Source organism: Candidatus Saccharimonadales bacterium, from assembly GCA_039928925.1.
Lineage (GTDB): Bacteria > Patescibacteriota > Saccharimonadia > Saccharimonadales > Saccharimonadaceae > UBA6022.
Genome location: JBDSSF010000003.1, coordinates 288,358 through 334,857, shown reverse-complemented (window position 1 = coordinate 334,857; position 46,500 = coordinate 288,358). Strand labels below are relative to the sequence as shown.

Genomic DNA, 46,500 nt, shown 5'->3' with positions numbered 1-46,500 from the left:
ATCCTGCACGCGGAGTTGCTCCATCAGACTTTCGTCCATTGTGGAAGATTCCTCACTGCTGCCTCCCGTAGGAGTCTGGACCGTGTCTCAGTTCCAGTCTGGCTGGTCATCCTCTCAGACCAGCTACGGATCGTGGGCTTGGTGAGCCTTTACCTCACCAACTACCTAATCTGACGCGGGCCGCTCCCAAAGCGGATAAATCCTTTAATCCGAAGATCATATGCGGCATTAGACTCAATTTCTTGAGCTTATTCCTCACTTTGGGGCACGTTCCCACGCGTTACTCAGCCGTCCGCCGCTCGCCACCAAGTAGTAAACTACTCGTGCTGCCGCTCGACTTGCATGTGTTAGGCACTCCGCCAGCGTTCATCCTGAGCCAGGATCAAACTCTCCATAAAAAGATGTAATGGCTTGGAAGCCATTACGTCTATATAAAATATAGACTGACGATGATATATTGCACAACTAAATTGTCAAAGTACGCAATCATCTGTTTAGCTCCACAGCTTTGTTATCGCAATAATTTCGCGATCAGACTGAGATTAATCATACCTCACGATAGCTACCATCGTCAAGGGTAATATTTGTTTACTTTGTAGCTAAAAAGACAACTAGACCGATACACGCACCTAGTATAGAGCCCGCAAAGACCTCCAAGGGCGTGTGGCCCTTTGCAGATCGAGGAATTCGAATGTTGCTTTTTGTTTCATGAATTAGCTGAGTAATTGCTTCACCCTGCTCACCCGATGAGCGACGAACTTTAACTGCATCGTATGTAACGATCAATACTACCAGTGTAGCTAGGCCGAATAATCCTGACTGCATACCGTCTTTGAGTAAGATTACCATCCATACCGAAACGGAGGTTGCCGCGTGGGAACTTGGCATACCTCCAGAGATAAATAGCTGATGCGTTAGATCAAGTACTCTTCCTTTTGAAATTGCGATTGCATATTTGATAACATGCGCTAAAAGCCAGGCAACAATTATCGCAATAATATAAGGTGTTAGTACTATCATGGTTATTATTCTGTCTCATCCTCTTCGACAATGAGAGCCTGTTGTTCCGGCATGAGCCCAATTGACGAAACTCCGTCACCTTCAGCAAGTCGCATAATACGCACTCCCTGAGTCGTTCGCCCAAGAGTCGGTATATCTTTTAAGCCTACACGAATAGTTTGTCCGTTATTAGAGATCATAAGCACCTCGCTAGCATCTGGTTCAAGTGTTCTGACCGTAATGATTGGACCAGTTTTTGCAGTTACTACAGCTGCCTTTATGCCAACACCACCGCGCTTATGGCTTGGGAAATTAGTAACCTTCGTTGCCTTACCATAGCCTTTTTGACTAATAACAAGCAGTGAAAGACTGTCATCATCAACAATATCCATACCTACAACGCAATCGTTCGGACGAAGGCGAACCCCGCGGACACCTCGTGCAGATCTTCCCATAGGACGTGCGTCCGTTTCATTAAACCTAACGGCTTGTCCGGCTGATGTTGATATGATTACATCATTTTCACCTGTCGTCTTTTTGATCCATCTCAATTCATCACCGTCATCCAACTTAATGGCGATAAGACCATTTGTACGAATATTCGCATAATCCTTGAGAGGTGTCTTTTTAATTGTGCCCTTTGTTGTCGCCATGAAGAGGTAGCCATCGTCCTTCGCATCCTTAGCGTGACGAATAATTGATGTTATTTTCTCCTCAGGCTGCAATTGAAGTAAGTTTACTGCCGCAACACCTTTTGCCTGGAGACCAGCAGCTGGAACTTCGTAGGCTTTAAGACGGAAAATACGACCCTTATTAGTAAAGAATAGGAGATAATCATGGGTACTTGCTGGCACAAGTTGATCAATGATATCTTCTTCCTTTGTTGTCATACCTCGCTTGCCCTTACCGCCTCTGTTTTGACGACGGTATTCACTAACGAGTGTTCGTTTAATGTAATTTTCCGTTGTAAGAAGTATAACGCTTTCTTCTTCAGGAATTAACTCTTCATCACTGAATTTACCGAGTTCATGATTTATCATCTGACTACGACGCTCGTCGCCAAACTTTTCTTTCATTTCAAGTAATTCATCTTTGATAATACGTAGGATCTCAGATTCGTTTGCAAGGATTGCCTCTAATTTGCCGATGAGTTCGAGTAATTCCTTGAGCTCATTTTCAATTTTGTCACGCTCTAAGCCCGTTAAGCGGCGTAGCTGCATGGCTAAGATTGCCTGAGCTTGAATTTCCGATAAACCAAACTTCTCAATCAATCCAAGTTGAGCCTCTTCACTCGTCTTACTTGCACGGATGAGCTTAATAACTTCATCAATATGATCAAGTGCGATTTTATAGCCTTCCAAAATGTGTGCACGAGCTTTGGCAGCCTTTAGCTCAAATTCCGTTCGGCGGCGAACAACGATGCGACGATGTTTGATAAATTCGTCAAGAATTTCATGTAGTCCAAGTACCTTTGGCTGAATTCCTTCGATCAATGCGAGCATGTTGTAATGAAAGCTTGTCTGAAGTGCAGTTAGTTTAAATAATTGGTTGAGTACTTTTTTTGGATATGCATCTTTACGAAGTTCAACTACAACACGCACCTTGCCGCGTGCACTCTCATCGCGTAAGTCGCTGATTAAAATCTTTTTATCTTTATGAAGTTCAGCAATTTTTTCAATAAGCGTTGCTTTATTTACACCATATGGCATTTCAGTAATAATGATCTGGCTGCGACCTTTTTTAGTCTCTTCAATATTCGTTACAGCACGAACCATTACGCTTCCACGACCTGTTTGGTAGGCCTGTTTCATGGGGCTTCCACCGTACACGATTGCACCTGTCGGAAAGTCTGGACCTTTAACGTATTTCATAAGATCATCAACTGTCGTTGTTTCAGGGTTATCAATCAAATGAATGGTCGCATCAACAAGTTCACCAAGATTATGAGGTGGAATGTTTGTTGCCATACCAACAGCGATACCGATCTGGCCATTTAGTAGTAGGTTCGGTAATTTTGCAGGTAGTACTGATGGCTCCTGCTCACTACCATCGTAGTTATCGCGAAAATCAACAGTATCCTTATCAAGATCAGTTAATAACTCATTACCGGCACGTCCAAGACGTGCCTCAGTGTAGCGACTTGCCGCTGGTGGATCTCCATCCATCGAACCATAGTTCCCTTGTCCGTTAACTAGTGGGTATCGCATAACCCAATCCTGGGCTAGACGTACCATAGAGAAATAGATAGATGAGTCACCATGGGGGTGGTATTTACCCATTACATCACCAACAATACGTGCACTTTTTAGAAAACGGCCGCCTGGACGAAGGTTTTGCTCGCCCATACTATAAAGAATTCGGCGGTGGACAGGCTTCATACCATCTCTTACATCAGGTAATGCACGGTCGATAATAACACTCATGGAATAGCGTAGGAAGCTATCTTCCATAACATTTTCAACGGATTGATTCTCAACAAGTCGTGAGTGAGTTTGCGCTACAACAACTTCACCTTCAATTGGGGTATCGTTTGCATCGATAAGTTCGTCATCCATAATTAAATATCCAAATCCTCTAGGCTAAGTGACTTCGCACGGCTTTGAATAAAGCTTTTACGTAGATCTACCTGATCGCCCATTAATTTTGTAAAAATTGCATCACTAGCTTCTGCATCTTGAACTTTAACTTGTATCAACACGCGATTTTCAGGATTCATCGTCGTATCCCAGAGTTGCTCTGCGTCCATTTCACCCAAACCTTTGTATCGTTGAAGTAGCGTTATACCAGCTTGCTTGGTAAAATCTGCTGTTTCATCAATCAGAACCCCTTTTTCACGCCGCTCGGCAATCATACGCTGTAAAATTTCATCACGCTCTTCATCGCTATAGGCATATTGTTTTTTGGTACCCTGACGTAGCAAAAATAATGGCGGCTTTGCAAGATATACGTATCCACCATCAATTACTTCTTGCATATAACGGAAGAAGAATGTTAATAGAAGTGTAGAAATGTGGCTACCATCAACATCGGCATCGGTCATAATAATAATCCGATGGTAGCGTAGTCCACTAATATCAAACTGATCACTTATACCTACGCCCATAGCTTTTATAAGACTAACGATCTCGTTATTATTGAGCATACGATCGAGGCGCGCTCGCTCAACATTCAATACCTTACCTCGGAGAGGAAGGATGGCTTGTGTTTTACTGTCGCGACCACTCTTTGCTGACCCGCCCGCCGAGTCGCCCTCTACTATATATAGTTCGGATTCAGAAGGATCCTTACTTGAACAATCTGATAGTTTACCTGGCAAACTAAGGCCATCAAGTGCACCTTTACGGATAACGTTGTCACGAGCAGCACGTGCAGCTTTACGTGCACGGGCAGCAAGAAGTGACTTACCTACGATTTTCTTAGCAACTGCCGGATTTTCATCAAGGTAATATGAGAAGTACTCATTCATTACTTGCTCAACATAGCGGCGTACTTCTGGGTTACCTAATTTATTTTTAGTTTGTCCTTCAAATTGTGGATCGGGTAATTTAACGAGAATAATAGCAGTTAATCCTTCTCGAATGTCATCACCGCTAAGGTTTTCTTCTTTTTCTTTAAGAAGTCCACTTTTACGTGCGTAGTCATTAATAACTCTTGTCATAGCCGAGCGAAATCCAATAACATGAGTTCCGCCATCGGGAGTCAGGACGTTATTAGCAAATGGCTTCACCGTCTCAACAAACGTTTCATTATATTGAATTGCAACTTCAACCATTGAGTCTTCAACTTGGCGTTCAACATAGAAGATACTATCACTCACAACATCTTTACCGATGTTTAGGTGCTTTACATAACTTTGAATACCACCTTCAAAATAAAACGCTGCTCTATCGCCTGTTCGCTCATCACGAACAGATACATATACACCCTTCGTAAGATAGGCTTGGTGGCGGAGGTAATTTACTACCCATTTATAGTCAAATTCGATTGTTTCCTTAAAAATAGTTGGATCTGGATAAAATGTAATTGAAGTACCATTTGCTGTCGATTTTCCAACAACTTTTATATCACCTTGGGAAACACCTAGCGCAAATTCTTGACGATATATCTTGCCGTCGCGTCGTACTTCAGCAATTAGCTTTGTTGAGAGTGCGTTAACTACACTTGATCCAACGCCGTGTAGACCTGACGACACCTTATAGCCACCACCACCGAACTTACCACCCGCGTGAAGTACTGTTAGGACTGTCTCAAGGCTACTCTTGCCAGTCTTAGTATTCTTGTCTACAGGGATTCCGCGGCCATTGTCATCTATGCGTATGCCGCCGTCGGCAAGTATCACTACATCAACTTTACTGGCATAACCAGCAATAGCTTCGTCAATGGAGTTATCTGCGATCTCTTTAATAAGATGGTGCACTCCATCATAGCCTGTACTACCAATATACATACCCGGACGCTTGCGAACAGGCTCGAGCCCCTCAAGCACTTGAATTTGGGACCCATCATACGAGCCGTCGTCAATTTTTTGTTTAGCCATGTTACCCTCACTTATCAGTCGTTTCTGCTATTTACAATAGTACCATTATACCGAATAAATTGTGTTCACTCAAGCTATTGTATTGAACATATTTCTTATGCTATTATTAGCCCCAAGAGGTATAAAAATAAAAAGGCGCACTAAAAAATGTTTAAAAAACTAGTATCAAACCTTAATTTCAGTCCAGCATTAGTAGGACAACTCGGGTTTTACGCAAAAAGACTCAAAAAAGAAGAAGCAACCCGACGCGTAGGGCTTATTTTCGTTGCCCTTGCACTTGTCGTGCAATCGTTTTCAGTTTTCTCACCACCTGAGTCTGCCAATGCAGCTAGCGGAAATAACATTATCTACGGAGGTATCCGAGATAAAAATGATCTTCTTAATATGTACGACCGCAATTCTGATAGCGCAGGACATAAAGATCTTCAGCAAATATACTCATACTTCGGTATCACTCGCCAAGATATCACAAGAGCGTCAATTTCATCATTCAACTCAAGAGATCAAAACCTTTCTATACAAAGTGTTGGACGATCAACCTATTCTTGGCAGCGTGACCCACACGCCATTCCCGGCACCTCCTCAGTAGTTTACTCGAGCCCAACATACAAATTTGATTCGCTTCCATACACGATCAAGAATGGCTCAACTTATCAGGCACTCGTCGGACACCGTGCATCAGATGGTGGATGGTTCGCAATCATGCTTGATTGTGGTAACGCAGCGTATATTACACTTCCGCCACCACCTCCAGCCCCAAAGCCAACTCCTACGCCTACACCGAAACCAACCCCAAAGCCAATCCCTAGCGCAGTATGTTCAGCACTTGCTGAACCACAGATTACGAACCGTACGTCTGTAGTTCTTACTGGTAGTGCATCAGTAGAAAATGGTGCAACAATTTCAAGTTATATATTTACTGTAAAAGATAGTTCAGGCAAAATTATACTGACAAAAGCAGTACAAACAGGGGCCGGAAGAGCGTCGACGACAGTATCGATAAGTAAAGATGGTACATATACAGCTCAAGTAACCGCTAGAACAAGCCTTGGTGACAAGACGGCAGCAAGCTGTATACAAAAGTTTATAATCTCACCTGCTCCCACAGCACTATGTGTCAATCTCAAGGCACCTCAAGCCATCACTAGAACCAAATTTACATTTACTAGTGTGGCCAGTGCTGCAAACGGTGCAAAAATAACTGGCTATACATACATAGTAAAAGATAAGTCTGGAAAGATTGTCTTTCAACAAAAAGTAGCAACCGGTGCAACAACTTCGTCTGTCACCAATGACTTCAAGAATGATGGCACGTACACAGTTCAAGTTATTGTTTCAACATCAGTTGGTGATAAAACAGGTGCAGATTGTATAAAGACATTCCCCGTAACGCCAGAGGTACGTTGTGCACTTAACCCTGAGCTTGTTAAAACTAACCCGGACTGTAAGCCATGTGAAAACGATGCAACTATATGGTACAAAGATAAAGACTGTACTTCAGTATTTGAAGTCAAGAAAACTGTTAGCAACATCACACAGCTACTTAATAACGCTGACAATACAACAGCTAAAACTAGTGATACTTTAGAATATAAGCTAAGTGTCAAAAATACAGGTAACGAAACAGGTTCATTTACAATCAAAGACAATATAGGTGATGTACTAGAATACGCCGATCTAGTTGATGCTGGCGGCGGTAGAGTTGTCACTGCAGGCCTAGGAGTTCCTGTTGAAACTGTCGGTACAATCACATGGCCAACCGTCTTCATTAAGCCTGGTCAAACTATCACAAAGGTAGTGAGTGTTAAGGTAAAAGCTACCATCCCTGCCACTCCACAGAGCCCAAGTAACCCCGAGTCGTACAACTGTCGTATGGTGAATGATTTCGTAGGTAATAACACAACTGTCATGGTTGATTGTCCGAAGGAAAAAGTTGTTGAACAAGTTGTTATGGAGCTACCACACACAGGTGCTTCCGAAAATATATTGTTTGCCGGTGCCGTACTTGCGATCGCAACATACTTCTACGCTCGTACAAGACAAGTGAAAAAAGAAGTTCGACTAATCCGTCGAGACCTAAATAGCGGTACAATTTAATAAACATAAAGGTTGGTTATGAGTAATAGTCCTGAAAAAATAGCATTCGGCCATGAGCAAGATAAAAATCCTGAAGCTTTAGAAAAAATTGGTATTGAGCAAAGAGAGCGCCTACGCGAACAGCTTGAGAAAGCTGGAGAAAAGTCTAAAGAGAAAACCGAAGACGCAAGACATGAAGCTCTTGAAAACGCAAAAAGCATCGAGCACGAAAAGAAAAGAGAGACAGATCAGAAGATCTCCCCTGCTGAACGTCGTAAAGATGGACCAATAGGTAAGGCTGAACGACAAGCTAGCTATAACGCTACTATGAAGCAGGTCCGGAGTGAATTATCGGGTCCTAGTCGAACGTTTAGTAAGGTTATACATAATTCAGTCGTAGAAAAAACAAGTGATGCTGTGGGCAGTACAGTGGCACGTCCTAATGCGATATTGGCGGGCGCAGTTGTTGCATTCCTTGTGACACTTGGTGTATACCTTGTTGCCAAGTACTACGGGTATCCCCTTTCTGGATTTGAAAGTATCGGATCATTTGCAATTGGGTGGATCATAGGACTACTATTTGATTACTTCCGTATCATGGTTACAGGAAAACGTTAAAGATACTATCCTCGTATATAAAAATACCTCGTATAAAGCGAGGTATTTTTATGTGGTACAGAATTCATTAACGTATTTTAATCGATATTTCATCGTCAATATTTGTCTGTTCCCCACGAAGATGGAGTCGATCTATAGGTTCTACTGCAGCATCTACGTTAAGTGCCACAGGGTCGACTGGTGTCTGGACTATTGATGACACAGGTGGTTGCTGAAGAGATGGTGGCAGAGGCTGCTGAGAAGCCGGCTGTGAGGCTTGAGGCGAAGATGGCACAAGTGGCATATTAGGAACTAACGGGGCCTCTGCCGCATCAAGAGGAGTGCTGGGTGTCAAAGTAGATGCTGGAGCTGCCATAGGCTTTTGCGGAGCACTACTTTTCATTTGCTGACGCTTCGTGAGCCATTCATCCAGAAATGACGAGCCAGAAGCAGGCTTAGGTGCGATACCACCTGGGCGACTAGCCCCAGAACCAGAGGACGGAATACCTCTGGGAATCTGTGGCCTTTCAGGTGCCTTAGGTGGTGCAAGACGAGTAAATATTTCCGCCTCTACTACAGCACGAGGTTTGGCATATTTAGAAGCCGATAGGCGCTTAAGTGCGTCCGCAAGCTGAGCATTCGGCTGACCCATTGGGGCTATAAAACTCATACTAAATGGTGCGGACGGAACATTATTAATCATGACGCTTGTTACAGACTGATAATTCGGCATTTTTGTTAGATCTTCCGCATCAAAAGTTGGTGCAAACTTTTTAACAAGAATTTCAGCATCAGTGATACCAATGCGTCCAGAAATAACAGTACCGACGTTTCCGATAATCGCCTCTCGTATCTTATCCGTTAATTGGGTCATAAACTGATTACCAAGAATAAGGTTCAGCCTATACTTACGAGCTTCGGACAAAATTGACTCAAAGCTTTCTGTAGCGAAGTTTTGAAACTCGTCTACATACAGACTAAAGTCAACTCGGTCTGCTTCAAGCGTGTCAGCACGGCCCATTGCTGCAGCCTGGAATTTCATAACGAAGATAATACCGAGAAGTTTAGAGTTAAGCTCACCCATCTTTCCCTTACTAAGGTTAACGAGAAGAATCTTCTTGTTATCCATGATATCTCGGAGGTTAAAACCACTCTTTGTTTGGCCAATTATATTTCGCATAGCATCGTTACTGATGAAAGGGCCAAATTTACTCACAACCCAACTAATCACTTCTCCAGACTCGTTAGACTTTTGTGAAGCTGGAAATTCTTTTGTCCAAAAATCAAGCACTGTCTGATCGGTAACGAATTTTAATTTACTCTTCATAAATTCTTCATCGATAAGCAGCTTTGGAATATCAATAAAAGTACCCCCAGCTGGATCAGCCATAAGTAGGAGAGCACAGTTGCGGAAAATATGCTCGAGTCGAGGACCAACAATGCCTGTGTGCCCAGGGTCATATAAACCATATAACATGTTAATCGCCTCTTGTACTAGGAAGTCTTTTTGATCTGGATGATCAAATTCGAACATATTTAAACCTATTGGATTAGTCATGTCTCCCGGGTTAAAATAAATAACATCCTCAACACGCTCTTTTGGTACTTTGCCAAGGAGTGCTTCAGCTGAATCTCCATGTGGATCGATGAATGCGAACCCACGGCCATCCATCATATCCTGAAAAGCCAAATTCTCTAATAGGATAGATTTACCTGTACCCGTTTGTCCAATAATGTACGTATGCCGCCGTCTATCATTGGTCGAAAGTCTAATTTCTTTTTTAATTCCTCGGAATTCGTTGTAGCCTAATAAAAACCCATCATCCATTACTTCCGTCGGGCCGTCTACTTGTTTTGACATTTGACGCTGAACCTGCGAAGTTGGTATGCTGTTTTGACTTGGAAGATGAAAGACCGTTGCAAGCTCGACGCTATTTAATATATTCTGATTAACCGTCTGTGGGAAAAAACGGAATATATAAGCTGTCACAAGCTCTTCGATATTTTTTGCAATCGCAAACTTAAATCCGTTATGACTTGGTGAGTCAAATAGGGAAAATGCTGCGACAATGTTCTTTAATAGAACCTGTGAATGAGTTGCAGTATTAGAGGAAACAACAGCTCGTATTAATACTTCGTAGCCGGGATATCGTGTCTTTTCTTCGATGGCTTCAATTGAGGCCTGTTCAAGTGCGGTTAATTGTTTATCTTCTGGTTTAACTTCTGATGTAGGCGGCTTCCATAGTGCACCCATAATTTCCTTAGGCGCAACAAGACCTCCAAAGCCAGCTTTCGTACCTTTGTTTTTTGTTACTTTTTCAACAGTCTCAATTGATTTTCTAGTCCAACCTTCTCGCGCTGGACGAAGCATAAATTGAATTGCAGCACCGTCTTCACGCCCGGCAGCCGACAAGGCGTTGAGTAGTGCTCTCGATGCATCCCTTTTTGAATCTTGGAAAGTTGCGATGGGATGAACGAAACTTTTTTTAAGGGTAAACTCACCACCGATGGTTCCACTCATCTTACCCGCCTCGCTAAATATATTGTGTTCAACAACCTCTTCAAGTCGAGCTGACGGGTACGCTGCAGCTACCGCTTGACGAACTACATCTACAAGAACTGCCGGTACTATTGCGTAGTAGTGCACCAAGCCTTGTCGTGCAATTATTTCAAATGCTAAGTGCCGTTGGCCGTAAAGCTTACTCTTAAAGCCTTTCGTCGCTGTACTAGCGATAATATTATACATAACCTGAGCCTGCGAAAGCACTTCTTCAGTGAGGTCCCTTTCATCACGGCCACCTTGCTCTATATCATCGCTTGCAGGTGGTAGATGAATAAGCAGAGGAACCATTTTAAGTCCACGTTCGTAATTTTTTGCTTCACGAAGCGTTTTTTTATACTGTGAGAAGATGATAAATGCTGCAGCCGAGCCTAAGAAGACAAAGATGAAGACACCGATAAATAAACCTGTCATCAGCTAATCAATTGATGCAACGCTACTGCGAAGCACCAAGTTCCTTTCCATATCTTTTGAGCAGATAGTCTGCCTGAAGTTTACTAACCTCCTGCTCTCGTCGATGTGGATCATCTCTTGTTTCAGTGATAATTTTTTTTGCCTTATCTACCCACTCTTTTTCTATAAGATCATCGTCATTAGCAACTAACGGAGTATCGTCTACTGGCACTGTTGCCGTTGAGAGATCGTCTACCGGTAGTGCTACTGGAGTTGGCAAAACCGGGAGGTTTACAGGATTTTGCGTTGTTGCTGCTTGATTAACACTTCCCTGTTCATGCTGCTCTTGACGCTGCTCCAGCCCTGTTTCTGGCGTTGGAGGAAGGGGTAAAACTTCACCAGACTGTGAATAATTCACAGGTGATGGCATACGTTCAATTGCTGGTGCTGGCAGTTTGGGTTCCATATCTGTGATTATAGCATAATCGTTACACTCACAGGTCTAATTTAGGTCGTTCTTTTTGCAATATAGATACATCCGATTGTAGTAAATAGAACCATAAGAACAATCTCATAAAGACCAACCTGACCAACTGACTGCATGCCGATGAACATTACTGGCACAAGTGCCAGAACTGATGCAAAATAATATGATCTTTGAAGGCTTAGTACATTAAGTGGTCGGCGAACCGTAACAGATCGTGATAACCTCGCAATAACTCGGCTGAGTCCAAATAGCAAAAAAGTCAGCATACCAAGTGCTGACGCGTACATCAAAATAAATACAAAAAGAATTCCTAAAGGTCCTGCTTCTGCTGGAGTAGTCATGTACAACATAACAACTAGTAAAACAATTGCGATACCTGACCCAAAAGCAATTATTCGACTTAACATACCTTCACTATACCACCTAAATTAAGAGAGCCCGAGTAGCAAGTCTATACGTTCATGGTAGCTACAACCGCCGCGAAATAAAAATATTGGGCGCGTGTACCGTGAACAACTTGCCACTCCGGGCAACTGACCGCTCCAGAAAGATCTGGGGCATATCATTATGTACAGAACGTTCCTAAGTGTTATAACTTGCATTATGCGACTAGTACTTGTAATGCTTCTACTCGATACACCATTTACCGTAAAGTATTTGGCGGAGCTTCGGTAACGTCACTAGCTGTACAAGATATAAGGTGCGTGACCCGCGATTGCAAATCATTGTGTCTTGTCCATGTGTCGTTACCGTTTTTCCGTCAAAGAACGGTCCGGTCAGTTTTAAATTTTTAACATTTTTTTTGCTTTTTTGTGTTTGTAAAAGCTTATCCTTACAGTAGCATATGAATTTAAATCGGTCAATATAAATATTGACTTTTTCGTGTATTTAACACGTATTGATTGACTTTAATTTATATTAACAGATGTAAAATAGTAAATTATTAATTTAAACAACGTTGTTATAATAGCTCCATAAATACAATAATTTAAACTATCAACGTGTTTCGCTTATACCCAGACCTAACTGATAGCCCGTCCATAGCTTGAAGATCCGGTACGTTCATTTGCAGTTCCTGGCCTAAACAGTCTGATTGTCTGCCGTAAAACGAAGTTATGTAATTCAATTGCATACACAGGCTACATTGATAATATTCGATCGTAACCTTGCCGTTCTTGATGCGTGAACAACGCATAATTCTAAGTCATAGACTTTCAACTTCCCGACAGTTATATTTAATCTAGATAATAGAAACTCAAAAAGCTATATATATGGAATCGCGAAAGATAGGTTTGCCTAAAAGAATATGTAGCACTCAAATATATTTGTTAGTTAGTTTACTAAAATTCAATCCCCCATTACATATTACTATTAGACAATGAATATGATTGTTCTAAGATTCTATAAAATATTCTTATTTAGATATCGTAGATATATTAAATATATAAAATCCAATGAAGTAAAAGACTGATAATGAATTAACCAGCTAATGAAAGCTATCGTAAATGAATAATAAGTTACTTGTGACACATATATGCATAGCACTACCCAACGAACACCATATATAGTATTTATCTGCGTAGTATTTTTTACTTAAACTTTTTTCGTAAATAGTGTTGACTTAAGCGCTTTGACGTCATATTATAGGGGTAGCTACTGAATAAATAAATTATACAGAAGCCAAAAATAAACATCGAATCAAAAACTCCACAACGAAACAACCGTTCCTCGCAGGCGGTTGTTTTATTTAAAGAATTTTTATCTATACATAGAAAGATCCACCTAAATTAGGTGGATCTTTATTATTCAAATTGGTGGAGCTGCGGGGCACTGCCCCCCGGTCCAAAAGGTAACGGACTATTCGTCTACAAGCATAGTTTATCTTAATAATTTATGACCCATTAGACTCAAAGATAAGCAAAAATGTCTAACTGGTCACGCGGTAAAATGTCCTGTGGTAATGCCGCTGCGCATTAAGAAAGTAAGCGACATATATATAACACCACTATCTACTATGTCGCCTGTAGATAATGATGACGAAGCGTATTAGGCTACGTGTGCGACAGCAAGAGTAGCTGGAGTAAATGCTTGCGCAAATACAGCAGGAATACTCTTGATTGTCTTAGCAAGTTTAGTTGCAATTAAAAATATACGTACGTGTATGGTCGGCTTGCAAAATAATCTGTTAAGTTCCCTCTGTCGAAAGCTAAATTCAGCCCCAACATGAATATATATAGTATAGCAGAATTTACAGATAAGAAACAGTGGTAGCAGATTTTAAGTCAAGCTTAGGTATTTACTAGACTTTCACTGATAACTCAAAATATTATCTCGTGAATTGCCGTTTCAGTCGCATGTAGATTGAATAATTCCCTTTTTAGCTTTCGTCGTTTACTCATACTATGAGAGATCGCGGAAAAAGACATCCAACTATTAGGTTAGGCGTTCTGCCGTTTCCTGAGCTTCTTGGGGCACATCACATTTCATCACGGATTTTTAAAGTCACTCAAAAAGTACAACTAAGAAATAGTGTCGTCGGGGCCATAAATAAAGCATATTATATGAAGAAATGTAGACATATTCACACTATATATTTTATATTTTATGTGTGAAATTGCTTATGTTATTAAAATTTACAGATGAGAAAGTAGTATTTAAATCAACAAAATATTCTTTGATTAAAGTATTAAAAATGATAGACAAAAAATCAATTACTAAGAAATTTTATACGAATATAAAGACTTTGCATAATTACCGAAGGACTTGTTGAGCTTAAATGCTGCTTGTTAATATTAAGAAACAGGATAATAACATAAACATTCTTGCCACTAACCTATTACAATATCGATACCAACTCTTGTACTACCGGTCCGTATCTGATAAAATAGTCACCGAGTAACGCGAAAAATAAAGCACACTCGAAAGAGGAGATCACAATCAACACATCAGTTCGTATCAACGAGGGAATACGCGCACGAGAACTTCGTGTCATCGGAGCAAATGGAGAGCAGTTAGGCATCGTCTCAAGAGCAGATGCGCTAAAACTAGCCGAAGAAGCGGGTGTTGACCTAGTTGAAATATCTCCCAATGCTGATCCACCTGTTGCAAAGGTCGTTGACTGGGGTAAGTACCAGTACCAAAAGATGAAAGAGCAACAGAAAAACCGTAAAAGCAGTAAAGCTTCCGAACTGAAGCAGATGCGATTCGGTCTGAAAATTGGATCGGGTGATCTTGATATTAAACTTCGTAAAATTAGAAGTTTTCTAGAGGATGGACACAAAGTAAAGATTCTCATTTTCTACCGCGGGCGAGAGATGGCTCACAAAGAACTTGGGTATGTACTGATTGATAAGATTGTAGCTCTTCTCGAGAATGATGCAATATTAGAGCAAAAACCTCAGATGGCTGGTCGCAATCTGAGTATAGTAGTAAGGAGTAAATAATGCCAAAGATAAAGACCCACAAGGGAACTGCGAAACGTATCAAAATTACCAGTACGGGTAAATTGACACGTCGACGTGCTTTCGGTGCTCACTTTCTTTCAAAGAAGAGTAAAAGCCGTAAGCGTGCAATCAACACCACTGGAATCGTTACAGGTTCTATGGCGAAAAATGTTAAACGAGCCCTAGGAGTATAATATGCGAGTTAAACGAGGTGTCACAGCATCAGCCAAGCACAAAAAAATGATCAAACTAGCGAAAGGCATGCAACATAGCCGTACGCGTTCGTACCGTCTTGCAAAACAAGCCGTTATTAAAGCATTACAGTATGCATACCGTGACCGCCGCAACAGGAAACGTGATCTACGTGGTCTTTGGATCACTCGTATTAACGCTGCTGCCCGTGAGCAAGGTACAACATACGGAAAGCTCATCGCTAGCTTAAAAGCAGCAAACATCGAGCTTGATCGTAAAGTACTTGCTGAATTAGTAGTAAAAGAACCAAAAGCGTTCGCAGAAATTGTAAAAAGCGCTTCAAAAGCCTAGTTACCTTACTTCTTACTACCAAAAAAACCGCCTCTTTGGCGGTTTTTTTGGTAGGTAGCTCATCTGTAAGCCGGGTTCTGTCGTGGACGATCATCTATCTAGTTCGAATGTTGCCATGCGAATCAAGCGGATAGCGATCTGCGGACGGACCGCCCTTAATGCAAATCTCCTTGCAGCAGACAGGGTTTACCTCCTCCGTGCGTCACCGCACGTTGCTGTGGGCTTTTACCCCACTCGTTTCACCTTTTCCCTTTTAACGGGGTAGTTTCGTTTCTGTGGCACTTTCCCTAGGGTCACCCCCGGTCGCCGTTAGCGACTGTCATTGTCCTATGCTGCCCGGACTTTCCTCTTATTCTTTCGAGCAAGCGATCATCTAACGAGCTACCTGTCAGCTATTATACGCTATTCCCCATGGGTATGAGCGTTTAAAATTTTATTGACCATTCCATCAGCCAGCTGGTTAAATTCACGGTGAACATGGCTGAAAGTAACTTTATCAAATTTCATAACCAATTCTCTAACCCGCTCATTAACAGGCCAAAGTTCACGATTTTTTATTGTATATATACCGTTCATTTGGTTCACAACCAGCATACTATCCAGTCGAAAATCAACTGTTCTAACACCTAACTCTACTGCCTTTTCAAGTCCGAGCCGTAAACCTTGATATTCAGCTAAATTATTAGTCGTAATCCCAAGATACATACCGCCTTGATGTAATACGTTTTCCCTACTATCCATAATGATATATCCTGAAGCTGATGGACCAGGATTACCACGAGACCCACCGTCTGAATAGATGATAGCGTGAGTTAAGTCTGTAGACTTTATGACATCGTTACCAATTAATACATCCTCTTTAGCAGATGTAATGACTTGTTGTGATATTCCCAACAGTAGTTTTGTAGACTCTGTTAATTCCTCTTGATGTATTTCTGACATCTTTTGCCAGTGGTAGTGATTATAGTTCTGACTTAGAGTAATTGATGATCCCCCAGACAAGCCAACAAGATACAATATAAAAACATACTGTATATCTCGATCGTCATGGTCAACATATGTCAGTACATCAAATAACTGTGCGGTCTGTGCAATCAAACCTGTCTCTTGCTCTATGTAATGAGTGAGTGCATCTTCTGGCTGCTCGCCATATCCTAATTTACCACCAGGTAATTCGTACTTACCGAGAATACTGTCACGACCATTCGCCCGCTGCAGTAATAATGTCTTGTCATCTTTACGAATAATTGCTCTGACAGAGATAAGTTGTTTCATACCTTAATATCTTTCTATGAATCTTTGGTGCTTGCAAAAACATGAGTGTGGGTTATGTCTTTTAATCATAAAGCCCCAAAGTCAGCTGTCAACGCTCGATATTCCCCGCCGTAAGGCAAAGGTGGGTACTCTCAAATCACTTCCTCGGAAATGAATCATTTGAGTTCCCTATCTATATGATATTCAGGAAAATCATGCGCGCCTAGGCGACTTTGGGACTCTTCTATTATAGCACTTTGCTATACGGATAATCCAAATACTCGACTAAATAAACTAACGAAGAAAGTGAGTGCCGCCCCCATATAAGCGCTCAATAATGAGCCTGCAACAAGAACGATCAAAAAGACAAATATAATGCCAAATCGTTCGACTGCTTCCATCCCTCTTCGAACAAACTCGGGCGCAAGTGCATAGAGGACCCGAGAACCATCAAGGGGTGGAATCGGGATCATGTTAAAGATGAAGAATCCAAGGTTTACCATAACACTCGTTACAAGTATTTGTCCCAGTATACCGTCCTGAGGCGCGCCTACGAGCACATACACCCCGAATAGCACGAATGCTAGTATGAAATTTGTTAGAGGTCCAGCAACTGCTACAAGTGCGGCGCCCCATTCATCGTACTTTAGTCTTGCTGGATTAAAAGGCACCGGCTTAGCACCACCAAATATTGGGGCTCCGGTTACTGCCAACATAAGAGGCAGTAAGATTGTAAGGAATGGATCAATGTGTTTTATGGGGTTCAGCGTAAGACGACCTTGAAGTTTTGCCGTGTCATCACCTAAAAAGTATGCAACGTAGCCGTGCATCGCCTCATGAAGAGTCATAGATACCAAGATTGTCCCTAGTACTATAAGAATGTATCCAATATCCATATAAATCTATTATACAGGAATTTAGTATTCTGATTCGTCGTAGTAGAATTCGCGTTCAAGAAAGGCCTTACCTTCGTCAATCGCCACTGTCATATCATCGACGCTAGTAAAGCGTTTTGGCTGTTGTCGAAATTCCTCTTCTGTCATCCACCTATTAATGCCGCCTTCAAACTTTTCCATAAGATTACCCGTATACTGTGTACCGTAAGCGCAGAAAAACAGCTTATCCTCAAGCAGTCGACCATTTAACTTATCAAAGTCTCGCTTATGGTACAGTAGTTTGAATTCTAAGTCCGCTTCAAGCTTCGCCTCTTCAAACAGCTCACGCTTAGCAGCATCTATTACCGACTCACCCCAGCGCATCTTGCCTCCCAGCCTACCCCAAAAATCAAAATATGGGTTCTTTTTACGTTGTTGGTACAAAAATTCGCGTTCGCCATTTTCATTTTTGCGTTCGAGGATTATCACGACTGAAACTTTTGGTTGTTTCTCAATCTCATTCTCGTCAGTATCCATACGATTTGCATATTCTTTGCCCTTGCGACTTAACTTGTAGTGACCATCCGACTTTTCAACATACCCTTCATCAAGTAATTTTTTTATATGAAAATTAAAATGATCACTAGTAAGATTTGTTCGTTTTTGCAGTTCTGCAAAACCTGCCTGTGGCGTGAATAACAGATAGCGCATAATCGCAACCTGTGCTGGGTGGGCTTCTGACTCGTAACTCATATATTCTCCTTATTATGTCTTACTTTGCACTTCTCCCCAAGCATAACCAAACAACTATCCTATTGATAGTAAAGTGAACTTAACCTTGACGATTATTCTAAAAAAAGCTATACTGATACAGATTGTAAAAAATAAGTGAGAAATAATTATGGCAGCACGATGTGAACTAACTGGAAAAGGTAAACAATTTGGCAACAACGTCAGCTTTTCTTTGCGTCGCACTAACCGCGTATTTAAACCTAACCTTCAAAAGAAAACTTTCGAAGTAGACGGTCAAAAAGTAACGATGATTCTATGTACGCAGGCGATTCGAACGCTTAAGAAAAAAGGCATCCTCCAAAAAGCTCGCTAATTCTTAGTACGAAATATTAAAACAACCTCTCGATCGAGAGGTTGTTTTAATATTTCCTAAAATTAGCTACGAGTTACTTCGATAACCGTTAGCGCATCAGGCAACACGGCTACTGATTTGACTTTGTACTTCGATACAACTTCAACTGGGGCGCCAAGTTCTTTCACAAAAGTATCAAGTGTATCCTGGGGCACTTCGTAAGCTAATGCATCATCATGATAATGAGTCGGAATAACAACCTTTGGGTCAATCTGACGAATTAACGAGGCGGCTGACGTAGCATCAAGCGTATATCCGCTACCACCAACAGGAAGAATAAGAATATCAATAAGGCCAAGTGCTTCAAGCTGGTCTTCTGAAAGTTTTGGAGCAATGTTACCAATGACTCCAATACGCGCATCGCCAACTTCAATTCGATAGATAGTACTAGCACGTCCATTATCGGGTGTATCTATATGGCGCTGGGCAGTAATACCCTTAACGGCGAAATCAGCAGTCTCATATTCTCCAGGACCTTCAATGAGTATTCGCGCATCAGGATGACTGGTCGCAAAACGAGCTTCAGTCGCGATCTCAACTGCGTCTTTTACTGACACGTCCTTAAGACCCACGACAGATAATGCGGGATCTATGACTGCCGCTGTTTTTTTTGTTGTGATAACGACTGTGTTACCGCCTTTATATTCAATATCAAACATTGTTTTCTCCTATTTCTGCAATTTCAGCATATTATCCTGATCAATGAGTACTGCATGTTTACCAGCTAGAATCTCTGTAATAAACTTATCACGAACGCTTAAACGATAATAGAAGTCATCATATGTCAGTACGCTGTAATTTAACTCACGTGACTCCTGCTTCTCTATGTCTCTCATTGTTGACTTCACTTTTGCCGCAGACACGTCTCCGACAATAAGTAAATCTACTTCACTCGTCGAACCCTTCACTAGAACACCCGCTATAAGAGCGAGCCGAATTCCAGTTAGTGCTTTTATACGATCCTGCCATGAATGTGCACCATTAGTATCCGTTGAAGCTTCGATGCGTTCATCGGCAAATATTGCTCGAAATGGCACGAAGAATTCATAGCGCTGGTTAATTTCATAATAAAGCTTGTTGTCTGCACTATCACTTGTAATGACACCGACTTCTAGAAGGTTTGATAACTCGCGACGAACAGAATTTATTTGTTCATCAATAAGACGTGTAATTTCACGAACGTAAAAAGCCTTCCCTGGATTATTAAGAAACAGATGAAGTAGTTTTACCCTTGTTTTTGAACCAAATAGTGCGTCAATCATTCCCTATACTCGTATAACTTTCGTGTTCTACTATATCACGGCCGTGTCTGCTTTACGAGTGTTTCCACGAGGTAATCTTTAGCTGAGGAGAGATCGAGCCATGTTATATATTCACTACGTCGTAGCCATGTCATTTGACGCTTCGCTAGTTGGTAATCAAGTGTTGTAAATTTTTCTTTGGCTCCGTCTAAAGATATTTCATTTTCAAGATACGAATGAACTAATCGATAGATGTTTGCTGTCATTGCTTCAGTTTCCCAGCCATATTTTTTGCCCAATGTAGTAGCTTCTTCTACAACACCATTGTCAAATAACTGTTCAGTACGATAGGCAATTCTTTCTCTTAATGTTTTCATGTCCGTTGCTATTCCTACTACGATTGAATTTGAAATCGGCTCGCTGAGTCTGTTAGTGCTTATGCCTTTTTGCTCAATTGCTCGAATTATATAACGTTTGTTTTTACTATTCTCAGGCAATTCTATATTGTTATTATTACAATATTCATGCAACTGTTGGATATCGAGTACATCTAGTTCTGCGCGCAGCGCTGGGTCTGCGGGGGGACCGAAGGTATAATTATAAAGAACCGAATCCACATACAGGCCAGTTCCACCAACAAGGAACGGTACGTGTCCTCTTGCACGGATCTCCATAATTTTTTGATCCGCGTAGGCCTTAAAGTCAGCCACGTTGAATGACTCATCAGGGTACTTAAGGTCGATACCCCAATGCGGAACGATTGATTGCTCCTCTAGCGAAGGTTTGGCAGTTCCAATATCCATACCTTTATATATAGTGCGTGAATCAGCACAAATAATTTCACCGTTAAACTCACGGGCAAGATCAATTGATAGACTTGTTTTGCCACTAGCCGTTGGACCAACGATAACGACAAGAGGTAGCTGGCACTTAGATGCTAGATTTGCGGATACCATCGTAAGTCCTTAAAATTATCTACGATATAGTCAGTCGAAGTCACTCCTTCTTGCTTAAGAAGTTGAGCTTGAGCTTCTCTACCACCGTGGAAGCCAGCGGCTAGACCACCAAAACGATTTACCAAACGATGCCATGGTAACTCAGTATCACCGTAGTGTGCAATCCCCCCGACAATTCGGCTTGCATGCGCATGACCCGCTAAGCCAGCCAAATCACCGTACGTAGTTACTTTGCCAGACGGTACTTGAGCCATCAATATCTCAATCTTGGTACGAAAATTATCGGTTGGCAATTCGGTTAATCCCCTGTGTAATTGGTACCAGTACACCGTCGCAGTCAACGGCAATTACTAAACGTCCCTTAGACATGACTAAAGCCCCTTTAAATAATCGCCTAGCCTATCCAGTGCAACCTTCTCCTCGCCAGATTGCGTACGCACGCTAACCTCTCGGGTATCTTTGTCTTGTTGGCCAACAATTAGTTGAACTGGAATCTTCCAAGTGGTTGCTTCACGTATCTTTTTACCTAGTGATTCATTGCGATCATCACGAGTAAATCGTAGTTCATTGTATTTAACGGGTTTCATTAAAACTACTTCTGATAGTACTTTTTCAATCTCCTCGACATAATCAATGACCGTATCATTGATGGTCAGAATGCGAATTTGCTCTGGGGCAACCCAGAACGGAAACCAACCAGCGGTATGTTCGATAAATACAGATAAGAACCGCTCAATTGAACCGAGCAACGCACAGTGAATCATTACAGGTGTTTGAGATGAGCTATCTGCATCTTTATATTCTAGGCCGAATCGACTCGGTTGAACAAAGTCGAGCTGAACGGTCGCAACTTGATGTTCACGACCAATGGCATCAGTCGCCATAAAGTCAATTTTTGGACCATAAAAAGCAGCTTCACCATCCTGTTCAAAGTAATCGAGCCCATTCGCAACAACAGCAGCTTTTAACTGAGCCTGAGCAGAATTCCAAAGTGATATTTCACCTAGGTATCCATCGCCTTCGTCGCGGTAACTAAGACGAACACGAAGTGGCATATTCATTGTTCCGTAGAGTTCTTTGGCACTTGCAAGCAGACCATTAATTTCTTCTTCAATCTGATCCTGACGACAAAATACATGACTATCATCTTGGGTTAATGAACGAACTCTGTTTAATCCACCTAACTCACCCGTCTTCTCATCTCGGTAATCTGTTGTCGTTTCCAGAAAACGAATAGGCATATCCTTGTAGCTACGTGGTTTACTAGCAAAAATTTGCGTATGGTGTGGACAGTTCATTGGCTTTAAAGCCATCTCATCACTCGTCATCTGACTAGTTACCAAGAATAATTGATCTCCAAATTTAGACCAATGACCTGATGTTTCATAAAGATCTTTCTTTGTAATATGAGGAGTCCACACCTTTGTAAAACCCCGTGCTTGACGAAGCTGGTTGGAATACTGGGCAGCCAAGTCACGAAGCACAGTTCCTCGCGGTGTAAAAAGAGGCAAGCCAGCGCCAACAAGCTGAGAAACAGTGTAAAGATCGAGCTCCTTGCCGAGTTTTCGATGATCACGAAGCTTTGCCTGCTCCAATCGTTCAAGATATATATCAAGCTCTTCTTGAGTAGCAAAAGCCACACCATATAGACGTTGCATCTGTGGGTTTTTTTCATTTCCGCGCCAGTATGCACCTGCAACTCTTAGTAGCTTAAACGCACCGACATCTTTAGTGTTTGCGACATGTGGTCCACGACAAAGATCAACAAAAATACCATTTTTATAAAATGATACTTTCTCAACTGCTGCGTCTCCTTCTGCGGCTAAGCCAAGCTCAGCAGCATCTAGATCTTTAGCAACAGTTGTGCCTGATCGCTTTAAGTCATTAAGAAGTTCTTCTTTGTATGGCTGCTTGTTCTCACTTGCCCACTCAATCGCTTGATCAATCGGCATTTCAAAGCGGTCGAAATCATCACCATAATCAACAATGCTTCTCATAGTTTTTTCAATCTTAGCGAAGTTCGCCTCAGAAATCTTTTTCTCACCTAGATCAATATCGTAATAAAAACCATTATCAACAACTGGTCCGACACCGAATTTTGCCTCTGGCCATATTTTTTGTATTGCAGCTGCAGTTATGTGAGCTAAGCTGTGCCGCATTGCATGAAGTTGTTCGTCGTTCATTGGATTCTCCTTTTTAGTAAATAAAAAACATGCGATGTATGCATTTAAATTACTTTAAATTCATTAATCGCATGTCTCGGACCCTTTAGAGGGCGGTTCCACCGGACTTTCCATTCGCTATAAAGCACAGGACACTTATGAGTAACTTTTTACGTGTGTCGACACATCCACGGAACTCAATGGATGGTTAGGCCACGTCAACGTTCATATATTATGATAGCTAATATCCCCTTTTATTGCAACGCTGGCCTCTGTCTGATATCATTAAACAGCTGAGGGCTCTTAGCTCAGCTGGCTAGAGCGCCGCATTGACGTTGCGGAGGTCAGAGGTTCAACTCCTCTAGAGCCCACCATATTCGAATCTCCAATGGAGATTCTTTTTATTCCCCACAGATATTTAGAGTTATCCACGTGACTAAATACCCTTTATGACAATTTATATATCATATACGGTATATAAACCACGTTAAGGTGTGCTTGACATTTATACACGCTTATGCTAATATAAAGACATGGTTAAAGAAAAAGAAATCAAAATCCACAAACAACCAAAAGTAAGTAATCTTGAAAAGTTCTCATTGTCGTTTGAATATAACGTAACATGGGAAGATGCGCGCAAACTAGTTCGCGAACGCACGCACACTAAATAGTATTTTATTGCTCCTAATTTCCATAGCCCAACTCAATAAGTAGGGCTTTTTTTGTTTTCCATAGTTTTAAATAGTTATCCACTAGCATTTTGCCTTGCGGTATGACAATATATGGATATGTTTTGCGTAAATTGCTTTCAACCAAAAACAAAAGTAATTAATTCTCGTGGAGGTATGAAGCATGCTTCTGTATGGCGACGGCGTCACTGTACGTCATGTGGCGCTAATTTTACGACATACGAAAAACCTTCTGTTGCAGAGAATAAGTCCGTCTTATTGAATGATGGTGCCACTACAGTATTTAACATTGGTAAACTAATTGTCAGTATTGCTTCATCGTTCGGACATGACAAGAAAAAAGCCGACTACGATTCCCTATGGCTTGCTCAGACTGTTGAGGATATTCTTTCAACACAGATACGCTCTATTAGCTCAGAAGACATAGCTGCAATAACTCATCAAACATTAAAAGCCTTTGATGACCTTGCTGCAATGCAGTATGCAGCAAGGCACCAACTGATCACCTCTTCGAGGAAGCAGAGGACTTCGCGTGCTTAGCACGTGCAACTGATTCGTGGGTTGCCTTTTCAGTAACGGCGAATTTAGTGAGATATTTACCAAACAATAAATGAGTCTGCGCATTATAAGCGGATGCTGCGGTGTAGAAGATTGAAGTAACAGGCATCAGAACCCATTGCAACAGCATCCATACGCTACGTCGACGCTTATAACGTTCTGGGCGTGGCGGTAACATCTTAAACGTTAAGAAGATGGTGATGAATAAACCAACTGTAGCTATACGCTGAATTACACTAACTACTTCGGGTAGTTGGTGGGCAGCAATACTGTGAGCTGAATTAGTATTAACAAACAAAGGCACCCAACCACCAATCGTCACGAGTATAGACATGCTTGCAAGAGTTACATGACCATCGATTAGACGCAACAAACGAGCAAGACCACCAAGAAGTGGAACTTTACGTTTTGATGAGAAGATTCTAGTCGCAACATAGGGAATGTCAGAAGCACCATAAGCCCAGCGCTGTAGCTGAACAAACTGTGCTTTCAAGGTTTTTTTATACGTTTCCGCTAGGACTGCATCCTGATAGATTGGTACATAGATTGGAGTAACGGCGTAATGACCATCGAAGTGAAAGTAGCTACGCCAATATTGATGGCCATCTTCGACAATGGTACGAGTACTCCAAAAATCCATTTCGACTAATGCATCCATTGGCTGAGAGTGGGAGGCAAAGTTACGTAACGTGTGAGGCCTCATTGCGCTAATAATATTCCAAAATGAATTACCGGTGGCCAACACGCGCATAGGTGCAGGTGCATCCCATATATTATTAAGAAATAGTGACACAGGCTGGTAAGATAGGTGCTTACGGTCATCATGCACGATGTACTCATAGGTAACATAGTCAAAGTATGTTGCGTGAGGACGGTTGTCACTATCTAGCGTCGTGATTATGACATTCTTATACTCAATACTGTGGTCCTTGACCCAAGTCTTCAAGAAGTGCCCAGCGTAGGTAATATTACCGCCCTTACCTACAATTTCATTTGGCAAGTCGCTTGGGTGTTCAACAATGAGAAATGCTTTAAATGTATGAGCAAACTGTCGCTGTAATTTCTCAGCAGTCTTTTTAATTGGATCACCCCCTCTTTGCTCATAGGCAAGAACGACAATTAGCTGATCATTGTTGTATGTAGTGTCGGCAATCGATTGAATTGTAGGCTCAATGACCTCAAAAGTCTCATTATAAGTTGCCACTATGACGGCATTATAGATATTTGATGGTTTAGGAAAATGATCTTTATCAGCTGAGATATGTCGTAAATTTTCCTTATGGGCTTCAAATCCAAACTCTTTTGATGTTTTTGATTGCAGCCCCAAATAGGCGTCCCCGGGGTTTTGAAGTTGCAAAAGCCGGTTGTGCCAATCAACCTTCTGAGCCCCATCTAATCGACCATAACCTGCGGTCGTGTGAGCTGCGATACCAACCGCTTTGACTAGAATGGTAATGATAACCAACAATAGATAGATTGCAGCATAAAGTGGGTCTATAAGCGATAATAAGAACAGTAAAATGATCATACCGTAGCTCAGTATGGCTGGTAGCATTTCGAAAAAGCGGTAAGATTTAGTACGTTTTTCGAGAGGAATTTCTAAATCAGTCATAGATATCTTAAAGGAATGCAATACCAAGAACTGAGTGAGTTAAAAGAAGGATAATCAAAAGTACAAATAGACTAAACCATCCAAATACTAACGCGATCTGACGTTTATTCATCATAAGAAGCTTAACGATAAGCATAGTATGGGTGATAGCAAATACAACACCAAAGGCAACGAATGACAATAGGTAGTACCACTGGTCACGGTAATAGAAAGTCTCGCCAAAGGCAGTGTAATGGACTGCCACTTGCAGCTGACTAGGGCGTAACGAAACTCCAACATAAATACAGTACGCGATACTTAATACCAAGATTATACTAATCATAATAGTCACTGCCCTATCGGCGAGAACTTGTTTAGAATAAGTAATAAAATCTGATTTCATAATAATAGTTTCAAACAAATTGTGGAGCCGCTGTCCGGATTTGAACCGGAGACCTACGCTTTACGAAAGCGCCGCTCTACCAGCTGAGCTACAGCGGCACTTGTTTATAGCTTCTTCCTCATTATACCAGTTTGGACTGTAAAAATAAACGATCCCACCCTGTTGCCTCAGAGGCGGAAAACTGATATCATAACTAAAGCCTCGGTTAATTTGCGCTCGTAGTGAAGGGGTTATCACGCCTCCCTGTCACGGAGGAGATCGCCGGTTCAAATCCGGTCGAGCGCGCCAAGAAAAAAGTTCATCAATTGATGAACTTTTTTCTTGCCTGTAGAACTAAACTTTATACCTACTTATCGATTGAGCGTTCGGTTACAAAATCCCAGTTCACAGTATTCCACCAACTTGCGACATAATCATCGCGCTTATTTTTGTAGTCGAGATAATAAGCATGCTCCCATACATCTAGCCCAAGAAGTGGTGCAGCGAGACCCTGCATAATTGGAGTGTCTTGGTTGGATGTTGTAATTATATCCATGTTCGGCTGAAGCCATACCCAGCCACTACCGAATACTGCAAGGGACTTTGCTGTAAATGCATCAACAAATCCTTGGAAACTTCCGTACTTTTCAATTATTTTAGCTGCCAAATCACCTGTTGGCTCGCCACCCCCCTGTGGTGACATCCATTGCCAAAATAAACTGTGGTTATAATGACCACCACCATGATTGCGGACAGCTGACTTCACAGCCTCGGGTAAACTATCGAGATCCGTTAAAAGACTTACAAGAGGTCGCTCTTTTAGCGCAGGTGCTGTATCCAGTGCAGCATTCAACTTATCAACATAAGTTTGATGATGTTTTGTATGATGTAGCGTCATGATATCTTTACTTATATAAGGACCTAACTGATCATATTCGTAATCTAGTGCTGGTAATGTATACATGTTCTACTCCTTTGATTTTACTGCTGCCTGATCATTAATCTGTGGTATTGAAATGTACTCAGTAACCTTGTTATTTTTCTTCAGGTCAGCAAGTTTAGCATTGAAAACAGTGAGAGGAATTTTAATAAAGGCATAACTAATTTTTGTGTCAGTCTTCTCAAGAAGTCTCACGACGTAATAACCATCACCTGTTGTTGATTTTATAACAGGTGATAATTGACCTTTTTGTAGTTTATCGGCTGCAGCACTTAGACCACCGTCGTTGTTAAAATTAGGTACAAGTCCTGATACGCCAGCAGTGACTGCCGAATCCCCAGACCCACCAACAGTTTTTGCGACAAGATCAAAATCAATATCTTTATTTTGAAGTAAATTAGTCACTTTCTGTACATTATCTTTCGCAACCGTATCAATCTGATATGATACTGCGTTTCTAATTAAACCGCTTCGTATAACTTCCCTATTTTCATCTGGAGTCCAGCCAAGTATGCTTAGGGCCGAAGCATCATAGGTTTCCTGTGAGATAACACCGTTTGTCGTTGTACGACCAAGCTTAATGATCGCATCAACATCGCTATCAGATATAGTAATTTTCTGTTCACGGGCAATCTTTGCAGCATATGCATCTGCGACCACATTATCCATGGTTTTACGTTTGATATAGTCGAGCTGTCGTTTACCATCATCGCTATTTAAATCAACCTGTTCACTCTGTTGTAAATAATGTGCTGAACTATTGAAGTGAAGAAGATAATCACTATAACGAACTTGTTCTCCATCTACAACAGCAACCGGCAGTGGCAGAACGCGAGTTACACGGTAGAAGAATGTACTGGTATTTTGTACAGGGTATAATTGCCACCATCCGATCAGTACAAGTGCCAAAATTGTTACGAGAACAATAATGATAGCATTAATGACTAGCTTATGCCTAGCGTACTGCATTGGATACTTGAAACGTCGCCCACCAGCAAGAATACGCTCACGGTGCTCAGCGACCGTTTCGTTCGTTATACGTGACGGAGCTTCTTGTTTTTTTCTAAATTTCTTAAGAGTTAGTTTTTTCATATTCTCCCTGAGCAGCCATAGCCGCCGTCACCGCATCCTGCAGTCTATTATAAATCTTGTCGGGATGCTCAACTTTGTGAATAACAAGGTCACCCACAAATGTCTGTATTACCATAGTGCCAAAACCAAAAATTTCACCACTAAACCCTGGTATATTATAGCTTATGTTTTGAATCTTTGACAGTCTGAGCTCGACAACATCTTTACCAAAGAAACCTTTTTGTGTAATCTGTCTCAGTCGCTGGTCAGTCACGATATAGATAGTAAAGTACCACATAATAAATTGGTAAGAAAATAGGATAAGACCAAGTACGAGCCCGACTACGGGTAGCAAGAAAAGTTGGAGATTATCTTGCCAAACAAGTGGTGGTATTGAAGTTAGCGCAAGTGGTATTAGCAAGAAGTAAAAACCTTTTCTCATAGCAATCATATGACGTCGAAACACGAAAAGCAGCTTCTCCCCGTCACGTTGTCCGTCGAAGTCGAGTTGCTGCTTGTCCTTTGCGTTATTATTCATAATGTATAATTTTTTGGTACCCCGGGCAGGAGTTGAACCTACAACCTTATCCTTAGGACGGATCTGCTCTATCCAGTTGAGCTACCGAGGCTTCCTGTTATTGTATCACGCAGAAGTACTAGATTATCTGGTGAACTTCTCGTGAAGCGCCTTGTACTCGTATAGTTCACTATCTGAGAACCAGTGATCAATTTCTTGTGCTGCCTCTTCGGGATCACCTGATGCATGAATAAGGTTAGGAATGCCCTTATCTTCTTCATCGGCATAACCAAAGCTCATATGCGAGTAGTCGCCACGTATAGTACCTGGCTGTGCTGACTTTGGTTCTGTTGGGCCAACCATTTTACGAACAAGAGCAACTGCTTCGACGCCCTCAAATACCATTGCAATCACTGGACCCTGAACCATTAGATCTAGTGTTATGTCAAAGGTATGCTCCCCACGACGGGTAATCATTTTGCCAATTTCTTCATAATGCTTATGATAATGCTCTTTAGTAGGGGCAATCATCTTTGTCGCAACAATTTTTAAGCCAACTCGCTCAAATCGCGTCAAAATCTCTCCAACAAGACCGCGCTGGACTGTATCTGGTTTAAAAACTACTAGTGTCTTCTGTATATTATTTGTACTCATACTTCTCCTTAGTTACTCTATCTATTGTACCAAAAGATACAAAGTTAGTATTGCGGCAAGTCCAATTCGATACCAGCCGAAGGCTGCAAGAGTATGGCTTGAGAGGTAGCGCATTAAAAAACCAATTGCAACAATACCAGCAAGAAATGCGATGCCATTACTAAGAAGTAACATTGGAAGATGCTCGGTGAAGTATGCCCTATCTGTCGATTTAGTAAATAGCTTCACTGTAACACCTAGCATAATTGGGAGTGACGCGAGGAAACTGTACTCTGCTGCTGCTGCGGGATTCAGACCAGCTAGGCGACCAGCAATAATCGTTGATCCCGACCTTGATACACCGGGAATCAGTGCAAATACTTGAACAAGTCCAATAAGAAATGCTCTCTTATGACTCAAACCCTGACCATCTTTAACAGCTGACGCTTTTGGTAGTTTCTCAACAATAACCATAATTAGCCCTACGACCGCAAGAGTTACAGTAACAACCACAATACTCCCAAAGAATGGAGTTTGTTCTATAAAAGTAGCTAAAACGTACCCGGTAATACCAGCCGGAATAGCTGTAATGAGAATATTAAGTGCCAATTGATAATTCTTCTCAACAAATACATCCTTCAAGATGTCTACAATGCGCCTCCTAAAGAAAACGAGCAGTGCCAGCAATGTCCCTATATTAATAAACTCGACAAAAAGATGATCTGATGCTCCTGATAGGAGCTGTTGAACAATAATAAGGTGCCCCGAACTACTTACTGGGATAAATTCCGTTAAACCTTGAGTGAGTCCAAGTGTTATCATTTCAAAGATATTCATTACCTCCATTGTACCTAGTTCGATCCTTTTGCGCTATGCTTATACTATATGTATATATCAGAACTACTTCATGACTATATTGAGCACCTAGAAGTTGAAGGTGGTAGGTCTGCCAAAACTGCCGAAAATTATGAACTATATCTTGATCGTTTCGTAGAATTTACAGATAATATAACCGTTGATAAAATTACTACTGAGATAATTCGTAAGTATAGGTTATGGCTTAATAGATATAAGAATGATCATGAAGATGGGCTAGCTACAATCACCCAAAGCTACCATCTGATTGCTCTTCGTGGCTTTCTTACATATCTCTCAACTCGAGATATCCAAAGTCTGAGTCCTGAAAAAATTATTCTTCCAAAAGTTTCACGCAAGCAAGTTACCTTTCTTCACTACGATGAGGTCGAACGACTATTAGACACAATCCCTACTGACGATGAAACTGGCTTACGCGACAGAGCAATTATTGAGTTGTTATTTTCAAGTGGCCTTCGTGTTTCTGAGCTTGTTAATCTGAATCGTGATCATATCAATACTAAAAGACGAGAGTTTATGGTTCGAGGAAAAGGTCAAAAGGATCGACCAATTTTTATTGGTGAGGCGGCAGCTGCGCGAGTTGATGCATATCTTGCAGCACGTCTAGACAACCTACCTCCCTTATTCCTAAGCTACAGTCGTAATAATATGAGTAGTATGGGTGGTGACTACCGTCGGTTAACGAGCCGCAGCATACAACGAATTATTAGCAAATATGCCAGAATCGCCGGCATCACAAAACACGTCAGTCCTCATACAATGCGCCACAGTTTCGCAACAGATCTTCTTATGAACGGTGCGGACATACGTAGCGTTCAATCAATGTTAGGTCATAGTAGTATCACGACAACACAAGTATACACTCACGTTACAGATGAACATCTTCGTGAAATCTATGAGAAGTTTCATAGCGATACAGATTAAGGTGTACATGAGCTGACATAGTCAGCTGGGTCGTCCGTAATTGAAAAATTCTTACAGAGGTTACCTGTAATATCTACTGCTGCTTGTGGGTACGGGAAACCACCCCCAAGTGTCACACGTGACTTAACGCGTCGGAATAAATCATTTGCTCGTCCAGTTGAATCAACTTCAGATTGTGCGCCGGAAAATGGTACATCGGTTGCGCCATTTTTAAGTTTAATCTGAAAAGTAGATTTGTTGTAGATAGCACTGAGACGTAGGAACGCCGTACGATTATTAGCGCTACCATCAATAGGAGATGGCAATGTAATAGTAGCCGAACAAGCATACGTTGCGGTAACGAAATTAGGCTGACATCTTATAATCTGCGGTGCTGCAAGACCACTCCTACGATCGTCGTCAGCAAAATTTTTAGTATTTGATCCAATTGACGAAGGGTAGAGAAATAATGTATTCACGTCGCTATTAGCTCCAGAAGCTGTATCAAGATTAGATTGCGTAAATCGCCCGCCGACCTGTATTAACTGTGACCTCATTAAAGCTGGCGTATTGCCTTTCCATACACTTCCATTTGATTTTGGCAGGCTAATAATTGCCGGGTAAGACATTGTTCGACTTGGTGAATCACTACTCGTAAACCAATTAATTTCGATTCTATCGAAGGAGCTCGTTCCAGAAAGAGGAATAACTTGAGAATCGTTAGTTTGCAGTGTCCCAACATAATCAGGAGTGTTCACTGAAACCTTAACACACGTATAAGCTTGATCTAAATTTTTATCGGCTTCATCCTGCTGAATTAAGGTTTCATTGTTAGGCTGAGGCATATTGAGCGCCGTAGAGACTGAATCGCAACTATTAGATGCGAGCGCCGCACGAACCTTCGCGCAATCTACACCAGCTACAACTTGTCCATTCTGGTCACAGTTTTGTTCAAGGAGTAGTGCTCTTTTAGCGTCTTCGACCCCTGCCTGAGCTGAGTCGTACGCACTCTGAGATAGGTCACTTGTTGAAGCCTGTTGTTGATCATGCAACATAAGCTGAACAAAGCTTATAGTAACAACAGTTATAAGTAGTGCGGTAAAAATAACAATGAAAAGTGATACTACTCCCCTTTGATCGTTACGTTGTTGTGATGACATAAACATACTCCTTTAATAACCCGTCGAGACTTTATTACCAGCACGTGTAGTTATTGTGAACTGATTGACTGAACAATAATCTTCATCGCCCGAGCCAGCTGACGGAGCTCGGCAGGAGGTGTCGTTTGCAAGCAGTTGGCTACTATCATTAGTTCCAAGAGTTATCACTACTGAGTATAGCGCCTGCTTGATTATCAGATCCTCACTGCCCTTAGTGACTGTGAAAAGATGTACAACCAAGTCCCGGTCTCCACTATTTAATTGTTCGGTAGCATTTGCTTTCACAATATTTGAAGCTGGGTTATCGCATAAACTCCCACCATTATCCGTGACTTTCACAAACCGCACTTGAACGGTTCCTGCTGTATACTTATTATATATTGCCGGCGCTCCAGCGCCACCCCTTATTGCGCTACCTAAATTCCAGGCATATGTAAAGCGACCAGTACATAGCCTTCCGCCACCTGGTTTTACGATGTACCTAGTAGTAGGTGATGTTGTATCTACATCGAATGGTTCAGATTGAGATATCGTTCTACCGATATCGTCAGAGATCGCCCTTCCAGCTTGGTTTACTTCGCGCAGAGTAATTCCTTTGTTATAAATATTGCTTATCTGAATAGTTGTCACCGCTATTGCCATGAGTAAAAGTGAAACAAATGACATTGAAAGCATCAGTTCAATAATGGTAAAACCTTTTTTACTACCTTGGTTCATATAACCTCACGATCGTGCCGAGCGTCGACACTACACTACTACCCGGACTGTTCCAGCACGTACGAATATGGAAATCTATATACCCTAACTGGCCGACAGCCCCTGAACGGACTGCTTCTATCCATATCCCATATGCACTACTAATAGCTCCCGCGCTATAGCGCACCTGCGAAAATGGTGGTGAACCGACAGCTGCAGTAGACTTTGGTGCTTGATTCCATATTCTTGCTGTTTGCGTATTTAAAATAAATGCGCGACTTGGAAGAGACGGACATGTCACACCTACAGATTGACCAAAAGTGCTTGCCTGAGCGACCGATTTAGAATTTGCAATAGTCACCCACTCACCAGCGGTTCCCGTCGGAGGAGCACCTCCGCGCTGATAATTCGCAATGTATGACTGATTAATGAAACGAAGGGCCTCAGCCTGAGCATCCATCTGCTGGCGAACGAGTGTTATTTCAAGTGATCGTTGCGCAGTCGAAATGCTTTGATTCATCACAGAGAGACTTCCTACAGCAATCATGCTGAAAATTGTGACCGCAAGCAATACTTCTATAATGGTATCCCCTGCGTCGCTTCGAAAAGACTTGCCTAGCCGCATAATCCATCCGTTTCAAGAGGAATATTTACTGCGCCCTGATTACCTGCAAATGCATCAACCTGAACACCAATCTGGCGACCTACAAATGTTCCCACAGGTGCTGCTACGCATAGTACTCTGGCTACTTGGTTTAATGAACTGACCATTGTCTTTAAATCAGAGGGTACACCTGCAGTGTTTTTGATGAATGTCACTATCGATCCGCTCAGTGGCGAACGTAAAATTAATATCGAAAGTGAATATGGAGTTGTTTGATGCTGCGTAACTATAACCGATTGCCAGTTCATGGTGGTTATATCCTGATCTATTGTCAGTGTTGTCATTTTATAAAACTGAAGTTCGGCTATATCATTCCTGGCAATAGTCGTACCTTGTCGATAACCAACAACATTAGATGTTGTTATCATAGTGCCATTTTGAATTGTAACTAAGCGTCCCATCTGCACACAATCACTAGTACCCCTTGTTTGTCTACCCCTTGTTTGTCCAGCTGGAATCTCAGTAACAACACCTGAAGAATTACATGTCCAGTAATTATCTCGATTATTAGTTGTATTCGACACTAGGTTATATTGCTGCTGGAGAGTGGATTTTAATGAGTTAACACTATCTCGATACCTTTGCTGGCCGATAGCTACGCCTGAACCAACAAGAACTCCTACCGCGAGAAGTGCAGTGACAGCTAAAAATAGCATCGTTTCTATCATCGTAAAACCGCGGTTGTCGTTACTGCCCATTTGAGCCTCATTATAGCATAAACGTGTTAGCTACTGCGTCTAAATAGTGAGTGAAAAGTACCAATCAATTAATTGAGAGCCCCAGAGTCCTGCAATAATATATCCACCAATAAGTAGTGGTCCGAATGGAACGTGCGATGTTCTTTTCAACTTGCCACTTAACATCCCTGGAAGTACGATGATACATCCGATCACATTGGCAGCAAAAAGCGCAATTATAGCTAGGTCCCACTGTCCTAATAATAGCGCAAGGCCAAGGCCTAACTTAACGTCACCAAAGCCAATCCATGCACCTTTTGAAAGCAGCCACAATAGTCCATAAAGCCCACTCAATATAGCTACGGCGCCAATCACTGAAAGTAACTTTGAAATATCATCAAGATGAGGCGCTAGATGAATAATTGTCGCAACAGCACCTAATCCAATTAACGGGTAAACGACTTGGTTTGGTAATAAGAACCACCGCAGATCATACATAAACAGGATTGCTAGCATAACTCCTGCGATTAACCATATGATAAACTCCACTATCGCTGTACCTGACGTAAGTGGTATTGGCCAAACCATATATGAACCAACAAAGAATAGTGTTACTGCAAGCTCTGCAAGTGGCTCCATCCAACCTATCGGCTTGTGACAATAACGGCACTTACCACCAATTTGTAACCAACTAAGTACTGGAATAAGGTCATACCATGCAAGCCTGTGTTGACAGTGGAGGCAGCGGGAGTAATCTTTTGAAGTTTTTGTTTTTGCAAGCGGGAGTAAATTTTCATATTCGCGACGAGGTACCTTTTCTCCATCATGCTTATCTTGAAAAAGTTGTTTAGCTCGAAGTCGCCAGACAGTTGCTGCTGCAAAACTTCCAAAGCAGAGACCAAGCAGCGTGAGTCCTACGTATATATAGATTTGTTCCATAAGCATTATCATACCTTATATTGCGTACAAAGAAAAACCTCGGCATGTTTAGCTTGCCGAGGTTTTTTTGTTAGCTAGTTGCTAAACTAGTTATTGACGCAGGCTACACCACCACCTTCAAGCTTAGCGGCGAAAGCGACTTTATTACTACCCGCTGCAATGATTGACTCACCGCTACAAGTAGATTTATCGTATTGCCAAATTTCTGGCGTTGTAGACAACGCTACTGTAGGCGCTGTACGAACGATAGCCTTTGGAACAAATTTATAGTTACCACTTGATGGATCTTGAAATGTGTCACCTCCTGCTCTGAGATAGTTTGTCAAAAATAATGCATATGCTGCAGATGTTGAAGCCGGCAGTGCCTGTCGATTATTCGACTGGTAGCTTGTCAGTGCCGTAATAACACGACTCATGTCATTTTTACGCTGCGTATCACGCTGGTTACGCTGTAATGCAGGTAACGCGATAAATACCATAAGGAAGATAAGTCCAGCAATAGCTAGTACTAAAACCACCTCAATAATTGTGAATCCTTTTTCTTTGTTTTTTAACTGACCGTTCATAAAATATATTCCACCTTTCTATGAACAAATTAATGTCTGCGTTTTTACGCTTATGCTTATAGTACAGTACTCGTCTAGCATTGTCTAGACATTAACACCATTTACCAAGCTGTATATTGGGAGAAGAATTGCCCCGACCATACCACCAGCAACAACGGCTAGTACAACCATGAGAATAGGCTCGATGAGTGTTGAGATTGCTTTTATTTCTTCGTCAAGTTCGTCTTCGTAAACCTGCGCAGTCTTACCCATCATCTCGTCGATCTTACCTGATTGCTCACCAATCTTAATCATTTGTGGAACAAGTGGGAGTATATAATCTTCAGGCTGCAAAGAAGCAGATAGAGCCTTACCGCCTTTAACTTTCTCGGCCGCTCTATCGATACTTTTACCAATGACAGTATTATTAACCGCTTCACTCGTTATTCGCAGCATGTCTAGCATCGCAACACCGGTACTAAGGAGTGTTTGCCCTGTTCTAGCAAACCGAGCCATATAAAGCTTTCTGAACATGTTTCCAAAAAGTGGCACATTTAATTTAAATGTGTCTATCATTTTAATACCGCTGTCTGTTTTAAGATATTGCATAAAAAAGTATCCGCCAATACCGAGTATGGCAATCACAAGCCACCAGAAGTGAGCAAGAAAATCTGCAGCAGTAACCATAGCCTGAGTTAAAAATGGTAATTGCTTTTTAAGGTCATGGTAGAGCTTTTCTACCTGCGGAACAACGGTAAATAACATAAAGCCCATAACTCCGAATATGACGACAAGAACAATTAGTGGATACGTTAATGCACCCTTAATTTTCCCTGCCGTTGCAGCATCTTTTTCCTGCTGAGCTGCAATCCGACGCAGTGAATCGTCAAGTGTTCCAGATGTTTCACCAGCAGCAATAAGTGACAGAAAGACTTTATCAAATACGTCCGAGTGCTTAGAAAAAGACTCGGATAGAGAACGTCCACCCTCTACGGAAGCGACTATATCCTGAATAACACCTTGGAGTCGTTTATTTTCAGTCTGCTCAAGAACTGTGTGAAGACTTTGAGATAGCGGTAATCCAGCTCCGATGAGCGTTGCGAGCTGACGAGTAAAGACAATCTTGTCTTTTGATGTTACGCGATTCTTAAGACCACTGAAAAAACCCTTACTCTCATCAATTTCTTTAATTTCAAGAGGAGTAAATCCCTGTTCAATCAACAGTTTTGCTGCTGAATTCTCAGAATCTGCCTGGACAGTAGCTTTAACGATTTTATTCGTTGCACTATCTTTTGCTTGATAATTAAATTTTTTCACGCTTAGCCTCTCATTAATCTTTCGAATTCAGTTAGATCGACAGCGAAGTTTCGGGCCTCATCATACGTAACAGTTCCACTTTGTACGAGACTGACAAGCGTCCTGTCCATTGTCTGCATTCCTTGATCTGCACTTGTTTGAATAACTGCATCAAGTTGATGACTCTTACCCTCCCGTATAATGTTACGTACAGCTGGGTTTGCAATCAAAACTTCTACAGCAACAACACGTCCCCCACCAATAGCTGGCACAAGACGCTGCGAACAAATTGCCATCAAAATGTTGCTAAGCTGTGCCCTAATCTGAGGTTGCTGGTGTGGAGGAAACACGTCGATCATACGGTCAATTGACTGCGCGGCAGAGTTAGTATGAAGAGTCGCAAAAACCAAGTGTCCTGTCTCTGCGATAGTAATCGCTGCTGAGATTGTCTCAAGATCACGCATCTCACCAATAAGCACAACATCAGGATCTTGACGAAGGCTTGATCGCAGGGCAGCTGAGAAGGAATATGTGTCATAGTGAACTTCACGTTGCACAATCACTGATTTTTTAGACTTGTGAGTAAACTCGATTGGATCTTCAATTGTTATAATATGTTGAGCACGCTCGACATTTATCTTATCCACAAGCGACGCGAGAGTCGTCGATTTACCCGATCCTGTAGGGCCGGTTACAAGAACAAGACCTCTAGGATAATCCGCAAAACTCATAACTACTGCAGGCATACCGAGTTCAGTAACTGATTTTATTTCATTTGGTATCAAGCGAAGTGCGGCAGCAAGATTACCACGCTCGTGAAATGCATTTACGCGAAATCGGCCAAGCGTTCCAAAAGCGAAGCTAAAATCAAACTCTTTATCTTTAATTAAAATTTGTTGCTGATCCTGGTCAAGAATTGCAAAGATTAGCGACTCAATCGCCGGCTCATCTAAAGGATTGTACCCAGGAATTGGTGCAAGTGTACCGTCAACACGCAGCATTGGAGGTAGGCTAACTTGAAGATGAAGGTCTGATGCCCTCTTCTTGACGACTTCTTCTAGTAGCACTTCGATTCGTAATTCTTGTGTATTCATATTTTTACCCTTCTTATGCTATATCCGACGCGACGCGGTTAACTTCTTCAATTGTAGTAAGCCCCTGTAGTGCTTTGAGATATCCATCCTGACGCATTGTTACCATACCCTGCTCGACTGCTTTACGCTGAATTTCAGAACTTGTTGCACGAGTGACAATCAAATTTTGTATTTCTTCGTTGACATCCATCACTTCGTAAAGCCCTGCTCGCCCAGTGTAGCCCCTTGGGGTTTGGAGCGTATCTTTGCCCTTGACTAAAGTATAAGCGCTTTTCCCTGCCAGTGGCAAGTCTTTGTAGCCTAGATCTTCAGAAACTCTTAAAACGTCCTCTTTAGTCTTTGGTAAAAGATGTCCAATCGTTGCCAAGATATTTTGTGTTTCTATCGGTGAGGACTCGTAACTATCCCTCTTTGGAGCCACGCGCCTCACAAGTCGCTGCCCAATAATTGTATTAACCGTACTTGCTATAAGAAATGGCTCGATACCCATATCAAGTAAGCGAGGTAACACACCTGCAGCTGAATTAGTGTGAAGTGTGCTGAACACAAGGTGACCCGTTAGCGCAGCTTGAACTGCAAGGTTAGCTGTTTCTGCATCACGGATCTCACCTACCATCACAACATTTGGGTCTTGGCGTAGAATTGAGCGAAGTCCTGCTGCGAATGTGAGGCCTACATCAGCGTTAACCTGAATTTGGTTCACTCCGTCCATTTTGTATTCGACTGGATCTTCGAGGGTAACAATATTAATACTTTCGTCCTTGATCTCTTTAATAAGAGCGTAGAGACTTGTTGACTTACCTGAACCGGTTGGTCCAGACGTAAGTACCATGCCATTTGGCTTACGTATTCCCTTACGAATAGCTCGAAGTGCTCGACCAGCATACCCCATTTCTTCGATATCAAAACTGTTGCCAGACTTATCAAGCAAACGGATCACCACTTGTTCTCCCCAGACTACAGGGCTAATAGCAATACGAAGATCGACTTCTTTTTGAGCTACATTGACCGTAAACTGACCGTCCTGAGGGATGCGATGCTCATCAATCTTTAAGTTTGATAGGATTTTAATACGGCTTACAAGCGCTGGCTCAATCGATTTCGGAAGTTGCATGATCTCACGAAGAACACCGTCTACACGACAGCGGATTTTCAGTGTCTTTTCGAGTGGTTCAATATGAATATCGCTCGCACGTGACTTAACAGCATATTCAAGGATTGTGCTAAGAGCCCGACTAATCGGCGAATCCTGAACAATCGTCTTAATATCGTTATCACTTTTGTTAACTGCCTCCTCTTGAGAAGCTTCTGCTGCTGCGTCGACACTTGAAAGATCGGTCCGATATTGCTCAAGAACATGTCGTACACCTGTCTCAGAGGCCATGAACACTTTAATTGGACGCTGAATACGATTTGCTAGATAATCTACAGCTTGGACGTTATTAGCGTCAATCATAGCGACCGCAAGTCGATTTTGAACCTCTGCGAGTGGTACGGCCATAAATCGGGCTGCAATATCCTCAGGTAAAAGAACTAGAGCGCTTTGATCAATAAGACTATTTGTAAGGTTGACATATGGTACACCTGATACCTGAGCAATTGCATGAGTCAGGAGTTCTTCATCAACAATATTCTGTTCTGTTAAAAAAGCCATGAGTGGCTTGCTAGCCTTGATAGCGTCAGCTTCAGCAGCCTTAAGCGCATCTTGTGTCACTAAGCCTTCTTCAGAAAGAAGCGTAAGTAACTTTTCTTGAATATCGCCAGTCAGAAGTGCCATATGCGGCGCCCTACTGACTACTCGAATTAGTCGTTGGATTTGTTGTTGCGCCTGTTTGTGAACCAATGATAACTTCTACTGTGGGGTTAATCGCATTTGAGTTAAATATGGCCTTATCTGGCTCGGAGACATCACTGGAGATTGACTGAGCTGTTTTAACCTTAACGACTTGATTCTGTACATCACCAACAACACCTTTAGCTACGAAATAGGCTATTAGCATGCTCGCGGATGCGATAAGAATGATCATTGCAATATCTGATTTTTTCATGGTTTTACCGGCTTATCCTTTAATTCAACTGTCTTAGCAGGTTGGTAAAATGCCCTACCCTCTACAGAAAGTACAATCTTAGTACCTTGCGTCTCAATAGTAAGTGAGGTGATGTCTATTGCCCTGATTGAACGCTCTAATCGCTGAAGCAATTCTTTTAACGGTGTTGGGTTAGTTATATCTGTGTTAACTGAAAAACGGAATGTAATTTGGTTTGTGTCCTGAAGAGCGGTACCACTTGCATCCTCAACACTTGAATCACTTTGCGTTTCGACACCCTGAACCGTGTCTGTCGCAAATGACTCAATTGTAATCCCATCTCCCGGTATAAGCTTCTCCTGGAGAGACGAACCAAGAGCCGTAGAGTTAGCGTCGGATGGAAGTGCATCAAGAACAACCTGAAGTGGCTGATCATCTGGTTTTGCTCGAGAATCCATTAATGCTTTGTTTGTATTTAAGACACGTATCTTCGACTTCAAATCTTCCATAATATTATTGTTATGAACTAAGATAGTCCCCGTATTTGACTTTTCAGCAAGAACCTTTTCGTTAAACTGAAGTTTTTGAAATAGGAATATTGCTCCTACAACGCAGAAACCTACGACAACTGAAATACCAGCTACCCATAAAAACATCATCCTATTCGCTCCAGCAATTTGCTGTCTTTTGCGTATTGCAACTTCTTTGTTAGCAGAAGCCATATTAGTTAGTCCCCTTTATATCAGCAGCCTTAACAGTAAACAAACTTTGCGGTACACCAAGGAACGAATCTGTCACATTTTTCTTTCCTGGTGCAACGATAACAGCGTTCTGAACCCCGTGGCTGAATAACTCTTCTGAGTAAGTGACTGTTAGGGAAAACCTCAAGATTTTTGTACCTGTCGTGTCTTCGCCGTAGCTCTGGTCTCCTAAGCTAGTTGCCGTTACAAGAGGAACTGTCTGCGTCTTTCCGTCTTTTACAAACTGAATAGTTGTTGCGAGGATAGTTTTCTTGTAGACTTCAAGTGCCGAGAAACTATTTTGCGCCTGAGCTTCGAGTTTGATTGTTTTAGAATCAGAATCAAGTGTAGCTTTTGTGAGTGAGATACTATTTGGAGCCTCAGGATTAATCGTTGTCAAGACATCAAATACTCTTGAGTCTATATGTTTAGCATCGTGAGTCGCGCCAATTTGTGCTAATTGATTCTGTATCGTCAAAGTGTTTCCAATATCTGGTACATTGCTAAGCTTCGCGCTTTCGTCCGTAATCGTTTTATCGGCTAAGTAACCGCGACCAGCTTGAACGGCAAAAACCCAAATAGCTAAAAGCACCACAACTCCGGCAGATGCTAGCCCTACGATAATCGCTATAGAAATAACAGTCGAACGGACTCTTTGAGCCTTAATCAGTTCTTGTTTAACATCAGGGATAAGATTGATTTCAATCATCGCTTGTTAGTCCTCTGGGCAAGACCGACTGCGGTTGAAAACTCAGCTGCGACTGTTGCTAACTGTTGCTGATCAGCCTGTGAGACTTTTACTTTTTGCCACGGGTTAGCCGTAACCGAAGGAACAGTTGTTTTAGCAGTAACATAATCACCAAATCGTGGCACTACACTCGCGTACCCGGAAAGAAGTATCCCGCTTACGGACGTGTTAGGATATCGTGTCTGGAAAAACTTAATTGACTTAGTAAGTTCAGCAGCAAAACTATCAAGAACATTTTCAACAGCACGAAATACTTGACCTTCGAGGCGATCAGGAGCAAGACCAAATTTCAAAATAAACTGTCGCGCCTGGTCCTCTTGTACGTTTAGGTTCTGCACAGCTGCTTTAATAAGTGAGCTGAGACCTGTTGGTATTGTGCGTACTAGTCTTGGTGAATCACCATACGTGATTGCAAGATCTGTTGATAACTCGCCCATATCGATAATAAGGCGAGCATCCTGGACGCCTAAAGGCAAGACTGATCTGATCATAGCAATCGGATCCGGCTCAGCTGCGATCACATTAAATCCAAGGCCTTCGACGAATTCAAGTCGCTCTTCTGAATAAATGTTTGCTGTACTTGCAAGAAGTACTTCTTGCTGCCTAGGATCGTGTAATGACTGTCCCAGCAGCGTCCAGTCAACTTTAGCTTCATCTATAGCCATAGGTATGTACTGATCAATCTGGTATTTAATCGTACTTTTAAGTTCAGCTTCAGACATACTTGGTACATCGATAACAGTCGTGAATGTCTTCTGAGACGGCAGCCCGATAGCAACGTTTTTTGTTTTGATGCCACTCTGCCCGACAGCTGTCATTATTACCTCACCAAGACGATGCTGTGATTCCTTGGAGTTAGCACTTGTGATCTTAGAGTCAACTGGAGCATACCCGTAATGAAGAAGCGTCCAACTATCTTGTCCGCTTGCTGCCAACTGAACTACTCGTACCGCATTGGTGCCAATATCCAGAGCAAAAAAGTCGCCCACGCCTTTTGTAAATGCCATATTGTTTATCATTATACATAAGCGTTACGAGTTATGGCAAGCTCTTTTGCTCATTCCGTAAAAACTAAAACCGCGGAGGAACTTCGTAACTAAAAACTGTAGTCGCGTTACTATTGCCGTTGACCTGCGCCTGCGCCCATAAATAGGCGTCAGCACGGAGGTTGATCGTTTCAGCAGGATCATCCGATGCTGCACCTGTATTCGAGCCTGCAGTTCGTCTTAGGTATAGCTTATTGGAAACAACAGGACCATTTATCTTCAGTGTATTTGTACAGATATTCGATCCTAGTTTTATATTCGTCGCTACGTCTGAGCATGTATTAATGTTGTTGGTTGCAATTAGCCATGCATCAACGTTCGTAACATTACCTTTGATGTTGATTGAACTTGCAATAATAATCGCCTGCGGTAACTCACTTATCTGGTTGAACGGTCCTGGCACGTAGCTTATGTCATTTATAATTGTAACCGTCGCATTTGGTGCCAAAATAACGATAGATTTATTCTTTTTTATTGTACTTGCACCAATATTTATAGGATTTACACCATTATATCGAAGAATACCACTTCGGTCAGTTAAGGATAGGTCGCCGGAGATTATTGTTGACGGCTTACTTAGGAAATACGTTGCGATAGCCGGCTTTGCTGGAAGCGTCGTTGCTCCACCGAATGATCCAAAAATACCCCCCCTATTCGCAAACGTTAATGCACTCCAAGAATCTTGTGGTTCTGTAGGTGAGCCATTCACAAGTCCGGCCCCAGAAGCCGCACCGCTGTTTCTTCCGACTGAAAAAATGCCATACTCTCCCCAACTTCCAAAGGTTTTCTCACTGCTTCCTACCTTTTTTGTCGACGTACTTGTAGCCACCAAACCGCGAGTTACGACATCACTTCCCCATATTTGAACTTTAGGCTTCTTACCAATCTTTACACAATCTGGAGCACTGTGTCGCCAGTCCGTACTTCCGTTCTTGTAAGGCTTCACTGAAAGTGCGTAACAAATTTTTGAGCCTACTGGAAGATCACCTATATCATCTGACAATGGATCGAGCGTCGCTGTCTCAACTTTGTATATACCAGAGCCAGTTGCGAGTCTTGTACAGGATACAGATGGAAGGAAATAGTCGTTACATGGAGTTTTCGTATTTGGGTTTGCTGTAGTGCCACTTTGTGAAGTCCCGCCACCGCTATTAGGGACAGCTAGGCCACTCGCCACGACAAATCGATTAATCTGCCAGCCTGCGTCTTCACTATCAGTACGGCCGTTATTTTGTATCTTTGCGGTTGTTGTTACAGTTGCACCTGGCTCGACGGTCGAGCCATTAACACTAAGCGTAGGAATTAAATTGTAGCTCGAGCATACTACTGTCGAATAAATGGAATTATACGGCATACCAAACTGGATACCATTTCCCGAGCTTACATTACGCCAAATCCAGTTATACTCTTTGTCTTTTTCAAACGGAAATTTGAGACTCCCCTTTGCATCGTTACCACCAACTTGTAAATATCTCCCCTGTGCATCAAAACCGTACTGATTTTTTACTAAAACATAAGGATCATTACTGCCTCTGTCGCGCACACCTACCTCAAAAAATATGTTACCTTCTTGGTTGCCAAGGCCTTTATCGGCATCGAACCATTTTAGTGGTTGAAGTTGTTTTGTCATATCGGCATCACATGGAATTGCAAACTTAAGCTGGAATGCAGTGTTCTGTGACCCACTCGGTGGTCGCTTGCCAATAGCAAATGTACTGTTATCCTGGTTTGTGTAACTAACATATCCGTTTGCATGATTTGCTTGATCTAGTACAGATACCGTGAACGCATTCGTTCCATTTCCAGTTGGCTGCGTAAGAGTCGTCTTGAGGCGAGTTACATAATATTTGCCGAGTCCAGCGCTTGTGCTTCCTCTCGTAATGATGTTGGCTGGTTGCAATGTTAAGCTTGCTCCAGTACATGCAGGGCTATCGGGAAGAATAGTGTTAAACGCAGTAGTAATGACGCCTACGTCGTCTGGATCACCACCATCATAGAGGGTAAAAGAAGTATCCGAACCTGATTTGACACCTGGATTACTTGAGTCCAACGGTGTACCATTCTTGTTATAACAGTGATTATAATTCCCAATAACAATCTTTGGGTTTGGAGTCAGAGAATAGATAACAACAGTCGATACGGGTGCATTAAGACTACTGCCATCACCTTTTGAAACGATCAGGTATACAGGAGATTGGCCGGTGCCGTCTTCAAAGTTAGAGTCAGGTCCATCTGGAGCTCGGTATGAAACGGCGTGTGCATTATGTACGTTAATAATACCAAGTGTTGCGCTCGCCAGTACAAATACGAGCACTGCTATATTTTTTAGTTTACGAAATGTCATGAACCTAAAGCCTTAACTATGTCTTTATATGTCTGGGTATCTTTACCACCAGAAGCCTCATACGCTGTTTTAAGTTTCATAAGAGTTGCTTTATATTCGGCAGTATTGCCAAGTTTCATGTATGCAGTGGAGATGTATGTCAGCATACTAATATCTTGACTATGCCCTTCAACGGCAAGTCCCTGATTACCGAAAGTAATTACCTTTTGCCAGTCCTCATAAACTGAGGCAGTCGTTATTTGAACCTGAATATTGTTAAACACACTTTGAGGCGTTGAATCCATAGGTTTAGTACTATAAACCCCATTTAAAGCCGTCTGGCTGTTTTTAGAGTAGTCTGTAGAATTTGTGACGGGAATTCCTTCACGCGAAATTGGCTGTAAGCCTGAATCTACTTGAGCTTGATCATTTTTTGGAGATGACGGTGTTACAGACCAAACTTTAGAAAAAAGTACCCAAAATAGTACAGTGAGAATAACAACACTGACAAAAGAACTAATAATAATTAGTTTTTTCTTATCGTGGACCCAAGCTAGTGATATTTTATTCCAATGAATGAATGAAGGCATTATATCGATACGTGTTCTTTAAACTGCTAATACTTAAAGTATAGGGCTCAGCGCACAAAAGCGCAACTTAGTTCCATCTCTGTTATAATAAAATGCTATGAGTCTCTCTATTGGCATCGTCGGTCTACCAAATGTTGGAAAATCTACCCTCTTTAATGCACTTACAAATAATAATATTCTTGCAGCAAATTATCCGTTTGCAACGATTGAGCCAAATACTGGAATTGTTCCAGTTCCAGATCCTCGACTTGACGTTCTCCGGTCTATGTATACGGCTGAAAAAGTTATCCCAGCTGTCATAACGTTTGTTGACATCGCAGGATTAGTGGCTGGTGCGAGTAACGGTGAGGGGCTTGGCAATAAATTTCTTGCAAATATCCGAAACTGCGAAGCAATTGTACATATCGTCCGCGCATTCGAGAATAATGACATCATCCACGTTTCTGAAAAAATTGACCCTCGTGATGACATTGAAGTTATAAATACCGAACTTATGCTCGCAGATATCCAAACAATCGAAACTCGACT

The 46,500-nt window shown here is 41.9% G+C and carries 46 protein-coding genes, 4 tRNA genes, 1 rRNA gene and 2 other RNA genes (1 of these 53 only partly in view); 12 read left to right on the top strand and 41 right to left on the bottom strand.

Annotated elements, in window-relative coordinates:
- The 4 genes from ABIS22_04065 to gyrB form a co-directional block, all read right to left on the bottom strand.
- A 16S ribosomal RNA gene (locus ABIS22_04065) occupies nucleotides 1-398 on the bottom strand; the annotation flags it as partial.
- Between the two features lie 190 nt (nucleotides 399-588).
- The gene (locus tag ABIS22_04060) at nucleotides 589-1,020 is read right to left on the bottom strand and encodes a divergent PAP2 family protein (protein ID MEO7741059.1); all 432 of its coding nucleotides are present in this window, start codon (nucleotides 1,018-1,020) and stop codon (nucleotides 589-591) included.
- 5 nt (nucleotides 1,021-1,025) lie between these two features.
- Nucleotides 1,026-3,554 carry a DNA gyrase subunit A gene (gene gyrA / locus ABIS22_04055; protein ID MEO7741058.1) on the bottom strand — a complete coding sequence of 843 codons (2,529 nt, stop codon included), beginning with the start codon at nucleotides 3,552-3,554 and terminating at the stop codon, nucleotides 1,026-1,028.
- 2 nt (nucleotides 3,555-3,556) lie between these two features.
- Complete coding sequence (gene gyrB, locus ABIS22_04050; protein MEO7741057.1) at nucleotides 3,557-5,536, bottom strand: DNA topoisomerase (ATP-hydrolyzing) subunit B; 1,980 nt, start codon at nucleotides 5,534-5,536, stop codon at nucleotides 3,557-3,559.
- A 147-nt stretch (nucleotides 5,537-5,683) separates the two neighbouring features.
- On the opposite strand from gyrB, the gene ABIS22_04045 reads away from it, so the two are divergent.
- Both ABIS22_04045 and ABIS22_04040 read left to right on the top strand, forming a co-directional pair.
- Nucleotides 5,684-7,633 carry an isopeptide-forming domain-containing fimbrial protein gene (locus ABIS22_04045; GenBank protein MEO7741056.1) on the top strand — a complete coding sequence of 650 codons (1,950 nt, stop codon included), beginning with the start codon at nucleotides 5,684-5,686 and terminating at the stop codon, nucleotides 7,631-7,633.
- 18 nt (nucleotides 7,634-7,651) lie between these two features.
- Nucleotides 7,652-8,230, top strand: coding sequence for a hypothetical protein (locus tag ABIS22_04040; protein MEO7741055.1), 579 nt, complete (start codon nucleotides 7,652-7,654; stop codon nucleotides 8,228-8,230).
- Nucleotides 8,231-8,297: 67 nt separating this feature from the next.
- Here ABIS22_04040 and ABIS22_04035 read toward each other — a convergent pair whose 3' ends face one another.
- The 4 genes from ABIS22_04035 to ssrA form a co-directional block, all read right to left on the bottom strand.
- Nucleotides 8,298-11,183, bottom strand: coding sequence for a TraM recognition domain-containing protein (locus ABIS22_04035; protein MEO7741054.1), 2,886 nt, complete (start codon nucleotides 11,181-11,183; stop codon nucleotides 8,298-8,300).
- A 22-nt stretch (nucleotides 11,184-11,205) separates the two neighbouring features.
- Nucleotides 11,206-11,628, bottom strand: a complete 423-nt coding sequence (locus ABIS22_04030) for a hypothetical protein (protein MEO7741053.1) — start codon at nucleotides 11,626-11,628, stop codon at nucleotides 11,206-11,208.
- Nucleotides 11,629-11,669: 41 nt separating this feature from the next.
- On the bottom strand, nucleotides 11,670-12,056 hold the full coding sequence (locus tag ABIS22_04025; protein ID MEO7741052.1) for a hypothetical protein: 387 nt from the start codon (nucleotides 12,054-12,056) through the stop codon (nucleotides 11,670-11,672).
- 1,405 nt (nucleotides 12,057-13,461) lie between these two features.
- Nucleotides 13,462-13,869, bottom strand: a transfer-messenger RNA (tmRNA) gene (gene ssrA / locus ABIS22_04020).
- Between the two features lie 710 nt (nucleotides 13,870-14,579).
- On the opposite strand from ssrA, the gene infC reads away from it, so the two are divergent.
- Genes infC through rplT form a run of 3 tightly spaced genes read left to right on the top strand, consistent with a single transcriptional unit; the run spans nucleotide 14,580 to nucleotide 15,635 of the window.
- Nucleotides 14,580-15,092 carry a translation initiation factor IF-3 gene (infC, locus tag ABIS22_04015; protein ID MEO7741051.1) on the top strand — a complete coding sequence of 171 codons (513 nt, stop codon included), beginning with the start codon at nucleotides 14,580-14,582 and terminating at the stop codon, nucleotides 15,090-15,092.
- Entirely contained in the window at nucleotides 15,092-15,286 is a 195-nt protein-coding gene (gene rpmI / locus ABIS22_04010) for a 50S ribosomal protein L35 (GenBank protein MEO7741050.1), read from the top strand. The genes infC and rpmI overlap by 1 nt, the downstream gene beginning before the upstream one ends.
- 1 nt (nucleotide 15,287) lies before the next feature.
- A complete protein-coding gene (gene rplT, locus ABIS22_04005) occupies nucleotides 15,288-15,635 on the top strand; it encodes a 50S ribosomal protein L20 (GenBank protein MEO7741049.1) in 348 nt (115 codons plus the stop codon).
- 50 nt (nucleotides 15,636-15,685) lie between these two features.
- Here rplT and rnpB read toward each other — a convergent pair.
- From rnpB to ABIS22_03985, 4 genes are all read right to left on the bottom strand, one after another.
- Nucleotides 15,686-16,020: RNase P RNA component class A (gene rnpB, locus ABIS22_04000), an RNA gene on the bottom strand.
- A 17-nt stretch (nucleotides 16,021-16,037) separates the two neighbouring features.
- Nucleotides 16,038-16,910: a reverse transcriptase-like protein gene (locus tag ABIS22_03995; GenBank protein ID MEO7741048.1), complete on the bottom strand. Its 873-nt coding sequence runs from the start codon at nucleotides 16,908-16,910 to the stop codon at nucleotides 16,038-16,040.
- 239 nt (nucleotides 16,911-17,149) lie between these two features.
- Complete coding sequence (locus ABIS22_03990; GenBank protein ID MEO7741047.1) at nucleotides 17,150-17,785, bottom strand: site-2 protease family protein; 636 nt, start codon at nucleotides 17,783-17,785, stop codon at nucleotides 17,150-17,152.
- A gap of 21 nt (nucleotides 17,786-17,806) precedes the next feature.
- Nucleotides 17,807-18,517 carry an NUDIX domain-containing protein gene (locus ABIS22_03985; protein MEO7741046.1) on the bottom strand — a complete coding sequence of 237 codons (711 nt, stop codon included), beginning with the start codon at nucleotides 18,515-18,517 and terminating at the stop codon, nucleotides 17,807-17,809.
- Between the two features lie 148 nt (nucleotides 18,518-18,665).
- On the opposite strand from ABIS22_03985, the gene rpmB reads away from it, so the two are divergent.
- Entirely contained in the window at nucleotides 18,666-18,869 is a 204-nt protein-coding gene (rpmB, locus tag ABIS22_03980; GenBank protein MEO7741045.1) for a 50S ribosomal protein L28, read from the top strand.
- 62 nt (nucleotides 18,870-18,931) lie between these two features.
- Here the strand turns inward: rpmB and ABIS22_03975 are convergent, their stop codons facing one another.
- The 5 genes from ABIS22_03975 to thrS form a co-directional block, all read right to left on the bottom strand.
- Complete coding sequence (locus tag ABIS22_03975) at nucleotides 18,932-19,567, bottom strand: MBL fold metallo-hydrolase (protein ID MEO7741044.1); 636 nt, start codon at nucleotides 19,565-19,567, stop codon at nucleotides 18,932-18,934.
- A gap of 9 nt (nucleotides 19,568-19,576) precedes the next feature.
- Nucleotides 19,577-20,170 carry a transcriptional regulator gene (locus ABIS22_03970; protein MEO7741043.1) on the bottom strand — a complete coding sequence of 198 codons (594 nt, stop codon included), beginning with the start codon at nucleotides 20,168-20,170 and terminating at the stop codon, nucleotides 19,577-19,579.
- Between the two features lie 35 nt (nucleotides 20,171-20,205).
- A complete protein-coding gene (miaA, locus tag ABIS22_03965; protein MEO7741042.1) occupies nucleotides 20,206-21,105 on the bottom strand; it encodes a tRNA (adenosine(37)-N6)-dimethylallyltransferase MiaA in 900 nt (299 codons plus the stop codon).
- Entirely contained in the window at nucleotides 21,087-21,398 is a 312-nt protein-coding gene (locus tag ABIS22_03960) for an MGMT family protein (protein MEO7741041.1), read from the bottom strand. Before ABIS22_03960 ends, miaA begins: the two co-directional genes overlap by 19 nt.
- Nucleotides 21,399-21,476: 78 nt before the next feature.
- Nucleotides 21,477-23,288 carry a threonine--tRNA ligase gene (thrS, locus tag ABIS22_03955; protein ID MEO7741040.1) on the bottom strand — a complete coding sequence of 604 codons (1,812 nt, stop codon included), beginning with the start codon at nucleotides 23,286-23,288 and terminating at the stop codon, nucleotides 21,477-21,479.
- A gap of 276 nt (nucleotides 23,289-23,564) precedes the next feature.
- Between thrS and ABIS22_03950 the strand changes: the two genes are divergently transcribed.
- From ABIS22_03950 to ABIS22_03940, 3 genes are all read left to right on the top strand, one after another.
- Nucleotides 23,565-23,641 (top strand) — tRNA-Val (locus tag ABIS22_03950).
- Nucleotides 23,642-23,800: 159 nt separating this feature from the next.
- Nucleotides 23,801-23,938 carry a hypothetical protein gene (locus ABIS22_03945; GenBank protein MEO7741039.1) on the top strand — a complete coding sequence of 46 codons (138 nt, stop codon included), beginning with the start codon at nucleotides 23,801-23,803 and terminating at the stop codon, nucleotides 23,936-23,938.
- 117 nt (nucleotides 23,939-24,055) lie between these two features.
- Complete coding sequence (locus tag ABIS22_03940; protein ID MEO7741038.1) at nucleotides 24,056-24,496, top strand: hypothetical protein; 441 nt, start codon at nucleotides 24,056-24,058, stop codon at nucleotides 24,494-24,496.
- On the opposite strand, the gene ABIS22_03935 is transcribed toward ABIS22_03940, so the two are convergent.
- From ABIS22_03935 to ABIS22_03925, 3 genes are all read right to left on the bottom strand, one after another.
- Nucleotides 24,459-26,126 (bottom strand): hypothetical protein, encoded by a 1,668-nt coding sequence (locus ABIS22_03935; GenBank protein MEO7741037.1) that lies wholly within the window; start codon nucleotides 26,124-26,126, stop codon nucleotides 24,459-24,461. The genes ABIS22_03940 and ABIS22_03935 overlap by 38 nt on opposite strands.
- Before the next feature lie 7 nt (nucleotides 26,127-26,133).
- On the bottom strand, nucleotides 26,134-26,508 hold the full coding sequence (locus tag ABIS22_03930) for a hypothetical protein (GenBank protein ID MEO7741036.1): 375 nt from the start codon (nucleotides 26,506-26,508) through the stop codon (nucleotides 26,134-26,136).
- Nucleotides 26,509-26,530: 22 nt separating this feature from the next.
- Nucleotides 26,531-26,606: transfer RNA gene (locus ABIS22_03925), tRNA-Thr, on the bottom strand.
- A gap of 114 nt (nucleotides 26,607-26,720) precedes the next feature.
- Here ABIS22_03925 and ABIS22_03920 point away from each other — a divergent pair.
- Nucleotides 26,721-26,796, top strand: a tRNA-Asp gene (locus ABIS22_03920).
- Nucleotides 26,797-26,854: 58 nt separating this feature from the next.
- Here the strand turns inward: ABIS22_03920 and ABIS22_03915 are convergent.
- From ABIS22_03915 to ABIS22_03890, 6 genes are all read right to left on the bottom strand, one after another.
- Nucleotides 26,855-27,451, bottom strand: coding sequence for a superoxide dismutase (locus ABIS22_03915; protein ID MEO7741035.1), 597 nt, complete (start codon nucleotides 27,449-27,451; stop codon nucleotides 26,855-26,857).
- Between the two features lie 3 nt (nucleotides 27,452-27,454).
- Nucleotides 27,455-28,519: a peptidylprolyl isomerase gene (locus ABIS22_03910; GenBank protein MEO7741034.1), complete on the bottom strand. Its 1,065-nt coding sequence runs from the start codon at nucleotides 28,517-28,519 to the stop codon at nucleotides 27,455-27,457.
- Entirely contained in the window at nucleotides 28,500-29,036 is a 537-nt protein-coding gene (locus tag ABIS22_03905; protein ID MEO7741033.1) for a PH domain-containing protein, read from the bottom strand. Before ABIS22_03905 ends, ABIS22_03910 begins: the two co-directional genes overlap by 20 nt.
- Before the next feature lie 14 nt (nucleotides 29,037-29,050).
- A tRNA-Arg gene (locus ABIS22_03900) sits at nucleotides 29,051-29,127 on the bottom strand.
- 32 nt (nucleotides 29,128-29,159) lie between these two features.
- Nucleotides 29,160-29,669 carry a nucleoside-diphosphate kinase gene (locus ABIS22_03895; protein MEO7741032.1) on the bottom strand — a complete coding sequence of 170 codons (510 nt, stop codon included), beginning with the start codon at nucleotides 29,667-29,669 and terminating at the stop codon, nucleotides 29,160-29,162.
- Nucleotides 29,670-29,690: 21 nt separating this feature from the next.
- Entirely contained in the window at nucleotides 29,691-30,485 is a 795-nt protein-coding gene (locus ABIS22_03890; protein MEO7741031.1) for an undecaprenyl-diphosphate phosphatase, read from the bottom strand.
- 48 nt (nucleotides 30,486-30,533) lie between these two features.
- Between ABIS22_03890 and xerA the strand changes: the two genes are divergently transcribed.
- Nucleotides 30,534-31,448 carry a site-specific tyrosine recombinase/integron integrase gene (gene xerA, locus ABIS22_03885; GenBank protein ID MEO7741030.1) on the top strand — a complete coding sequence of 305 codons (915 nt, stop codon included), beginning with the start codon at nucleotides 30,534-30,536 and terminating at the stop codon, nucleotides 31,446-31,448.
- Here the strand turns inward: xerA and ABIS22_03880 are convergent.
- From ABIS22_03880 to ABIS22_03810, 15 genes are all read right to left on the bottom strand, one after another.
- A complete protein-coding gene (locus tag ABIS22_03880) occupies nucleotides 31,445-32,587 on the bottom strand; it encodes a hypothetical protein (protein MEO7741029.1) in 1,143 nt (380 codons plus the stop codon). The genes xerA and ABIS22_03880 overlap by 4 nt on opposite strands.
- A 12-nt stretch (nucleotides 32,588-32,599) precedes the next feature.
- Nucleotides 32,600-33,304, bottom strand: coding sequence for a hypothetical protein (locus ABIS22_03875; GenBank protein ID MEO7741028.1), 705 nt, complete (start codon nucleotides 33,302-33,304; stop codon nucleotides 32,600-32,602).
- The gene (locus ABIS22_03870) at nucleotides 33,291-33,803 is read right to left on the bottom strand and encodes a hypothetical protein (GenBank protein ID MEO7741027.1); all 513 of its coding nucleotides are present in this window, start codon (nucleotides 33,801-33,803) and stop codon (nucleotides 33,291-33,293) included. The genes ABIS22_03875 and ABIS22_03870 overlap by 14 nt, the downstream gene beginning before the upstream one ends.
- A gap of 95 nt (nucleotides 33,804-33,898) precedes the next feature.
- Nucleotides 33,899-34,645 carry a prepilin-type N-terminal cleavage/methylation domain-containing protein gene (locus ABIS22_03865; GenBank protein ID MEO7741026.1) on the bottom strand — a complete coding sequence of 249 codons (747 nt, stop codon included), beginning with the start codon at nucleotides 34,643-34,645 and terminating at the stop codon, nucleotides 33,899-33,901.
- Nucleotides 34,646-34,684: 39 nt separating this feature from the next.
- Nucleotides 34,685-35,563 (bottom strand): prepilin peptidase, encoded by an 879-nt coding sequence (locus ABIS22_03860; protein MEO7741025.1) that lies wholly within the window; start codon nucleotides 35,561-35,563, stop codon nucleotides 34,685-34,687.
- Nucleotides 35,564-35,649: 86 nt separating this feature from the next.
- A complete protein-coding gene (locus ABIS22_03855; protein ID MEO7741024.1) occupies nucleotides 35,650-36,129 on the bottom strand; it encodes a type II secretion system protein in 480 nt (159 codons plus the stop codon).
- Between the two features lie 84 nt (nucleotides 36,130-36,213).
- A complete protein-coding gene (locus ABIS22_03850) occupies nucleotides 36,214-37,425 on the bottom strand; it encodes a type II secretion system F family protein (GenBank protein ID MEO7741023.1) in 1,212 nt (403 codons plus the stop codon).
- A gap of 2 nt (nucleotides 37,426-37,427) precedes the next feature.
- A complete protein-coding gene (locus ABIS22_03845; protein ID MEO7741022.1) occupies nucleotides 37,428-38,498 on the bottom strand; it encodes a type IV pilus twitching motility protein PilT in 1,071 nt (356 codons plus the stop codon).
- Nucleotides 38,499-38,511: 13 nt separating this feature from the next.
- On the bottom strand, nucleotides 38,512-40,275 hold the full coding sequence (locus ABIS22_03840; GenBank protein ID MEO7741021.1) for a GspE/PulE family protein: 1,764 nt from the start codon (nucleotides 40,273-40,275) through the stop codon (nucleotides 38,512-38,514).
- Nucleotides 40,276-40,285: 10 nt separating this feature from the next.
- The gene (locus tag ABIS22_03835) at nucleotides 40,286-40,546 is read right to left on the bottom strand and encodes a hypothetical protein (protein ID MEO7741020.1); all 261 of its coding nucleotides are present in this window, start codon (nucleotides 40,544-40,546) and stop codon (nucleotides 40,286-40,288) included.
- Nucleotides 40,543-41,247 (bottom strand): hypothetical protein, encoded by a 705-nt coding sequence (locus tag ABIS22_03830; GenBank protein MEO7741019.1) that lies wholly within the window; start codon nucleotides 41,245-41,247, stop codon nucleotides 40,543-40,545. The genes ABIS22_03835 and ABIS22_03830 overlap by 4 nt, the downstream gene beginning before the upstream one ends.
- A 1-nt stretch (nucleotide 41,248) precedes the next feature.
- Complete coding sequence (locus ABIS22_03825) at nucleotides 41,249-41,974, bottom strand: hypothetical protein (protein MEO7741018.1); 726 nt, start codon at nucleotides 41,972-41,974, stop codon at nucleotides 41,249-41,251.
- Nucleotides 41,971-43,020 (bottom strand): type IV pilus assembly protein PilM, encoded by a 1,050-nt coding sequence (pilM, locus tag ABIS22_03820; protein ID MEO7741017.1) that lies wholly within the window; start codon nucleotides 43,018-43,020, stop codon nucleotides 41,971-41,973. The genes ABIS22_03825 and pilM overlap by 4 nt, the downstream gene beginning before the upstream one ends.
- A gap of 64 nt (nucleotides 43,021-43,084) precedes the next feature.
- A complete protein-coding gene (locus ABIS22_03815) occupies nucleotides 43,085-45,403 on the bottom strand; it encodes a hypothetical protein (protein MEO7741016.1) in 2,319 nt (772 codons plus the stop codon).
- Entirely contained in the window at nucleotides 45,400-45,972 is a 573-nt protein-coding gene (locus ABIS22_03810; GenBank protein MEO7741015.1) for a hypothetical protein, read from the bottom strand. Before ABIS22_03810 ends, ABIS22_03815 begins: the two co-directional genes overlap by 4 nt.
- Nucleotides 45,973-46,069: 97 nt before the next feature.
- On the opposite strand from ABIS22_03810, the gene ychF reads away from it, so the two are divergent.
- Nucleotides 46,070-46,500 carry the start of a redox-regulated ATPase YchF gene (ychF, locus tag ABIS22_03805; GenBank protein ID MEO7741014.1) on the top strand. It continues 646 nt past the right edge of the window, so 431 of the gene's 1,077 nt are visible here — the first part of the coding sequence; it begins with the start codon at nucleotides 46,070-46,072; its stop codon lies off the right edge, out of view.

Coding starts and splice junctions, on each gene's coding strand:
- ABIS22_04060 (MEO7741059.1), bottom strand. CDS start 1,020: ATGATAGTACTAACACCTTATATTATTGCGATAATTGTTGCCTGGCTT.
- gyrA (MEO7741058.1), bottom strand. CDS start 3,554: ATGGATGACGAACTTATCGATGCAAACGATACCCCAATTGAAGGTGAA.
- gyrB (MEO7741057.1), bottom strand. CDS start 5,536: ATGGCTAAACAAAAAATTGACGACGGCTCGTATGATGGGTCCCAAATT.
- ABIS22_04045 (MEO7741056.1), top strand. CDS start 5,684: ATGTTTAAAAAACTAGTATCAAACCTTAATTTCAGTCCAGCATTAGTA.
- ABIS22_04040 (MEO7741055.1), top strand. CDS start 7,652: ATGAGTAATAGTCCTGAAAAAATAGCATTCGGCCATGAGCAAGATAAA.
- ABIS22_04035 (MEO7741054.1), bottom strand. CDS start 11,183: ATGACAGGTTTATTTATCGGTGTCTTCATCTTTGTCTTCTTAGGCTCG.
- ABIS22_04030 (MEO7741053.1), bottom strand. CDS start 11,628: ATGGAACCCAAACTGCCAGCACCAGCAATTGAACGTATGCCATCACCT.
- ABIS22_04025 (MEO7741052.1), bottom strand. CDS start 12,056: ATGTTAAGTCGAATAATTGCTTTTGGGTCAGGTATCGCAATTGTTTTA.
- rpmI (MEO7741050.1), top strand. CDS start 15,092: ATGCCAAAGATAAAGACCCACAAGGGAACTGCGAAACGTATCAAAATT.
- rplT (MEO7741049.1), top strand. CDS start 15,288: ATGCGAGTTAAACGAGGTGTCACAGCATCAGCCAAGCACAAAAAAATG.
- ABIS22_03995 (MEO7741048.1), bottom strand. CDS start 16,910: ATGAAACAACTTATCTCTGTCAGAGCAATTATTCGTAAAGATGACAAG.
- ABIS22_03990 (MEO7741047.1), bottom strand. CDS start 17,785: ATGGATATTGGATACATTCTTATAGTACTAGGGACAATCTTGGTATCT.
- ABIS22_03985 (MEO7741046.1), bottom strand. CDS start 18,517: ATGAGTTACGAGTCAGAAGCCCACCCAGCACAGGTTGCGATTATGCGC.
- rpmB (MEO7741045.1), top strand. CDS start 18,666: ATGGCAGCACGATGTGAACTAACTGGAAAAGGTAAACAATTTGGCAAC.
- ABIS22_03975 (MEO7741044.1), bottom strand. CDS start 19,567: ATGTTTGATATTGAATATAAAGGCGGTAACACAGTCGTTATCACAACA.
- ABIS22_03970 (MEO7741043.1), bottom strand. CDS start 20,170: ATGATTGACGCACTATTTGGTTCAAAAACAAGGGTAAAACTACTTCAT.
- miaA (MEO7741042.1), bottom strand. CDS start 21,105: ATGGTATCCGCAAATCTAGCATCTAAGTGCCAGCTACCTCTTGTCGTT.
- thrS (MEO7741040.1), bottom strand. CDS start 23,288: ATGAACGACGAACAACTTCATGCAATGCGGCACAGCTTAGCTCACATA.
- ABIS22_03945 (MEO7741039.1), top strand. CDS start 23,801: ATGGTTAAAGAAAAAGAAATCAAAATCCACAAACAACCAAAAGTAAGT.
- ABIS22_03940 (MEO7741038.1), top strand. CDS start 24,056: ATGTTTTGCGTAAATTGCTTTCAACCAAAAACAAAAGTAATTAATTCT.
- ABIS22_03935 (MEO7741037.1), bottom strand. CDS start 26,126: ATGACTGATTTAGAAATTCCTCTCGAAAAACGTACTAAATCTTACCGC.
- ABIS22_03930 (MEO7741036.1), bottom strand. CDS start 26,508: ATGAAATCAGATTTTATTACTTATTCTAAACAAGTTCTCGCCGATAGG.
- ABIS22_03915 (MEO7741035.1), bottom strand. CDS start 27,451: ATGTATACATTACCAGCACTAGATTACGAATATGATCAGTTAGGTCCT.
- ABIS22_03910 (MEO7741034.1), bottom strand. CDS start 28,519: ATGAAAAAACTAACTCTTAAGAAATTTAGAAAAAAACAAGAAGCTCCG.
- ABIS22_03905 (MEO7741033.1), bottom strand. CDS start 29,036: ATGAATAATAACGCAAAGGACAAGCAGCAACTCGACTTCGACGGACAA.
- ABIS22_03895 (MEO7741032.1), bottom strand. CDS start 29,669: ATGAGTACAAATAATATACAGAAGACACTAGTAGTTTTTAAACCAGAT.
- ABIS22_03890 (MEO7741031.1), bottom strand. CDS start 30,485: ATGAATATCTTTGAAATGATAACACTTGGACTCACTCAAGGTTTAACG.
- xerA (MEO7741030.1), top strand. CDS start 30,534: ATGTATATATCAGAACTACTTCATGACTATATTGAGCACCTAGAAGTT.
- ABIS22_03880 (MEO7741029.1), bottom strand. CDS start 32,587: ATGTCATCACAACAACGTAACGATCAAAGGGGAGTAGTATCACTTTTC.
- ABIS22_03875 (MEO7741028.1), bottom strand. CDS start 33,304: ATGAACCAAGGTAGTAAAAAAGGTTTTACCATTATTGAACTGATGCTT.
- ABIS22_03870 (MEO7741027.1), bottom strand. CDS start 33,803: ATGAATCAAAGCATTTCGACTGCGCAACGATCACTTGAAATAACACTC.
- ABIS22_03865 (MEO7741026.1), bottom strand. CDS start 34,645: ATGGGCAGTAACGACAACCGCGGTTTTACGATGATAGAAACGATGCTA.
- ABIS22_03860 (MEO7741025.1), bottom strand. CDS start 35,563: ATGGAACAAATCTATATATACGTAGGACTCACGCTGCTTGGTCTCTGC.
- ABIS22_03855 (MEO7741024.1), bottom strand. CDS start 36,129: ATGAACGGTCAGTTAAAAAACAAAGAAAAAGGATTCACAATTATTGAG.
- ABIS22_03845 (MEO7741022.1), bottom strand. CDS start 38,498: ATGAATACACAAGAATTACGAATCGAAGTGCTACTAGAAGAAGTCGTC.
- ABIS22_03840 (MEO7741021.1), bottom strand. CDS start 40,275: ATGGCACTTCTGACTGGCGATATTCAAGAAAAGTTACTTACGCTTCTT.
- ABIS22_03835 (MEO7741020.1), bottom strand. CDS start 40,546: ATGAAAAAATCAGATATTGCAATGATCATTCTTATCGCATCCGCGAGC.
- ABIS22_03830 (MEO7741019.1), bottom strand. CDS start 41,247: ATGGCTTCTGCTAACAAAGAAGTTGCAATACGCAAAAGACAGCAAATT.
- ABIS22_03825 (MEO7741018.1), bottom strand. CDS start 41,974: ATGATTGAAATCAATCTTATCCCTGATGTTAAACAAGAACTGATTAAG.
- pilM (MEO7741017.1), bottom strand. CDS start 43,020: ATGGCATTTACAAAAGGCGTGGGCGACTTTTTTGCTCTGGATATTGGC.
- ABIS22_03815 (MEO7741016.1), bottom strand. CDS start 45,403: ATGACATTTCGTAAACTAAAAAATATAGCAGTGCTCGTATTTGTACTG.
- ABIS22_03810 (MEO7741015.1), bottom strand. CDS start 45,972: ATGCCTTCATTCATTCATTGGAATAAAATATCACTAGCTTGGGTCCAC.